Here is a 56846-nt window from a genome sequence, read left to right as displayed (position 1 = left end):
GCCGTGCGCGCCGTCGACGTGCTCGTCGTCGGCGGCGGGATCGTCGGCCTCGCGTGCGCGTGGGCGGCCGTGCGCGCCGGGGCGCGCGTCGCGGTGCTCGACCCCTCCCCCGGCGACGGCGCCACGCACGCCGCGGCGGGCATGCTCGCTCCCGTGGGCGAGGCCGAGCCCGACGACGACGCCGCCACCGCCCTGCACCTCGCCGGCGCCGCGCTGTGGCCGGGCTTCGCGGCGGACCTGCGCGCGGCGTCGGGCACGGACCCGGGCTTCGAGCCGGCCGGGACGCTCCTGCTGGCGTACGACGCCGGGGACGCCGCCGACCTGCGCCGGCGCCTCCACCAGCACGCGCGCGCCGGGCTGCGGTCGTCGCCGCTCACCGTCGCCGACGCGCGCCGCGACGAGCCCGCTCTCGGCTCGCTCGGAGGGGCGGCGCTCGCCCCCGACGACCACCGCGCCGACCCACGCGCCACCCACCAGGCGCTCGCGACGGCCCTCGACGCAGCGGGTGTGCGCCGCGTCCGGCGTGCGGCGGTCCGGCTCCTGCGCGAGCGGGGCGCCGTCGTGGGCGCGGTCGACGACGCCGGCCACCGCCACCGCGCGGGCCTCGTCGTGCTCGCGGCCGGCACCCCCTCGCGCGCCCTCGCCGCCGACGCGGGCGCGCCGCGGGTGCCCGTGCGCGACGTCGTCGGGCAGACGCTGCGCCTGGCCGCCGGGCCCGACCTGCCGCTCGGCCGGACGCTCCGGGGCCAGGTGCAGGGCCGGCCGGTGTACGTGGTGCCGCGGGCACCGGAGCCGGACGGCACGCGCGAGGTCGTCGTCGGGGCGACGTCCGAGGAGACCGGGGACGGGCGCCGTCCCCGCGCGGGCGGGACCTTCGCCCTCCTGCGCGACGCCCGCGCCCTCGTCCCGGGCCTCGACGAGACCGCGCTCGTCGACGTCACGCAGCGCGCGCGTCCGACGACGCCGGACGGGCGCCCGCTCGTCGGGCCGTCCGGCGTGCCGGGGCTGTGGCTCGCCACCGGGCACGGGCGAGGCGGCGTGCTGCTCGCGCCCCTCACCGGTGTCGCGCTCGCGCACGCGCTCGGCTCGACCGCGAACACGCCCGACCACGACCTCGGCCGCGCGCTCCGGGCCATGGACCCGGACCGCCTCGTCGCCACCGACCACCGGAGGACCGCATGACCGCCAGCCCCACGCTCGTCAACGGCGAGCCGTACGCGCTCGACGCCCCGTTGCCCGTCGCCGACCTCGTGGCCCGCCTCGTCCCCGCGTTCGCGGCCGAACGCACGGCCCGCGGGATCGCGGTCGCCGTCGACGACGCCGTCGTGCCGCGGAGCACCTGGGAGAGCACGACGGTCCGGCCCGGCGCGCGGGTCGAGATCGTCGGGGCGGTGCAGGGTGGCTGACGCGCTGACGATCGCCGGGACGCCGCTGCGGTCGCGGCTCGTCATGGGGACGGGCGGCGCGTCGAGCCTGCTCGCGCTCGAGGACGCGCTCGTCGCGTCGGGCACCGAGCTCACGACGGTCGCGCTGCGGCGGTTCGCGCCCCGGGCCACGGGCTCGCAGCGGGCCGGAGACCACGGCGTCTGGGCGCTCCTCGAGCGCCTCGGCATCCGCGCCCTGCCCAACACCGCCGGCTGCTTCACCGTGCGCGACGCCGTCCTGACCGCGCGGCTCGGGCGCGAGGCGTGCGGCACCGACTGGGTCAAGCTCGAGGTGATCGCCGACGACGTCACCCTCCTCCCCGACCCCCTCGGCCTGGTCGAGGCCGCGGAGACGCTCGTGCGCGAGGGGTTCGTGGTCCTGCCCTACACGAACGACGACCCGGTGCTCGCCCGGCGGCTCGAGGACGTGGGCTGCGCGGCGGTCATGCCCCTGGGCTCTCCCATCGGCTCCGGTCTCGGCGTCGCGAACCCGCGCAACATCGAGGCGATCGCCGCACGCGCCGGGGTGCCGGTGATCCTGGACGCGGGCGTCGGGACGGCGTCCGACGCGGCGCTCGCGATGGAGCTCGGGTGCGACGGCGTGCTGCTCGCGACCGCCGTCACCCGCGCCACCGACCCCGTCCGGATGGCCCGCGCCATGCGCCTCGCCGTCCAGGCCGGGCACGACGCCGCCCAGGCCGGCCGCGTCCCCCGCCGGGAGCAGGCGCTCGCGTCGTCTCCCGTGGACGGCGTCGTGCGCGCGGGCAACCTGGACCTCGCCCTCTGACCGCGAGGTAGACGGGCCGCCCGCCTACCTCGCGGGGACCGTGCGGGCGCGCCAGGCGAGCATGCCGCCGTCGACGACGCGTGCGTCGACGCCCGCGGCCCGGGCGACCTCGGCGACACGCTCGGCACGCGGCCCCGCCTTGCAGAGCACCGCGACGACACCGTCGCGGGGCAGGTCCGCGAGCGCCGCGTCGGCGTCGCCGGCGGAGACCCGGCCGAACGGGAGGTGCCGCACGTCCGCGCCCGGCCCCGGGTCGAACGGCTCCGCGACGAGCTCCCAGTCCTCGCGCACGTCGACCACGACGACGTCGCCGCGGCCGAGGCGGTCGGTGAGCTCGGCGACATCCATCCGGTCGCGGGGGACGGCGGACGCCGGGACGGCGCACGCGACGGGCTCGCGCTCGGCGAGCGAGGTGACCGGCGTGCGGGCGGGGTCGGCGCGGACGGTGAGGTAGCGCCACTCGCCGTCGAGCGCGTCGTAGACGGCGAGCCGGCCGAGCAGCGTCCGCCCGACGCCGGTCACGAGCTTGACCACCTCGGTCGCCATGGCGGTGCCGACGGTCCCGCAGACGACGCCGAACACCCCGGCGGTCGCGCAGTCGGGCACGGTGCCGGGCGGCGGGGGCTCGGGGAACACGTCGCGGTAGGTCACGCCCGGCGCGTCGCCGAGCCCGCGCGCGGCGAACACCGCGACCTGGCCGGAGTACTGGTGGATGGCGCCCCAGACGACGGGCACCCCAACGACCTCCGCGGCGTCGGAGACGAGGTAGCGGGCGTCGAACGAGTCGGTCCCGTCGACCACGACGTCGTACCGGGCGAGCAGGTCGACGGCGTTCGACGCGTCGAGGCGGACGCCGTGCTCCTCGACGCGCACGTGCGGGTTGACGCGCGCGACGGCGTCGCGGGCGGACCCGACCTTGGGCCTGCCCACCTGCGCGTCGCCGTGGATCACCTGGCGGTGGAGGTTGGAGGTGTCGACGACGTCGTCGTCGACGATCCCGAGCGTCCCGACGCCGGCGGCGGCGAGGTAGAGCAGGACGGGGCTGCCGAGCCCGCCGGCGCCGACGACGAGCACGCGGGCGTCGCGAAGCCGCTGCTGCCCTGCGAGACCCACCCCGGGCAGGGCGAGCTGACGGGCGTAGCGGGCTACCTCGTCCTGGCTCAGGTCGGTCTCGGGTGCCACCGCTCCCCCTCCGGGTCGGCCGTCAGACGCCGTACTGGTCCGCGAGCAGCTTCAGCTTGGCCTCGGCGTCGCGGTGCACGTTCTTCTCCACGATGAAGCTCATGACGGGGACCACGCCCGCGAGGACCTGGGCGACGAGCCGCCCGAACGTCCACCTCATCTTGGACCACAGGTCGACGACGGTCACCAGGTAGATCACGTAGATCCAGCCGTGCGCGAACGGGATCCACTTGATCGCGTCGATCCACGACACGTGGACGACGTACCGCAGGATCAGCTCCGCGCACAGCAGCAGCAGCATGACGCCGGTGACGATCGCCATCACGCGGTACCGCGCGAGCGCGCCGCGAGCCTTGCGGATCGCGGTGCGGGCTGCGTCGGCCGACGGGTCGGTGGCGTTCTTGCCGACGGGGGTCGCGGGGGTCGTCATGCGGTGCCTGCCTCGGGCTTCGCGTCACGCACGGGGTGCGCGGCTGAACGTGCGCTGTGGGAAAAACCATGGGCCTCGTGTGGGAGGACCGACCTAATGTTACGAGGTGCGAACCCTCCCTCTTCCTGACCCGGGCACACCCCCGCTCGGATCGCCTGCGCGCGCCCTGTGGTGGCAGGCGTGGCGGCAGCGCTGGATCCTGCTCGGATCTCTCGTCGCGGGCACCGCGACCATGGTGTCCCAGGCCCTGACGCCGCTCTTCCTCGGGCGTGCGATCGACGACGGCCTGACCCACGGGTTCGGCTCGGCCCTCCTGCGCTGGTGCGCGATCATGCTGGTCAACGGCGCCGTCATGGTGGTCGCGGGCGCGTTCAGCCACCGGTTCGACGTGCAGAACTGGCTGCGCGCCTCGTTCTCCTTCTCGCAGATGGTCGGGTACAAGGCGTCGCGGACGGGCCACCGCATCACCAAGAAGCTCCCGACGGGCGAGGTCGTCTCGGCGGTCGCGAACGACGCCCTGCGCATCGGCGACGTGTTCGCCATGACCGGGCGGTTCGTCGGCGGCGTGCTCGCCTACGTCACCGTCGCCGTCGTCATGTGCACCCAGTCGCTGAAGCTCGGGCTCATCGTCGTCGTGGGGCTGCCCGTGGTCGCCGGCATCATGGCGCTCCTCGTCAAGCCGCTGCAGTCGCGCCAGACGACGCAGCGCGAGGCCCAGGGACACCTCACCGCCCTCGGCGCCGACACCGTCTCCGGGCTGCGCATCCTGCGCGGCATCGGCGGCGAGGAGGTCTTCACCGGCCGGTACGCCGAGCAGTCGCAGAAGGTGCGCGTCGAGGGCGTGCGCGTCGCGACGGTGCAGTCCCTCTTCGACGGGCTCCAGGTCCTGCTCCCGGGCCTGCTCGTCGCGCTCGTGCTGTGGTTGGGCGCGCACGCCGCCGTGGCCGGGGACATCACGCCCGGCGAGCTCGTGACCTTCTACGCGTACGCCGCGTTCCTGTCGTGGCCGCTCCAGCTCGCCACCCAGATGCTCCAGATCACGACGCGCGGCCTCATCGCCGCGGGCAAGGTGCAGGCCGTGCTGAGCACGCGGTCCGCGACCGAGGCCGACGACGACGCGCCGCTCGCCGAGGCGCCCGCGCCGGGCGCCGAGCTCGTCGACGAGGCGACCGGGCTGCGGCTCGAGTCCGGCCGCGTCGTCGGGCTCGTGAGCGCCGACCCGGACGCGGCCGCGCGGGTCGCCACCCGGCTCGGCCGGTTCGACGACGAGGACGAGGCCGACACGCCCGTCACCCTCGGCGGCGTGCGGCTCGCCAACCTCGACAAGGACGCGCTGCGCCACCGGGTCGTCGTCTCCGAGGCGACCACGCACCTGTTCTCCGGCATCCTCGGCGAGGAGCTGGACGCCCGCGGCCGCGCCAACGAGGAGGACCTGCTCGCGGCGATGATGGTCGCCGACGCGCAGGACGTGCTCGACTCGGTGCCGGGCGGGCTGGCCGGCGAGCTGCCCGAGAAGGGGCGCTCGCTGTCCGGCGGCCAGCGGCAGCGCGTGGCGCTCGCACGCGCCCTGCTCACCGACCCCGAGGTCCTCGTCCTCGTCGAGCCGACCAGCGCTGTCGACGCGCACACCGAGGCCCGCATCGCCGAGCGCGTCGCCGAGGTCCGCCGCGGCCGCACCACGCTCGTCGTGACCGCGAGCCCGCTCGTGCTCGACCACGTCGACGAGGTCGCCCTCCTCGAGGACGGGCTCGTGACCACGCGCGGCACCCACGCCGAGCTCCTCGGCCGTCCCGACGCCGCCGCGGCCCGCTACCGCGCCGTCGTCGGACGCGGCATGGGCGACGACGACCCGCAGGACCCGGGCGAGCCCGCCCGGCTGCAGACCACCGGAGGAACCCGATGACCGCCACCGTCCTGCCCATCGCGGACGGCCCCGAGACCCGTCGCGCGACCGTGGCGCTGCTGCGCGCGCACGGGCGCGCGCTCACCCGCGTCGTCGTCCTGCACACGGTCGCGGCCGTCGCCGGGCTCGTCGGGCCGTGGCTGCTCGGCCGCATCGTGAACGACGTCACGGGCGGCACCACCGACGCCGCGGTCGACCGCATGGTCGCCGTGCTCCTCGGCGCCGTGCTGCTGCAGGCCGTCGTCATCCGGTTCGCCCAGCAGGCGTCCATGGTGCTCGGCGAGCAGGTCTTCGCGGAGCTGCGCGAGGACTTCATGACCACGGTCACGCGCCTGCCGCTGTCGACCGTCGAGCGCGCCGGCACGGGCGACCTCGTCGCGCGCACCACCAATGACGTGAACCGGCTGCAGCACGCCGTCCGGTTCGGCGTGCCGCGGATCATGGTGTGCGTCGTGACGATCGTGCTCACGCTCGTGGCGTCGTTCATCATCGCGCCGCTCGTGTCCGTGGCGCTGCTCGTGGGCGTGCCCGCGATCGTCGTGGCCACACGGTGGTACCTGAACCGCGCGACGCCGGGCTACCTGCGGGAGTCCGCGGCCTACGCGACGGTCAACGGCACCATCACGGAGGCCGTCGAGGGCGCCCGGACCACCGACGCGCTCCACCTCGGCGCGCGCATGCGCCGGCGCGTCGACCGGAACCTGCGCGAGGCGTTCGAGGCCGAGCGGTACACGCTGCGCCTGCGCACCGTGCTCATCCCGTCGGTCGACGCCGCGTTCGCGTTCGCGCCCGTCGCGGTCCTCGTGTGGGGCGGCTGGCTGCTCTCGCAGGGCCACACGTCCATCGGCGCGGTCACCAGCGTCATGGCGTTCGGCATGCAGCTCGGCGGCCCGGTGTTCGACCTGATCTTCTGGCTCGACGAGCTCCAGGTGGCCGGCGTGTCGCTCGCCCGCGTGATCGGCGTCCGCCTGGTCGACCAGGACCGTGAGGCCGGGACCGCCGTGCCGAGCGACGAGCACGTCGTCGGGAGCCAGGTCCGGTACGCGTACCGCGAGGGGCACGACGTCCTGCACGACGTCGACCTCGACCTGCGCGTGGGCGAGCGCCTCGCGATCGTCGGGCCGTCCGGCGCCGGCAAGTCGACGCTCGGGCGCATGCTCGCCGGCATCCACCCGCCCACCGGGGGCTCCGTCACGGTCGGCGGCGTGCCGCTCGTCGAGCTGCCGCTGGAGGACCTGCGCCGCCACGTCGCGCTCGTCACCCAGGAGCACCACGTGTTCGTCGGGACCGTCGCCGACAACCTGCGGCTCGCCGACACCTCCGCGACGGACGAGCAGCTGCTCGACGCGCTCGAGGCCGTCGACGCACGGTCCTGGGCCGAGGAGCTGCCCGAGGGGCTCGCGACCGAGGTCGGCTCGGGCGGGCACGCGCTCACCGCGGCGCAGGCCCAGCAGATCGCGCTCGCGCGGCTCGTCCTCCTCGACCCGCACACGCTCGTGCTCGACGAGGCCACGTCGCTGCTCGACCCCCGCGCCGCCCGCCACCTCGAGCGCTCCCTGAACGGCGTGCTCGAGGGGCGGACCGTCGTCGCCATCGCGCACCGGCTCCACACGGCGCACGACGCCGACCGCGTGGCCGTCGTCGACGGCGGCCGGATCACGGAGATCGGGCCGCACGACGAGCTCGTGGCCGCCGGCGGGGACTACGCGCGGCTGTGGCACTCGTGGCAGCACGAGTGACCGCCTGACCAAGGCCCTGCCGGGGTGGGTCCGGCTGCTGCGCCGCGGCGGCGCCGTCGGGATCGCGTGGCACGTCAGGGTCGCCCCGCGCGTCGAGCTGGTGTCCGCGCTCCGGGACGCGGGCCTCGAGGTGCTCGGCGTGGAACGCGCGGACGCGGTGCCCGACCCCTGGCTGGGTTCGAGCACCGCGTCTACCAGGCCATCCAGCGCGACCTCGTCGCGGCCCGCAAGCCCCGCTGAGGTCGCCCGGGGTCAGGCGGAGACCGTCGCGGGCTCGACCGTCTCCTCGTCGTCGGTGTGCTCCTCGGTCGAGCGCGAGCTGGTCAGGGTCGAGGCGCCGAACGCCGCGAGGATCCCGACCACCACGGCCAGCACGATGTACGTGACCCGCTCGCCGTGGAAGAACGAGGCGACCAGCTCGCTGCTCCAGGTGTCGGCGGGGAGCTGGCTCGCGACCAGGGTCGCGATGAGCGTCCCGACGACCGCGGTGCCGACGCTCGTCCCGACCTCCTGGGCGGTGTCGTTGAGAGCGGTGCCCATCGAGGTGCGGTTGGCGGGCATCTCGTCCACGAGGGCCACGGCGCACACGGTCATCACCGTGCGCAGGCCGACGGTCATGACGACCATCGCGAGGGCGATCGCGACGTAGCCGTGCTCGACGCCCCACGCGAGGCCACCGACGCCCGCGGCGAGGAAGCCGGACCCGACGAGGCAGGCGACCCGGTGCCCGAACCGCGTGACGAGCCACTCCGAGAAGGGCGTCGCGCCGAGCATCGTGATGATCATCGGGAGGTTCGCCAGGCCCGCCTTCACGGGGCTCCAGCCCCACGCGTACTGGAAGTGCAGGATCAGGCCGAACATGACGCCCGCCATCGCGACGGCGGTACCGATCTGCGCGATCGAGGCGCCGCGCACCGTGCCGTTCGAGAAGAGCTTGAGGTCGAGCATCGGTGCCGCGCTGCGGCGCTCGTGCCGGACGAACAGCACCGCGGCCAGCGCGGCGCCGACGATGCAGCCGAGCGTGATCACCGAGAGCCAGCCGTGCTGGACGCCGCTGGTGAGGGCGTAGCACGCGAGCCCGATGGTCGCGATGCTGAAGGCGGCGCCCGGGAGGTCGAGCTTGTCGTCGGTCAGGCCGTCCTTGGCGTCGGCTGCGACACCGAGCCGGACGCCGATCCACGCGATCAGAGCGATCGGGAAGTTGACGAGGAGCAGCCACTGCCACGAGACGTGCGCGAGCGCGGTGCCACCGAGCAGCGGGCCGAGGATGAACCCGGACATGCCGACGACCATCATCACGGTGATGGCCCGCATCCGGAGCGCCTTGTCGTCGAACAGACGGAACACCAGCGAGTTCGTCACGGGCGCCATCGCCGCGGCCGCCAGGCCGAGCAGGGCACGCAAGGTGATGAGCTCGCCGCTCGTCGAGACGAGGGCGGCGCCGAGGCTGATGATCCCGAACGCCGCCAGCCCGACGAGCAGCACGCGGCGCCGCCCGAACCGGTCGGCGATCGAGCCTGCGGTGAGGAGCAGCCCGCCGAACGTGAGCGAGTACGCGCCGCTGACCCACTGCAGCGCGGTGGTGCTGCTGCCGAGGTCGCGGCCGATCGTCGGGAGGGCGATCGACATGAGCGTGTTGTCGACCATCTCGACGAAGAAGGCCAGGCAGAGTGCCGCCATCGGGATCCAGGCGGCCCGGAGGGACGAGTAGGTGCGCGACGTGGCAGGTCGCGGCTGGAGTGCGGTCGTGGTCATGGAGACGATGTTCGTCGGCCGCGTTGACACCCCGCTGACACGGGGGTGCCGGCGCTGACATCTCGCTGACAGGGCCCGGACGAGCCGGGGACCGCGGGCGTCAGCGCTTGGCCGGGAGGCCGGCGATGCCGTCCTCGCCGCGCCGGACCCGCGGCTTGGACCGCCCGCGGCCGGGGCCGGCGTCGGGCCCGGCGTCCGCACCCGGTTTCTCGGACACCGCGGCCAGGGCGGCGTTCTCGTGGTCGCGCTGGTCCCGCACGATCCTCCACCACACGAACACCGCGAAGACGGCGAACAGCCACCACTGGAACGCGTACGACAGGCTCTGCAGGTTCACGTCGCCCGAGCCCTCGACCTTCGGCCGGGGCAGCACCGTCACCGCGGGGTCGGGCACCGGGTCGGAGTCCTTCAGCACGACGTACCCGCTGTATATCGGGCCGCCCCACCGGTTGGCGAGCTGCGCGGACGAGACGGAGTCGACCTGGCCGGCGGGAAGCGTGTGACCGTCCCCGGTCGTCGCCTCGGACGCCTGCAGGTACCCGTCCACCTTGACCGTGCCCGACGGCGCGGCCGGCGCCTCCTGCGGTGTCGCCACCCAGCCGCGCACCACGGGGACCACGGGCGCCCCGCCGGACAGGTGAGCCCACGACGCGCCGCTCGTGCCGTCGTCGGACACGCGCAACGGGGTGAGGACGAGGTAGCCCGTGCGGCCGTCCGACGCGCGGTCCGGGACGAGGACCTGGCCGTCGGGCTCGTACGTGCCCTCGACCCACACGAGGTCGCCGACGAGCTTCCCGGTGAACGTCGTCTGCGGGGCGAGGGCGTTCCCGAGGCCCTCGGGTCCGCGGGCCTCCTCGGCCGCGAGCCTCGCGTCGAGCTGCTTCTGCTGCGCGGCGTCGCCGCGCGCGTACGCGCGGTCGAGCTGCCAGGCGCCGAGGCTCCCGCAGAGCGCGGCGAAGGCGAGCAGGACGGCGAGGAGCCCGATCATGCGCGGCCGGCGGGCGACCTGGCCCCACGTCAGCGGGCCAGCCACGCGTGGAGGCCGCCCGGGTCGCCCGGGCCGGACGGGCGCAGGCCGGGGCGCGCCCGGACCGGGGGCGGCCGGCGTCGTCGGGGGTGCCGGGGAGACCACGGGTCAACGGTAGCCGGGGAGCCTGGGAGCCCCGACCTCGTGGGCCCCCACGACGGCCGCCGGAGCCGTCGGATTGGTCACGTCTCCCCGGCGCGCGAGGGGACGCGCCGTGCGATGGAATGAGGGCACCACCAGCACAGCCCCGAGGAGAGTGTGAGCGATGTCCCCCTGGACAGCCCTTCCGGACACCGGAGTGAGCGACGAGACGGTCGCCCGGATCGACAGGTGGTGGCGTGCTGCCAACTACATGTCGGTGGGTCAGATCTACCTGCTCGACAACCCGCTCCTGCGCCGGCCGCTCACGCGCGACGACGTGAAGCCCCGTCTGCTCGGCCACTGGGGGACGACGCCCGGCCTCAACTTCCTGTACGCGCACCTCAACCGGGCGATCGCGCAGCGCCAGCAGTCGACGATCTACGTGGCGGGCCCCGGGCACGGCGGCCCGGGTCTCGTGGCGAGCACCTACCTCGACGGCACGTACTCCGAGCTCTACTCGGACATCACCGAGGACGAGGAGGGACTGCGCAAGCTGTTCCGCCAGTTCTCGTTCCCCGGCGGTATCCCGTCGCACGTCGCGCCGGAGACGCCGGGGTCGATCCACGAGGGCGGCGAGCTGGGCTACGCGCTGTCGCACGCCTACGGTGCCGCGTTCGACAACCCCGACCTGCTGGTCGCCGCGGTGGTGGGCGACGGCGAGGCCGAGACCGGCCCGCTCGCGACCAGCTGGCACTCGAACAAGCTCCTCAACCCCGCCCACGACGGCGTCGTCCTGCCGATCCTGCACCTCAACGGGTACAAGATCGCGAACCCCACGATCCTCGACCGGATCGGGCAGGACGAGCTCACCTCGCTCCTCACCGGGTACGGGCACAAGGTCCACTGGTTCGAGGTGGCCGACGAGTCCGACGAGTCGCACCAGAGCATTCACCGGCGGTTCGCGACGACGCTCGATGCCGTGCTCGACGAGATCGCCGCGATCAAGGCGGAGGCGGCCGCGCAGGCCGAGGCCGGCGACGACGTCACGCGCCCCGCCTGGCCGATGATCGTCTTCCGGACCCCGAAGGGCTGGACCGGTCCCGAGACCATCGACGGCAAGAAGACCGTCGGCTCGTGGCGCGCGCACCAGGTGCCGCTCGCGAACGCCCGGGACACGCCCGAGCACCTCAAGGTCCTCGAGGACTGGCTGCGGTCCTACCAGGCGGACGAGCTGTTCGACGACGACGGCGCGGTCCTCGACGACATCCGCGAGCTCGCGCCCGCGGGCGACCTGCGGATGAGCGCGAACCCGCACGCGAACGGCGGGGTCCTGCTCCGCGACCTGCGGCTCCCGGACTTCCGCGACTACGCGGTCGACGTGCCGAGGCCGGGCTCGGGCGCGGTCGAGGCGCCGCGCGTCCTCGGCGACTTCCTGACCGAGGTGATCCGCCGCAACCCGGACAACTTCCGGATCTTCGGCCCGGACGAGACGGCGTCGAACCGCCTGCAGGCCGTGTACGAGGTGACCGGCAAGCAGTGGAACGCCGAGTACTTCTCCCCCGCGGTCGACGAGCACCTGGTGCGCGCCGGGCGCGTCATGGAGCAGCTCTCCGAGCACCAGTGCCAGGGCTGGCTCGAGGGCTACCTGCTCACCGGGCGGCACGGCCTGTTCACCAGCTACGAGGCGTTCATCCACATCGTCGACTCGATGTTCAACCAGCACGCCAAGTGGCTCAAGGTCACGAACCACATCCCGTGGCGGAGGCCGGTCGCGAGCCTCAACTACCTGCTGTCGAGCCACGTGTGGCGCCAGGACCACAACGGCTTCAGCCACCAGGACCCGGGCTTCATCGACCACGTGGTGAACAAGAAGGCCGAGGTCGTGCGGGTGTACCTGCCGCCGGACGCCAACACCCTCCTGTCGACGTACGACCACTGCCTGCGCAGCCGGCAGTACGTGAACGTCGTCGTCGCCGGCAAGCAGCCGGCGCCCCAGTTCCTGTCCATGGAGCAGGCCGTGGCGCACTGCACGCGCGGGCTCGGCATCTGGGACTGGGCGGGCAGCGAGACCGAGGGCCAGGAGCCGGACGTCGTCCTCGGCTGCGCGGGCGACGTCCCGACGCTCGAGGTGCTCGCCGCCGCCGACATCCTGCGCACGCGCGTCCCCGACCTGCGCGTGCGGGTGGTGAACGTCGTCGACCTCATGCGGCTGCAGGACGAGAAGGAGCACCCGCACGGCCTGTCGGACAAGGACTTCGACACGCTGTTCACGCGCGACAAGCCGGTCATCTTCGCGTACCACGGGTACCCGTGGCTCATCCACCGCCTCACGTACCGCCGCACCGGGCACGCCAACCTGCACGTGCGCGGGTACAAGGAGGAGGGCACGACCACGACGCCGTTCGACATGGTCATGCTCAACGACCTCGACCGGTTCCACCTGGTCATCGACGTGATCGACCGCGTCCCCGGGCTCGCGTCCCGGTACGCCGGGCTGCGCCAGGAGATGCAGGACAAGCGCCTCGAGGCCCGCCAGTACACCCGCGAGCACGGCGACGACCTGCCCGAGGTGCGGGACTGGGTGTGGCCCGACGCGCAGGACCTCGCCGACACCGGTCAGGTCGACGCGACCATCGGGACCGGCGGGGACAACGAGTAGCCCTACCTGGCCTGTCGAGGAGACGTCCCTCACGTCGGGGCCCGCGGCACTGCGCCGCGGGTCCCGATGCGATGGAATGATCCCGTGAGCGAGTCCACCCGCAGCGTGTACATCACCTCCCCCGAGGGGGAGACCGGCAAGTCGACCGTCGCGCTCGGGGTGCTGGAGCTGCTCCAGCGGCGGTTCCGGCGGGTGGGGGTGTTCCGGCCGGTCGCGCGCAGCGCCCAGGCGAACCCGGGGACCGGCCGCGACTACGTCCTCGAGCTGCTGCTCGCGCGGGACAGCGTCGGCCTCACCTACGAGCAGTGCGTCGGCGTGACGTACGACGACGTCCACGACGACCCTGAGGGCTCGCTCGCGCAGGTCGTGGCCCGGTTCCACGACGTGGCGGTCGCGTGCGACGCCGTCCTGGTGCTGGGCAGCGACTACACCGACGTGGCGGGCCCCACGGAGCTCGCGTTCAACGCGCGGGTCGCGGCGAACCTCGGGGCACCCGTCCTCCTCGTGCTCTCGGGCTTCGGCCGCACACCCGACGACGTCCGCCAGCTCGCCGAGGTGAGCCTCGCCGAGCTGCGGGCCCTCCACGCGCGGCCGTTCGGCGTCGTCGCGAACCGGTGCCGGCCCGAGGATCTCGAGGCGGTCGGGGTGGCGCTCGCCGGGCTCGCCGGGAGCGGCGGCGGGCCGGGGGCACCGTCGCCCCTGCCGGTGTGGACGATCCCGGAGGAGCCGTCGCTGTCCGCCCCGACCGTCGAGGGCCTGCGCGAGGCCGTCGACGGGACGGTCCTCCTCGGCGACCACGACCTGCTGGCGCGCGAGGTGACGGGCGTGCTCGTCGGGGCGATGACGCTCGAGCACCTGCTCGACCACCTCACCGACGGGGCCGTCGTCGTCACGGCGGGCGACCGCTCCGAGGTGCTGATCGGGCTCCTGGCGGCCCACTCGGCGCCGTCGTACCCGTCGCTCGCGGGGATGATCCTGACCGGCGGCCTCGAGCCGTCCGCGTCGATCGCCCGCCTGCTCGACGACCTCGCCCCGAGCCTCCCGATCCTGACCACGAACCTCGACACGATCGAGACGGCGAGCCGGGCGGAGCGCACGCGGGGGCGCGTCAGCCTCGAGGCCCCCGCGAAGGTCGACACGGCGCTCGCGCTGTTCGACCGGGCGACCGCGGGCGCCGCGCTCACGCGCGACGGGCGCGGCCTCGCGGCGGCCCTCGAGGTGCCGCCGTCGGACGTCGTGACCCCGCTCATGTTCGAGTACGAGCTCCTCGCCCGGGCCCGGGCGGACCGCAGGCACGTCGTCCTGCCCGAGGGCGACGACGACCGCGTGCTGCGCGCCGCGTCGACCCTGCTGCAGCGCGACGTCGCCGAGCTGACGATCCTCGGCGACGAGGCCGCGGTGCGGTCCCGCGCCGCCGAGCTCGGGCTGCGGCTCGACGGCGCCCAGGTGCTCTCGCCGCACGACCCGGCGCTCGTCGAGCGGTTCGCCGACGAGTACGCCAGCCTGCGCGCGCACAAGGGCATGACCGTGGACCGGGCCCGCGAGATCGTCACCGACGTGTCCTACTTCGGGACGATGATGGTCCACCTCGGGCTCGCGGACGGCATGGTGTCGGGCGCCGCGCACACCACGGCCCACACCATCAAGCCGTCGTTCGAGATCATCAAGACCGCGCCCGGCGTCTCGGTCGTGTCGTCCGTGTTCCTCATGTGCCTCGAGGACCGGGTGCTGGTCTACGGCGACTGCGCCGTCATCCCGGACCCCACGGCCACCGAGCTCGCCGACATCGCCATCTCCTCCGCCGCCACGGGCGCCCAGTTCGGCGTCCCGCCGCGGATCGCGATGCTGTCCTACTCGACGGGTGAGTCGGGCTTCGGCGCCGACGTCGAGAAGGTCCGGGACGCCACCGCGCTCGTCCGCGAGCGCCGCCCCGACCTGTCGGTCGCGGGCCCGATCCAGTACGACGCCGCCGTCGACGCGTCCGTCGCGGCGTCGAAGATGCCCGGGTCGGACGTCGCCGGGAAGGCGACGGTGTTCGTCTTCCCCGACCTCAACACCGGCAACAACACGTACAAGGCGGTCCAGCGGTCGGCCGGCGCGGTCGCGATCGGGCCGGTCCTCCAGGGGCTCGCCAAGCCCGTCAACGACCTGTCGCGCGGGGCGCTCGTCCACGACATCGTCAACACCGTCGCGATCACCGCGATCCAGGCGCAGGCCGGCCCGGCCGGCGACGCCGGCACAGCAGCCGCTGCCCGCGGCGAAGGAGAAGCATGAGCATCCTGCCCGAGTCCGAGCGTCCGAACCCGTACTCCGCGTACGGCGCGCACGGCTCCGTGCTGGTCCTGAACTCGGGCTCCAGCTCGCTCAAGTACCAGCTCGTCAACCCGGTGGGCGGCGAGGCGATCGCGTCGGGCGTCGTCGAGCGGATCGGCGAGTCGTCGAGCCCCGTCAAGCACAGCTACGGCGGCAACACGACCAGGCGCGAGGAGACGGTCGCCGACCACGGCGAGGCGCTCCGCCTCGCGCTCGGCCTGTTCGCCGAGCTCGGGCCCGACCTCGAGAGGGCGAGCGTGCACGCCGTCGGGCACCGCGTCGTCCACGGCGGCTCGGTCTTCTCCGCGCCGGTCCTCGTCGACGACGACGTCGTCCGGAAGATCCGCGACCTGTCCCCCCTCGCCCCGCTGCACAACCCGGCGAACGCGACCGGCATCGAGGTGGCACGCGAGCTCATGGGCGACGTGCCGCACGTCGCCGTGTTCGACACGGCCTTCTTCCAGGCCCTGCCCGAGCACGCCTACACGTACGCGCTGGACCGCGCCGTCGCCGAGGAGCACGGCGTGCGGCGGTACGGGTTCCACGGGACGAGCCACCAGTACGTCGTGGGCAAGGTCGCCCGCGTCCTCGGGCGCCGCGTGCAGGACCTCAACCAGATCGTCCTGCACCTGGGCAACGGCGCCTCCGCGTCGGCGGTGGCGGGCGGCGTCCCGGTCGAGACGTCGATGGGCCTCACGCCCCTCGAGGGCCTCGTCATGGGCACGCGCACGGGCGACATCGACCCCGCGGTCGTGTTCCACCTGTCCCGCAACGCGGGCATGAGCATCGACGAGATCGACGACCTGTTCAACAAGCGCTCGGGCGTCAAGGGCCTCGCCGGGGAGAACGACTTCCGCGAGGTCCGCAGACTCGCCGAGGGTGAGGACCCGGAGGCGGCGAAGGCCGCCCGCCTCGCGCTCGACGTCTACGAGCACCGCCTGCGCAAGTACATCGGCGCGTACCACGCGGTGCTCGGGCGGGTCGACGTGCTCGCGTTCACCGCGGGCGTCGGGGAGAACGACGCCGCCGTGCGCGCCGAGGTGCTCGACGGCCTCGAGCCGCTGGGGCTCTCCGTCGACCCCGACCGCAACGCCGGGCGCTCCGACGAGCCGCGGATCATCTCGCCGTCGTGGACCAGCACGCTCGTCATGGTCGTGCCGACGAACGAGGAGCTCGCGATCGCCCGCCAGTGCATCGAGGTCGTGGACGGCCTCCCCGCCTGACCGACCCGCGAGGTAGCGCGTCTCGCCGGAGGTAGCGCGGAGTCCGTGCTGTCTCGGGCGAAACGCGCTACCTCGGCTGGCCCAAGCCGCCCAGGTCAGGCGACGGCGTGCGGCGCGACCCTCCCGCGGCCCCAGCCCCACTCGACGAGCGCGACCCCGGACGCGTTGGAGTCGACGAGCGAGAGCCGGCCGTGCGTCGTCGTGAGCGTCTCCAGGCTGTAGGTGTCGCCCGTGCGCAGACCCGGCCAGTACACGGACCCTAGGTGCAGACGCCGGACCGTGTCGGTCGCGGCCTGCATGAACGCCACCGAGTTGTTCGTGTCGGCGTCGCTCGCGGTCGACGACGCCGCGTAGTCGATGCCGGTCGTCATCGGTGCGCCGAACTCGTCGAGCACCGTGCGGCCCGCACAGTCGCCGATGCGGGACTCCAGGTCGTCGACCCACTCGGCGTACGTGCGGGTGCCCCAGTAGCCGTAGTCGTGGAGCGCCAGGTACGTGCCGTCCAGGGCCGAGTCCGTGCACAGGTCGTTCACGTGGTCGCTGTACCCGATGCCGCTGACGAACACGCGGTCGCGGGGCACGGCGTCGAACCGGCCCAGCCACGAGGTCACGAGCGAGGTCCACTGTTCCTCGGTGTAGCCGTGCGGCTCGTTCATCGGCTCGAAGTAGACGTTGCTGCTCCTCGCATACGTCGAGGTGAGCGTCTTCCACATCGACCACCAGGCGGTGGCGTCGTCGACGATGCCGTCGTCCTCGGCCCCGGGACCCTCCCAGTAGCCGAGCACGACCTTGAAGCCGAGGTCTGTCGCGGCCTCGACGACCTGGCGGTAGTCGGCCCACCACCCGGAGGACTTCCCGACCGAGTACGGGTTGACGGGGAGACGCACGGTGTTCGCGCCCAGGTTCTTGCGGAAGCCGAGGAGGATCTCGTGCGCCTTGCGGTAGGTCGTCGACGGCGCGTCGGACGCCGACAGCCCCGACGGGACCACGGCGTCGTCGGCGAAGTTGTCGCGCGGGTCAGCCCAGTTGACGCCCCTGAACTGGGCCGGGTCGAGCGTGACGGTCTTCTTCCCCGAGCGCTTCGCAGCGCTGGTGGTCGCCTTCGTCGGGTCCGTCGTCGTGCTCGACGCGCGGCCGGCGGGCGTGGTGCCGGACGACGCATGGTCGGCGGCCGTGGCGGCGGGCGCGACGACGCCGACGACGAGAGCCGCGGTCGCGAGGACGACGGCGGCGCGGGCTCGGCCCGGTCTCCGGGGAACGGTGAGCAATCGCATGGAGCACTTCCCTCTTCTTTGAGCGGCACGCCCCGTCCGGGGCGCGGGCTGCGCAACCGCTCCATGTTTACGTCACCATCTTGCCGTCTGGCAAGCCGAACATCGGACGTTCGATCTGGGTCTCCCGCCTGACCGCCCCGCGAGGTAGCGCGTCTCGCTCGAGGTAGCGCGGAGTCCGTGCTGTCTCGGGCGAAAGGCGCTACCTCGCGAAAGCCGTCAGAGGGCCAGCGCGTCTGCGACGCCGGGGGCGAGCGCGGCGAGCGCGGCCGCCCGAGACGCAGGCGCGTCGTCGGCGGCGAGAGCGGCGCGGGCGACGGCGCGCGCCTGGTCGAGCGTGTGCGCCTTGACCGTGTAGCGCACGGCGGGGACGGCGACGGGCGCCATGGACAGGCTCGTGACCCCGAGGCCGGTGAGGACGACCGCCATGAGCGGGTCCGCCGCCGACTCCCCGCAGACCCCGACGTCCTTGCCGACGCGCTGCCCGGCGGCCGCGGTCGCGGCGACGAGGTCGAGGACGGCGGGCTGCCACAGGTCGATCAGGTCCGCGAGCTCGCCCCGGAGCCGGTCGGTGGCCATCGTGTACTGCGCGAGGTCGTTGGACCCGATGGACACGAAGTCGACCTCGCGGAGGATCGCGTCGGCGCGCAGCGCCGCGGCGGGGATCTCCACCATGACCCCGACCTTCGTGAGGCCCTGCGCCCGGGCGGAGGCGGCGAACTCCCGCGCCTCCCCCGGCGTCGCGATCATGGGCGCCATGACCCACGGCTCGAGCCCGGTCTCGCGGCGCGCGTCCCCGAGGGCCTCGAGCTGCGCGGTCACCACGTCGGGCACGGTCCGCACCAGGCGGTACCCCCGCACCCCGAGCGCGGGGTTCTCCTCGTCGGGCTGGGTCGCGAACTTCAGAGGCTTGTCGGCGCCGGCGTCGAGGGTGCGGATCACGACCTTGCGGTCCCCGAACGCGCGCAGGGCCCGGGCGTAGGTAGCGGCCTGCTCCTCGCGCGTGGGCGCGGTCTCGCGGTCGAGGAACAGCACCTCGGTGCGGAACAGCCCCGACCCCTCGACCGCCTGGGCGGCCGCGCGCTCGGCGTCCTCGGCGGTCCCGATGTTCGCGAGCAGGAGGACCCCGTGGCCGTCGGCGGTCGCGCCGGGGGCGTGGTCCTCGGCAAGCCTCGACGCCACCTCCGCGCGGCGCGCGAAGCCCTGCGCCACCTCGGGCGCCGGGCCGACCTCCACGGTCCCCGCGGCGGCGTCGACGGCGACGACCGTCCCGTCCGCGAGCGCCGTCGCGCCGCCCACGCGCACGACGCACGGGATGCCGAGCTGCCCGGCGATGATCGCGGTGTGCGAGGTCGGGCCGCCGAGCTCGGTGACGATCGCGAGCACGTGGCTCACGTCGAGCGTGGCCGTATCCGCGGGCGCGAGGTCCCGGCCGACGACGACGGACGGCCGGGCGAGCGCCGGCACGCCGGGTTCCGGGACGCCGAGGATCCGGGCGGCGACCCGGTCGCGCACGGACCTCAGGTCGGTGACGCGCTCGGCCAGGTACCCGCCGGCCTGCTCGAACATCGTCGCGAAGCCGCCCACGGACTCGTCCAGCGCCGCCACCGGCCCCGACCCGCTCGCGATCCTCTGCGCGGTCTGCTTGCGCAGGGCCTTGTCGTCGGCCATCTGCGCCGTCGCCCCCAGCACCTCGACGGCCGCACCGGTGGCCGCGTCCGCCTGCGCGCGCAGCCCGGCGGAGACGGCGTCGAACGCCGCCGTCACGCGCGCCTGGACCGCGTCGACCTGGTCGGGCGCCGTCCCCGGCTCCTCCGCCGGGACGACCGGCGCGGCCGCCACCTGCACGACCGGGCCGACCACCCCCGCCCTGCCGACCCCGACGCCGTGGAGGACGGTCGTCGAGCCGTCGTGGTCGGCGGCGCCGGCGCTGTGGGCGGCACTCTCAGGGACGCTGGTCACGTGCGACATGGTTCCTCGATCCTCGGCGACAGAGCAGTGCGACACGGTGGTCTAGACCAGATGCTAACCCGGGCGCCGACGCCGGGCGACACCCGACGACCCGCGCCCCGGGACGACGGCGGCTACGGCACCCGCACCGCGCGCATCGCCCGCAGCGCGCGCGTCATGAGCCCGGTCCACTGCTCCCCCGGACGCTCGTGCAGCGTGTCGAAGCTCAGCCCGCGGGCCACGCCGCGCTGGACGGCGACGGTCTGCACCTCCGTGACGGCCTCGATGCCCTCGCGGCCGTGCCGCCGCCCCTGGCCCGACGCCTTGAACCCGCCCGACGGCGCCGCGACCGAGCCCCACGCCGCCGCGTACCCGTCGTTGACGTTGACGGAGCCGGCCCGCACGCGCGCCGCGAGCCGGCGTCCACGGGCCGTGTCGGACGTCCAGATGCTCGCGTTGAGCCCGAACTCGGTGTCGTTCATCTGCGCGACCGCCTCGTCGTCCGACGCCACGCGGCGGACCGAGACCACCGGACCGAAGGTCTCCTCGCGCGCGCACGCGGCGTCGTCGGGCACGCCGTCCAGGACGGTCGGGGCGTAGAAGTAGGGGCCGAGGTCCGCCCGGTGCACGCCGCCCGCGAGGACCGTCGCGCCGCGCGCGATGGCGTCGTCGACGTGCGCGACGACCCGGTCCAGCTGCGCCTGCGAGGTGAGGGAGCCGACCTGGTGCCGGTAGTCGAGGCCCGGGCCCATCGTGAGGTCGCGCACGAGGGGCACGAACTCGTCGAGGAACTCGTCAGCGATGTCGTCGTGCAGGATCAGCCGCTCGATCGACATGCAGAGCTGGCCCGTGTTGGCGAAGCACGCCCGCACGACACCGCGCGCGGTCGACGCCACGTCGGCGTCCGCCGCGACGTACAGCGGGTTCTTGCCGCCGAGCTCGAGCGTCGCGCCGATGAGCCGCTCCCCCGCCTGCGCCGCGACGGTGCGCCCGACGGCCGTCGAGCCGGTGAACACGATGTGGTCGACGGACCCGGTCAGCGCGCGCCCGACCTCCGGCCCGCCGTACACGACCTGCAGGACCCCGGCCGGCAGGCCCGCGTCCTCGAGCGCCTCCGCGGCCCACAGCATCGTCAGCGGGGTCTGCAGGTCGGGCTTGACCACCGCGGCGTTCCCCGCGACGAGGGCGGGCAGCAGGTCCGAGAGCGTGAGCGTCAGCGGGTAGTTCCAGGGCGCGATCACGCCGACGACCCCGACCGGGTGCCTCAGCACCCGGGTGCTCGTGAGGCCGGGGATCATCCCGGGCACCCGGCGGGGGGCCAGGTACCGGTGGGCGCGCGCCCCGTAGTGGCGGGCGACCTGCGCGACGTCCATGACCTCGTCGAACGCGCTGGTGCGCGACTTGCCGTTCTCGAGCTGCAGGAGGTCGAGGACCTCGGACTGCCGGTCGAGGACGACGTCGTGCAGGCGCAGCAGGACCTGCTCGCGCTCGCGGACGGGGACCTGGGCCCAGGCGCGCTGCGCCTCCCGGGCCCGCGCGACGGCGCCCGCGACGTCCTGCTCCGACGAGAGCGGCACCGCGACCAGCGGCGCCCCCGTGAAGGGGGCGACGGTCCGGTGCTCGCCGGCGCCGCGCGAGCTCGCGAGACGGTCCAGGAGCGGCGCGACGACGTCGGGCTCGAGCGCGTACGTGGCGGTGGGGCTGTCAGGGTCGAGGAGGCCGTCGACGCTGACGCCGTCGGTGCTGTCTGCCATGGCCCCAGGCTACGCGTCCGGGCACCACCGGTCCTAGGTGTCGGCGACGCTCAGCCGACGTCCGGACCGCCCTGTGCGACGGGGAAGCGCCGGCCCAGGACGATGGTCTCCTGGTCGGTGTACCCGAGGGCCTGGTAGAAGCCGACGGCGTCCGCGTTGGTGCGACGGACCATGAGCTGCACCTTCGGCGCCCCCTGGGCGGCGAGCCACGCCTCGGCCGCGACGACCGTCTCGCGGCCGAACCCGCGCCCCTGCCAGGCCGGGTCGACCGCGACGTAGTACAGCCAGCCCCGGTGGCCGTCGTAGCCGACGACGGCGCCGCTCACGAGGATTCCCGCACCGGCCGCGCCCGCCGCACCATCCACGTGCCCCACGAGCACAGTCGAGGTGGGCGTCGAGCGCGCGTCGGCGATGTCGCGCTCGGGGTCGTTCCACGGCCGTGTGAGGCCGCAGGCGGTCCACAGGGCGACGAGCGGCGCGGCGTCGTCGTCGGTGGCCTCGACGACGCGCAGCGCGGGCGCGGGGAGCCGTAGGCCGACGCCGTCGCGCGTCCCGGACGGGCCCGAGCCCGCGGGGGTGGGGGTCACGTCGCCCTCCCCGGTCAGCGCGGCTGGTAGGGCGAGACGACGACCTCGACGCGCTGGAACTCCTTGAGGTCGGAGTAGCCGGTGGTCGCCATCGCGCGGCGCAGGGCGCCGACGAGGTTGAGCGTGCCGTCGGCCTGCCGGCCGGGGCCGAAGAGGATCTCCTCGAGCGTGCCCGCCGTTCCGACGCGCACCCGCTCGCCGCGGGGAAGCTGCGCGTGGTGCGCCTCGGACCCCCAGTGCCAGCCGGCGCCCGGCGCCTCCTCGGCCCGGGCGAGCGCCGCGCCGATCATCACGGCGTCCGCGCCGCACGCGACGGCCTTGACGAGGTCGCCCGAGCGCCCGACGCCGCCGTCGGCGATCACGTGCACGTACCGGCCGCCCGACTCGTCGAGGTAGTCCCGACGCGCGGCGGCCACGTCGGCGACGGCCGTCGCCATGGGTGCGTGGATGCCCAGCGAGACGCGCGTCGTGTGGGCGGCACCGCCGCCGAAGCCCACGAGGACGCCGGCCGCTCCGGTGCGCATGAGGTGCAGCGCCGCCGTGTACGTCGACGCGCCGCCGACGATCACCGGGACGTCGAGCTCGTAGATGAACCGCTTGAGGTTGAGGGGCTCCGCGTTCGACGAGACGTGCTCGGCGGAGACGGTGGTGCCGCGGATGACGAACAGGTCGACGCCCGCGTCGACGACGGTCTGCGAGAGCTCCTGCGTGCGCTGCGGGGAGAGCGCCCCGGCGACGGTGACGCCCGCGGCGCGGATCTCCTTGAGGCGCTGCGTCACGAGGTCCGGAAGGATCGGGGCAGCGTAGATCTCCTGCATGCGGCTCGTCGCCTGCTCGAGCGGGAGGGTCGCGATCTCCTCGAGGAGGGGGCGCGGGTCCTCGTAGCGCGTCCACAGTCCCTCGAGGTCGAGGACGCCGAGCCCGCCCGCCCGGCCGAGCGCGACCGCCGTCTCGGGGCTCATCACCGAGTCCATGGGGGCCGCGACGATCGGGAGGTCGAAGTGGTACGCGTCGATCTGCCAGCCGACCGAGACGTCCTCGGGGTCGCGCGTGCGCCGCGAGGGGACCACGGCGACGTCGTCGAAGGAGTAGGCACGGCGCCCGCGCTTGCCACGGCCGATCTCGATCTCGTTGCTCACCGGACCAGTCTAGGGGGACGTCCCCGCCCGGCCCCGGACGCCCCCCGACCCCGGCGCGGACCGCGGTCGTGTGGGCGACCGGTGCGACGCTGGCCGCATGAGCACGGACACGTGGACGACCTCGCCGCTCCTCGGGTTCGACACCGAGACGACCGGCGTCGATCCCCTCGGGGACCGGATCGTGTCCGCGGCGCTCGTGCACCGCACGCCGGGCGTCGAGACGACGGTGCGTACCTGGCTGGTCGACCCGGGCATCGAGATCCCCGACGGCGCGGCCGCGATCCACCGCATCTCGACCGAGCAGGCGCGCACCTACGGCAGCCCGCCGCGCGAGGCGCTGGAGGAGATCGCCGCCGTGCTGCACGAGGCCCTGGCCGAGGGTGTGCCGGTGGTCGCGTTCAACGCCGGCTTCGACCTGGTGCTGCTGGACGCCGAGCTCGAGCGCCACGGGCTCCGGACGCTGCCCCAGCGCCTCGGCCGGCCGGTCCCGGCGGTCGTCGACCCGCTCGTCCTGGACCGGGCCCTCGTCCCGCTGCGGCGCGGCGGGCGGACTCTCGGCGCGCTCTGCGCGGCCTACGGCGTCCTCGACCCGGACGGCCCGGAGGCGGCCGGGCTGCACGCGGCAGATGCCGACGTCGTCGCGACCCTCGACCTGCTCGCGGCCATGGTCGCCGCGTTCCCCCAGCTCGCAGCGATGAGCCTGGAGACGCTGCACGCCTACCAGGTCGACCAGCACCGCGCCTGGACCGCCGAGCTCGAGCGGTGGCGCGCCCGCGAGCAGGAGAGCAGGGCGACGCCACCACCGTCGGTGTGAGGCATCTCATCGATGACGTTCCTGCCGGAACCGCGCAGCGAGAACACCGTGCCCTCCAGCGCGTCGGGACGTCCAATATCTCATCCATGAGTTATCTTGGCGAGCATGACGACGACCACCGATCCCACGCCCGACACGACGTCGCCGGCCACGGGCAGCCTCCCGACCGTGGGCGAGCAGCTCGCCCACGTCGGCTCCCTCGTCCGGTCCGCGCGGCGCCACCGCGGCCTCACGCAGGCCCAGCTCGCCGACCGCCTCGGCACGAGCCAGAGCGCCGTGCACCGGATCGAGCAGGGCGCGCAGAACGTCAGCCTCGACATGCTCACGCGCATCGGCGCGGCCCTCGACTCGCCGATCGTGACCCTCGGGGCACCGCAGCACACCCACCTGCGCGTGACGGGCGGCCAACCGCTGTCCGGGCGGCTCGACGTCAACACGAGCAAGAACGGCGCGGTCGCGCTGCTGTGCGCGAGCCTGCTCAACCGCGGCACGACCCGGCTGCGGGGCGTCGCCCGGATCGTCGAGGTGGACCGGATCGTCGACGTGCTGCGCTCGATCGGCGTCCGGGCGACCTGGTCGGCCGACGGCCGCGACCTCGAGCTCGTGGCGCCGCGCGACCTCGACCTCGGCTCGATCGACGACGACGCCGCCCGCCGGACCCGCTCGATCATCATGTTCCTCGGCCCGCTGCTCGGCCGCGAGGACGCCTTCGAGCTCCCCTACGCCGGCGGCTGCGACCTCGGCACGCGGACGGTCGAGCCGCACATGATCGCGCTGCGCACCTTCGGGCTGTCCGTCACGGCGACGGGTGGTCGCTACCACGCCGTCGTCGACGGGCCCGGCAAGCGCGACCTCGCGGTCGTGCTGACCGAGCGCGGGGACACGGTCACCGAGAACGCGATCATGGCGGCCGCGCGGCACGACGGCGTCACGACGATCCGCAACGCCAGCCCCAACTACATGGTCCAGGACCTGTGCTTCTACCTCGAGCTGCTGGGCGTGCGCATCGAGGGCATCGGCACGACGACGCTGCGCGTGCACGGGCTGCCCGACATCGACGTGGACGTCGAGTACGCCGTCTCCGAGGACCCGGTCGAGGCGATGAGCCTGCTCACCGCGGGCATCGTCACCGGGTCCGAGATCACGGTCGGGCGCGTACCGATCGAGTTCATGGAGATCGAGCTCGCGACGCTCGCGGAGATGGGCCTGCGCTACGACGTCTCCGACGAGTACCCCGCGCGCAACGGCCGCACGCGCCTCGTCGACGTGACGGTCCACCCGGGCGACCTGCACGCCCCGCTGGACAAGATCCACCCGATGCCGTTCCCGGGTCTCAACATCGACAACCTGCCGTTCTTCGCCGTCATCGCCGCGTGCGCGACGGGCGAGACGCAGATCCACGACTGGGTCTACGAGGGCCGGGCCGTCCACCTCACGGACCTCACGCGCCTGGGGGCCGACGTCCGGCTCGCCGACGCGCACCGCCTCTTCGTCAGCGGCCCGACGCGCTGGTCGGGGGCGGAGGTCTCGTGCCCGCCGGCGCTGCGTCCCGCCGTCGTGATCCTCCTCGCGATGCTCGCGGCGAAGGGCACGTCGGTCCTCCGCAACGTCGACATCATCGCGCGCGGCTACGAGCAGCTGCAGGAGCGTCTGGTCGAGCTCGGCGCACAGATCGAGACGTTCCGCGACTGACGGCAGCGGCGGGCGGGGGCGCCCACGACGACGGGCGGCCGGTCACCCGTGCGGGTGACCGGCCGTCGCGCTGCTCCGCCCGGGGCGTCAGCCGTTCTGGTAGTTGGGCGCCTCGACGGTCATCTGGATGTCGTGCGGGTGCGACTCCTTGAGGCTCGCCTGCGTGATCCGGATGAACTGGCCGCGCTGCTGGAGCTCGGGGACGGTGCGTGCGCCGACGTAGAACATCGACTGGCGCAGCCCCCCGACGAGCTGGTGCGCCACCGCGGCCAGCGGCCCGCGGTACGCGACCCGGCCCTCGATGCCCTCGGGGACGAGCTTGTCGTCGCTCGTGACCTCGGCCTGGAAGTACCGGTCCTTGGAGTACGACTTCTTGCCGCGCGAGCTCATCGCCCCCAGCGAGCCCATGCCGCGGTAGGCCTTGAACTGCTTGCCGTTGACGAAGATGAGGTCGCCGGGCGCCTCGTCGCAGCCCGCCAGCAGCGAGCCGAGCATGACGGTCTCGGCGCCCGCGACGATCGCCTTGGCGATCTCGCCCGAGTACTGCAGGCCGCCGTCGGCGATCACCGGGATGCCGGCGGCGCGCGCGGCGAGCGACGCCTCCCACACGGCCGTGATCTGCGGCGCCCCCACACCCGTGACGATGCGCGTCGTGCAGATCGAGCCCGGGCCGACGCCGACCTTGATCGCGTCGGCTCCCGCGTCGATGAACGCCTGCGAGCCCTCGCGCGTGGCGACGTTGCCGCCGATCACCTGCACGTGGCGGGTCGCGGGGTCCGACTTGATCCGGCGCACCATGTCGAGCAGCAGGCGGACGTGGCCGTGCGCGGTGTCGGCGACGAGCACGTCGACGCCGGCCTCGACGAGCGTCGTCGCGCGCTCCCACGCGTCCCCGAAGTAGCCGATCGCGGCGGCGACCCGGAGGCGGCCCTCGTCGTCCTTCGTGGCGTTCGGGTACTGCTCCGTCTTGACGAAGTCCTTGACGGTGATCAGACCGCCGAGCCGGCCGTCGGCGTCGACGAGCGGCAGCTTCTCGATCTTGTGCTTCGCGAGGATCGCGGCCGCCTCGTCGCGCGAGATGCCGACGGGCGCCGTCACGAGCGGCATCGGGGTCATGACCTCGCGGACCCGGCGGGTCTCGTAGTCCGCGCTCGCGATGAAGCGCAGGTCGCGATTGGTGATGATCCCGAGGAGCACCCCACGCTCGTCGACGACGGGCAGGCCGGAGACGCGGTACTGGCCGCACAGCGCGTCGAGCTCGGCGAGGGTGACGTCCGGGCTGACGGTCACGGGATCGGTGACCATGCCCGACTCGGACCGCTTGACGACGTCGACCTGGTGGGCCTGGTCGGCGATCGACAGGTTGCGGTGCAGGACGCCGATGCCGCCCTGCCGGGCCATGGCGATGGCCATCCGCGACTCGGTCACGGTGTCCATAGCGGCGCTGACCAGCGGGATCGCGATCGAGATCTCCCGGGTCAGCCGCGAGGTCGTGTCGACCTCGCTGGGCACGACGTCGGTCTCCCCCGGCAGGAGGAGGACGTCGTCGTACGTCAGCCCGATGCGGGAGAACGGGTTCGGCGGGTCCGCCGGGGCAGGCTGGCCGGGCGTCGAGGCGTAGGGGGCAGGCACGTCCGTCATGTCACGAGTCTACGTTCCGCGGCGCCCCTTCCTCCCCGGCCGCCTCCGCCGGGCCTCAGCCCTCGGCGACGGCGAGGACCTCGTGGAGCAGCCCCGGGAAGCTCCGCGCGCGGTGCACCTGGTGCGCGAGGGGTACGGCGGTCTCGTCCTGGTCGCGCCCCAGCCCGACGAAGATCGGCAGCGCGGGGTGCGCCTCGTGGATCGCCTCGACGAGGTGCCACGGCGGCTGGGTCAGCCCGGAGACCGTGACGACCGCCACGGGCTGCACCATCGTGACGAGCTCGATCGACCGGTGGGCGCCGGCCGGGCCGGTGACGACGCGCGCCGTCACGCCGTGGGCGACGAGGGCTGCGGCGAGGGCGTGGGCGACCACGGGCACGGGCTCCCCGATCGCCGAGAAGACGAGGACGATGCGGCCGAGCCGCGACGGGTGGGACACCGGCGGCCCGGACCGCTCCGTCACCTCGTCGCCGTGCTCGGCCTGGAAGACGCGCAGCGCGTGCAGCGTGGCGTTGTTCAGCAGGACCTCGGGCGCCTCCCCGGGGCCCGCGAGCACGACCCGGGCGACGAGCCGCTGGCGCGCGGGCTCGACGACGTCGGCCCACCAGGCGGCGGGGTCGCCGTCCACGCCGATGCGGAGCAGCTCGTCGCAGCGCGACTCGTCGTAGGCGATGGCCGCGTCCACGATGTCGGCCACGAGCGCGTGCGGGTCGACGGGGAGGCCGGCTGTGTCCCGGCCCGCTCCCGCGTCGCGACCGCCCGCGATCGCGCGGAGCACCGGCCGGACCGCGGCGGGCGCGTGCCCCGAGGTCACGACGTCGGGGTCGTCGTGCAGGTCCTCCGCCGCGAGCGCCCGACGACGCAGCTCGTCCTGGCCCGCGGCCAGCGCGGTCCGCGCCGCCTCCGCCGGGGCGACGCCGTCGAGCGTCAGCTCGCGCATCAGCAGGAGGCGGTCGACGTCCTCGCCCGTGTAGCGACGGTGCGCGCCGGCGACGTGCGAGGAGGGCCCGAGCCCGTACCGGCGGTCCCAGGTCCGCAGCGTCGCGGCGGCCACGCCGAGCCGACGAGCGACGCTGGCCACCGTGTAGCCGGACGCCCGGGCACCGCCCGTCGTCGTGCCTTCGGTGTCGCCGTTGTCGTGTCCCTGGCCCGGGACGCTCGTGGGCCTGCTCGTGCTGCCGCCTGTCACCCCTTGATTGTGCTCAGGGTCGCCCCGCACCGCCACCGGCGAATCGCGTCAGGAGCGCGCCAGCACCGCGCCATTTCGCCCGTGACCAAGCGATTCAAGAACGTTGCGAAGAGGTCTTGAACAATCTGTGAAGCGATTGCTTGGTTGTGAACCACTGACCGAGGGAGCCGGGCCGACCACGAGGAGTCCGGGCTCACGACGTCAGCGAGCTACCGCTAGCAGCGTGGACCCCAGGGGGCCACGTCCGCATCGTTCGCCAGCGAAAGGACGACGTCATGACCGAGATCTCCCGCCTCCCCGGCCCTGTGATGGACCTGTGGGAATGGCAGTACCAGGGGGCCTGCCGCCAGACCGGTGACGAGGTGTTCTTCCACCCCGAGGGCGAACGGGGATCCAACAGGCGCAGGCGCGACGAGGCCGCGAAGGCCGTGTGCGCGAGCTGCCCGGTCATGGAGCTGTGCCGCGAGCACGCGCTGCGCGTCCGCGAGCCGTACGGGGTCTGGGGGGGCCTCACCGAGGACGAGCGCACGACCATCCTGTGCGAGCGCGACCGTCAGGCGCTCGGCCGCGCCGGCTGAGGCCGTCGGACCCGGCCGACAGGACCGTACGACGGCACGAGGCCCCGCACCCGGAAGGGTGCGGGGCCTCGTGCGTGGCCCGACGGCGCGGGCCGCGGCGTCGCCGGTGTCAGCTGACGACCACCGCGAGGACGTCGCGCGCGGAGAGCACGAGGTACTCCTCGCCCGCGTACTTCACCTCGGTGCCGCCGTACTTGCTGTACAGGACCTTGTCGCCGACGGCGACGTCGAGCGGGACACGGTTGCCGTTGTCGTCGATGCGACCCGGGCCCACCGCGAGGACCTCGCCCTCCTGGGGCTTCTCCTTCGCGGTGTCCGGGATGACCAGACCGGACGCCGTCGTGGTCTCGGCCTCGACGGCCTTCACGACGATCCGGTCCTCGAGCGGCTTGATGGGGACCGACACAGCGGGTCCTCCCTTTCGCTGAGCACTGCGGTTGACGATGGGTTCGTGCGCACGCCGGCCGTCGTCGCGGGTGCCGGCACAGCGGGAGCACACGGCCTCGGGCGGTCCCTCGCGGGCTGCCGTCGGCTCGGGTCCCAATCTAGGGGGGCGTTAGCACTCGGTCAAGGCGAGTGCCAACGCCAGGCTCTTAACTCCGCGCGTCGAGGGCCACGGCCGTCCACGCCACGAACGGCGAGGTCCCGGCCCGCACGAGGCCGCCGTAGCCGAGCCCGAAGCGCAGCTCGTCGCCGACCTCCACCGGGACGTCCCCGACGTCGAGCACGAGGTGGTCGCTGCTGGCGCCGAGCACCACGACGCCCGCCGGCGGCACCAGGCCCTCGGGTTCGACGTCCTGTCGGCCCACGGCCACCAGCGCCTGCCGGACCGTTCCGGTCCCGCGCCTCGCGGGTGCGTCCCCGTAGGCGGCCTGCCCGATCTCGCCCCACGGCTGGGCGGGCTTGGCCTGGACCTCGATGACCTCCGCGACGAGCGTGAACGCGTCGGTCCGCAGCCCCTCGATCGGGGCTCGTGTCAGCGGGTCGGTGCCGAGCAGGAGGGACTCTCCGAGCCGCAGCTCGTCGACGCGGCCCACGTCGTCGGTCCCGAGCGCCCACGCCAGGGAGGCCGAGTTCCCGCCCGAGACCACCTCGAGCCGACGGCCGCACGCCACCTCGACCTGTGCGGCGAGGTCCGACAGCTCGCGCATCGCGCGAGGTCCCGGGACCACCCCGCTCTGGCACGCGAGGTTGGTCCCGACCCCGGCGAGCCGCAGGCCCGCGTGACGACGCACCGACCGCGCCAGGTCGACGAGGTCGGCCGCGGGTACGCCCTCGCGCAGGTCGCCGAGCTCGACCATGAGGACGACGTCGTGCCGGGTGCCCTGGCGCGCGGCCGCCGCGGAGAGCGCGTCGAGCGTCCGGGCCTCGGTGACGAGGCTCGTCGTCGCGACCCGGACGGCGTCGTCCGCCTGGCTGACCATGGGCGACCGGATGAGGGTGCGCGGCACGTCCGCGGGGACGGCGGGGCCGGCGGCGCGCAGCCGGGCGAGGTTCTCGACCCGTGAGTCGCCGAGCCCGAGCGCGCCCCCGGCCAGCATCGCCGCGGCGAGGTCCGGCGCCCCGAGCGCGGCCTTCGTCACGCCCGTCACCCGGATCCCGCGCGGCGCGAGCCGGTCGACGAGGGTCCGGGTGTTGTGCGTGACGGCGAGCAGGTCGACCTCGAGGCGAGGCGCGCTCACCGCTCGCCCGGCGCGAGGGCCGCCGCAGCGGGCTCGCGCGCCGTCGACGCCGCCAGTCCCGGGAACGCCAGCAGCACCATGTCGACCAGGCGGTCGAGGGGCCGCGTCAACGGGTCGGTCACCGGCAGGCCGAGGTCGAGCTCGAGCGCATCGATCTCCTCGGAGACCTCCGCGTCGGTCATGTGCTCGTGGTTGAGCGTGACCCCGATGACGCGCGTGTCGGCGAACGCCTCGATGAGCGCGATCTCGCTCTGCACCGTCGGCATCGCCACCATGGGAAAGTCGCCCAGGAACTCGCGCCGGGGCGCGTGCTGGACGACGACGCCGGCGGGCCGGCTGCCGCGCAGGATGTGCGCCGACGTGAGGTAGGCCGGGTGGCTGAGCGCCCCCTGGCCCTCGACGACGATCACGTCGGGACGCTCGCCCTCGAACGCCGCGACGACTCGGTCCTCCACCTCGCCCGAGCAGAACTGCGGCACGAGCGCATCGAGCGCCACGCCGTACTTGCCACCCTGGATGAGGGTCGTCTGCCCGGTCCCGACGAGGACCGACCTGATCCCCCGCGCCACGAGCGCCTGGACCAGGAGCGTGGCTGTCGTGCGCTTCCCGATCGCTCCGTCGGTGCCGAGCACCGCGATCCGCGGGCACGTGACGTCGAAGACGCGACCCGAGAACAGGTGCAGGTCCTTGGTCTCCTTGGGGCGTCGGACGTCGGTGATCGTCACGTCCGCGAGCAGCGCCGCCGCGACGAACTCCGGGTCGTCCCCGAGGAACTCGTGCAGACCGTTGACGATGTGCATGCCGCGGGCGACGCCGTCGAGCAGCACGACGCGCTGGGCCGCGGACAGCAGCCCGTCGGCGGGCGCGACCCCGCAGATCAGATGGTCGGGCACGTACCCGGTGTGGGCGACCGCGTCGGCGAGGCTCGCGACGACGGGGATGCCGTTCGGCGTGCCGTCGAGGAACGCGCCGGCATCCACGCCGGCGTGCCCGCTGTCGATGACGGCGACGATCTCGTACTTCTCGGAGTGGCGGACGAGACCGTTGGCGGTCTTGCCGTCCTGCTCGCCGAACTGCCCCTCGCAGTAGACGACGGCGGACGTGGGCAGGGCAGGACGGGACGACAGGGGGGGCATAGCGCTCCTCGAGGAAAGGCTCAGAGGAGGCGGCAAGCACCAGGGGCGGGGCCGGAGCCCGACTGCCAGCGAGGGCTGCATTCGCTGAGTACCGGACGTGGCGCCGGCGCTGTGGACGGTAGCAGCGTTACCTGGGAGCGGTGGGCCCGGAACCAGCGCCCGCGGCGTCTGCGAGGATCGGCGGATGGACCTCGCGACCGTCGAACAGCTCACCAGCCCGGCCGGGCGCGCCCTCCTCCAGGCCCTCCCGCCGTACGACGAGTCGCGTGCGCTCGCCCTCTCCGCGACCCTGCGCGAGCAGGGTGTCGACCCGTCCCTCGCGGCCGCGGCGCTCACGCAGACGCGGCTGCGCGACAAGGCGCGCGGCAAGCTCGGCCCGTTCGCCGACGGCATGCTGTTCACGCCCGAGGGCCTCGAGCAGGCCACCCGGCTCGTCGTGGCCGCGCGCCACGCCCAGCGCTACCTCGTGGCGGGCGCCACGCGCGTCGCCGACCTCACGTGCGGGCTCGGCGCCGACGCGCTCGCGTTGGCCGGCGTGGGCCTGCGGGTGCTCGCGACCGACGTCGACCCCGCGACGGCGGCGCTCGCCGCGCACAACCTCCGCGCGTTCCCCGAGGCCGAGGTCCGCTGCGCCGACGGGCTCGCGCTCGACCTGCGCGCCGAGGACGTCGACGGCGTCTACGCCGACCCGATGCGCCGCACGCGCACCGGCACGCGCGTCCTCGACCCCGCCGCCTACGCTCCCCCGCTCGACGCCGTCTGGGCGCTGCGGGACGCCGTGCCCGCGCTCGGCATCAAGGTCGGCCCGGGGATCGCGCACGCCGGCCTTCCCGACGACGCGGAGACCCAGTGGGTGTCGGTCGACGGGGACGTCGTGGAGGCGGCCCTCTGGTTCGGCCCGCTCGCCCCCGGGGGCCCGGGGCGGACCGCGCTCGTGCTGCGGTCGGGCGCCGGGGGACGCGTCGCCGGCCGCGAGCTCCGCGGCCCCGCGCCGGGCGAGGACGGCGCCGCCCCGGACGTCGGGCCCGTCGGCGCCTACCTCTACGAGCCCGACGGCGCCGTCATCCGTGCGGGCCTCGTGGCGTCCGTCGCGGCCGAGCTGGGCGGACGCCTGCTCGACCCGACCATCGCGTACGTGACGACCGACGCCGGGCCCGCGGCGCCGTCGTCGGACGCGGGCGGCGCGCCCCGGGCGCAAGTACCGGTCGCGACCGCGTACCGGGTGCTCGACGTCATGCCGTTCGGGCTCAAGCGGCTCAAGGGCTACCTGCGCGAGCGGGGCGTCGGACGGGTCACGATCAAGAAGCGCGGCACCGCCGTGACCCCCGAGCAGCTGCGCCGCGACCTCGGCCTGCGCAACACCCCGGACAGCGCCGAGACGACGCTCGTGCTCACCCGGGTCGGCGGCCGGCAGAGCGTGCTCGTCGTGGAGCCGGAGCCGCACGCGTAGCGTCCCCCGCCGTGGAAGAGTGAGCGCATGCATCTGCCGTTCGCGCAGTCGGAGCGGTCCACGGTCGGCATCGAGTGGGAGCTCGCCCTCGTGGACAAGGACTCCGGAGACCTGCGCCAGGTCGCCCAGACGGTGCTCGACGCCGTCCGTCCCCCGGGGCGCGACGCCCACCCCCACATCGTGCAGGAGCTGCTGCTCAACACGGTCGAGGTCGTGTCCGGCGTCGGGCGCAACGTGCCCGACGCGGCGGGCGACCTCGAGCGGGCGGTCGAGGAGATCCGGGCCGTCACCGACCCGCTGCGGGTCGAGCTCATGTGCGCGGGGACCCACCCGTTCGCGCAGTGGTCGCACCAGAAGGTCACCGACAAGGCGCGCTACAACACGCTCATCGACCGGACCCAGTGGTGGGGCCGGCAGATGCTCATCTACGGCGTGCACGTGCACGTCGGCATCGAGGACCGCCGCAAGGTGCTGCCCATCCTCCGGGCCATGCTCACCTGCTTCGCGCACCTGCAGTCGCTGTCGGCGTCGTCGCCGTTCTGGGGCGGGCGCGACACCAACTACGCGTCCAACCGCGCCCTGATGTTCCAGCAGCTGCCGACCGCGGGCCTGCCGTTCCAGTTCGAGGAGTGGCACGAGCTCGAGCGCTACGCCTCCGACCTGCAGCACACGGGGGTCATCGACGGGTTCGACGAGGTCCGCTGGGACCTGCGGCCCTCGCCCCGCAACGGGACGCTCGAGTCCCGCGTCCTCGACGGCGTCACCAACATCAGCGAGCTCCGGGCGCTCGCCGCGCTCACGCACTGCCTGGTGGAGAAGTTCTCCCGCATGCTCGACGACGGCGCGGAGCTGCCCACGCTGCCGCCCTGGTTCGTCCAGGAGAACAAGTGGCGGTCGGCGCGCTACGGCATGGACGCCATCATCATCCTCGACTCGGCCGGGAACGAGGAGCTCGTCACCGACGCCGTCGCGCGGCTGCTCACCGAGCTCGAGCCCGTGGCCGAGGGCCTCGGGTGCGCCGCCGACCTCGACGGGGTGCGCACGATCCTCCGCAAGGGCGCGTCGTACCAGCGCCAGCGCGCCGTCGCCCGGCGCGCGGGCGGCGAGCTCGACGCCGTCGTCGCGTCGCTCGTCGCCGAGATGCGGGCGGGCCGCCCGCTCTGAGCCCTCTCGGCGTGGTGGCCCGCGCGCCGGGGCTCAGACGGTGATGGTCGTCAGCGGCATCGACGAGTCGACGCCGATGTCCAGGTTCGACGGCGCGACCCCGGCCGCGACGACGGCCGACCCGAGCGCCGCGATCATCGCGCCGTTGTCGGTGCAGTAGCGGATCGGCGGGATGCGGAGCGTGATGCCCTCGGCCGCGCAGCGCTCGGCTGCCATGTCGCGGAGCTGCGAGTTGGCCGAGAACCCGCCGCCGACGACGAGCGTGTCGACCCCGTGGCGGTGGCACGCGGCGATGGTCTTGGCCGTGAGCACGTCGGCGACGGCCGCGGCGAAGGAGGCCGCGACGTCGGGCAGGGGGAGCTCCTCCCCCGCGTCGCGCTTGGTCTCGACCCAGCGCGCGACCGCGGTCTTGAGGCCGGAGAACGAGAAGTCGTAGGCGTGCTTGTCCTGGTCCTTCGCGGCCGTGAGCCCGCGGGGGAACCTGATCGCGGCGGGGTTCCCCTCGCGCGCGAGCCGGTCGATGTGCGGGCCGCCTGGGTACGGCAGGCCGAGCAGCCGGCCGACCTTGTCGAAGGCCTCGCCCGCGGCGTCGTCGAGCGTCGAGCCGAGCTCGGTGACCTTCGTCGCGATGTCGTCGACGAGCAGCAGGGACGAGTGCCCGCCCGAGACGACGAGCGCCATGAAGCGCTCGGGGAACGGGCCGTCGACCAGCGCGTCCACAGCGGCGTGGCCGATCACGTGGTTGACGCCGTACAGCGGCTTGCCCAGGCCCAGCGCGAGGGCCTTCGCGGCGCTCGCGCCGATGGTCAGCGGCCCGACGAGCCCCGGGCCCGCGGTCACGGCGATCGCGTCGACCTCCGACACGTCCACGTCCGCGGTGCCGAGCGCGCGCTCGATCGTCGGGATCATGGCCTCGAGGTGGGCGCGGCTCGCAACCTCCGGGATGATCCCGCCGAACCGGGCGTGCTCGTCCATCGAGCTCGCGACGGCGTCGACCAGGAGCTCGTCGCCGCGGACGAGCGCGACGCCCGTCTCGTCGCAGGACGTCTCGATGCCGAGGACGAGGGGGGGTCCGGACTGGTCGGGCATGCCCCCAGGGTAGTGGCGTCGCGCCGGGCCGACGCGCGCGGGTGTGTCGGACGTCACGTCGGGTCCGGGATGATCGCTTGTCGTCGCAACTGTTGACGCGGTCATGAGCCTGGACACTACGACCGACGAGTTCGAGCGCGAGCTCGAAGCCCTCGAGACCGCCCTCGTGATCGACGACGCCACCGCGGACCTCCTGTTCCGCGAGGCCCACACGACCTACGGCTTCGCCGACGAGCCCGTCACGGACGAGCAGCTCCGCGCCGCCTGGGGGCTCGTGCGCTGGGCGCCGACCATGATGAACTCGCTGCCGATGCGCCTGCTCGTGGTGCGCTCGGACGAGGGCAAGCAGCGGCTCGCCGCCCACATGGCCGACGTCAACCGTGACGCCGTCCTGAACGCGCCCGTCACGATCGTGGCCGCAGCCGACCCGGCGTTCCACCGCCACTTCAAGACGCTCGCCCCCTTCCGCGAGGGCGCCGAGGAGCAGTTCGAGGCGATGGGCGACGCCCGCGAGGGCATGGCACGGACGTCGTCGCTCATCCAGATCGGCTACCTGATCGTCGGCCTGCGCGCCGCCGGCCTCGCCGTCGGCCCCAAGACCGGCTTCGACGCCGCGGGCGTGGACGCGGACCTCCTCGCCGACAACGGCTGGAAGTCGCTCGTCGTCATCACCGCGGGCGTCACCGCCCCCGAGGGCGCGCACAAGCCGCGCCAGGCGCGCCTCGACTTCGAGACCGTCGCCGAGGTCATCTGACCTTCCCCCGCATACGCACAGGGCGCCCGGACCACGGTCCGGGCGCCCTGCGTGTCTCCGGAGCCGGGCGCCTTTCGAGCCGGGTGCGTCCGGAGCGGCCCTCAGCCCGCGTCGGCCGCGCCGAGCTCGAGCCGCATCGTGTAGGCGTCGACGTCCTCGGGCTGGTAGTAGCGCTTGCGGATGCCGAGCTGCTCGAAGCCGTACTTGGCGTACAGCCGGAGCGCGGGCTCGTTGTCGACCCGCACCTCCAGCAGCACCGCCTCCGCACGCAGCTCGCGCGAGCGCGCGATGAGAGCCTCGAGGAGCTGCGACCCGATCCCGTGGTGCTGGTACGCCGGGTCGACGCCGATCGTCATGATCTGCGTGACGTCGCCGTCGAACCACAGCCCCGCGTAGCCGACCAGGGGTGCCGTCCCGGCGGCGTCGATCCGCAGGGGCTCCGCGGCGACGTACCAGCGGCCGAGCGCTCCGAGCTCCTGCGCGACCATCGCGTAGCTCCAGGCACCACGACCGAACAGCTCGACCTCGAGCTGGACGACGCGGCGCAGGTCGGCCGCGCGCAGCGGCCGGATCCGGCTCCCTACGACCCCGGCGTCCGTGCTCATCTCACGCCTCCCTCACCGGCCGCGCGGCGCTCAGGCGCTCGCGCGCTTCGGCGCGCCCGGGACCTGGGCGTCCGGCCGGCGCAGGTACAGCGGCGCGGTGGGCAGGTCCTCGCCGGCCGCGTGCCTGGCGAGCGCGAGCCGGGCGAGCACGACCGGGTCCGGCAGGTCCGGCGCGTCGCCCGAGGCCTCCGGGTCGGTCGCGGCAGACGCCGCCTCCCCCAGCTCGGGGTACAGCGCGGCGCCCCGCCCGACGACGACGGCGCCCTCCGCGTGCCCCGCGGCCACCACGTCCTCGGCCCGGGCGACGTCCGGTCCGGCGACGGTCTCGAGAACGGGGACGCCGTGCGGCCCCTCGTGCGCGACGACCCGGTAGCGCGCCCAGTACACCTCGCGGCGGCGGGCGTCCGCGGCGACGAGCACCTCGTCGTCGGGCCCGAGGCCGAGGTCGCCGACCGCCTCCGCGGCGAGCGCGTCGAGGCTGCACACGCCCCAGACCGGGATACCGAGCGCCAGCCCGAGCGTGCGCGCGGTGACGAGGCCGACGCGCAGCCCGGTGAAGGGCGCGGGCCCGGTGCCCGCGACGACGGCCGTCAGCTCCGAGCGGTGGACCTGCGCCTCGTGCAGAACCTCGGAGACCAGCGGGGAGAGAAGCTCGGCGTGCCGGCGCTGCTCGTCGGCGACGCGCGACGCGAGCCGCTCGCCGCCCTCCCCGACCAGGGCGACGGCGACGGCCGCGGACGTGTCGACTGCAAGAACTGCCACGGGACCAGCGTAAGAGGTCGCGCGACCTCTCGTGGTGCTGCGGTCAGGAGGCGGGGTCCGGCGGCTCGCCCGGGAGCGCGACGTCGTCCCACCGCTCCCCCACGGCCGTGACCGTCGCGTGCCGGACGCCGACCTCGGCGCCGGCCCCGTCCTCGGTGCCGGGCTCCTCGTCGTCCCCGAGGTCGCTCGTCGCCGTGAACCCGCCGTGCGGGCGCTCGAGCCGCACCTCGAGGCGGTCGTCGGCGAGCTGCTCGACGAGGCCCTCGCCCCACTCCACGACCGTGACGACATCCTCGAGGCTCGAGTCGAGGTCGAGCGCGTCGACCTCGTCGAGGGACCCGAGCCGATAGGCGTCCACGTGCACGAGCCCGGGCCCGGGGGTGAGCGGCGGGTGCTCCCGGGCGATGATGAACGTCGGCGACGCCACCTGGCCCCGTACGCCGAGTCCGGCGCCGATGCCCTGGGTGAGGGTCGTCTTGCCGGCGCCGAGGTCGCCCGTCAGGACGACGAGGTCGCCGGCGCGAAGGACCGCGGAGAGCGCCGTGCCGAACGCGCGGGTGGCGTCGGCGTCGGGCAGGTCGAGGGTGTAGCTGCGGCTCATGCGTGCTCCGTCGAGGGCGCGAGGCCCTCCGTGTCGATGTGGACGCGCGGGATGCGGGCGCCCAGGCGGGTGGTGATCTCGTAGCTGATGGTGCTGGCGGCGTCGGCCCAGTCCTGCGCCGTGGGCGCGGTGCCGCCCGCCGCGAGCGGCTCGTCGACGCCGAACAGACGCACGGTGTCGCCGGCCCGCTCCGTCGTGTCCGGGCCGAGGTCGAGCACGACCTGGTCCATGCAGACGCGGCCGGCGACCCGCACGACCCGGGCCGCGTCGTCGTGCCCGACGAGCACCGGACCCCCGGGACCTGCGGCTCCGCCCGACGCGTGCCGCGGGATGCCGTCGCCGTAGCCCAGGGGCACGACGCCGAGCACGGTGTCCTGCGTCGTCGTGTACAGGTGGGCGTACGACACGCCCTGCCCCGCCCGGACACGCTTGACGGTGGCGAGGCTCGCCTCGACCGTCATGGCGGGCACCAGGCCCAGCTCACGCGACGAGGCGAGCTGGGGCACCGGCGACATGCCGTACACCGCGAGCCCGGGTCGGACGAGGTCGTAGTGAAGCTCGGGAGCCGTCACGGTCGCCGCCGAGTTGGCCAGGTGCCGCACCTCGAGGCGCGCGCCCGCGTGCTCGGCCCGGTCCAGAACGTCCTCGAAGACGACGCGCTGGGCGCGCACGCTGGGGTGCCCCGGCTCGTCCGCGAGCGCCAGGTGCGACCACAGGCCGACGAGCCGGAGCACGCCCTCGGCCTCGGCCTCGAGGAGCGCGGGCAGGACGCTGTCGAGGTCGTCCGCCATCACGCCGTTGCGACCGAGCCCGGTGTCCACCTTGAGGTGCACCCGCGCCGTGCGGCCGGTGGACCGCGCCGCCGCGACGACGTCGTCCACGGCCCAGGACGCGGCGACCGAGACGTCGACGTCGGACTCGAGCAACGCGGCGAAGTCCACGCCCGGTGCGTGCAGCCAGGTGAGGAGGCGTGCGTCGTCCGGCCCGATGCCCCCGGCGCGGAGCGCGAGCGCCTCGGAGGCCTGCGCGACGCCCAGCCACGTCGCCCCGCCCTCGACCGCGGCGCGCGCCGACGGCACCAGGCCGTGCCCGTACGCGTCGGCCTTCACGACCGCGAGGACCTCGGCACCGGACGCGCGTTCGCGCAGCGTGCGCACGTTCCCGCGGATCGCGGCGAGGTCGACGACCGCCCGCGCGGGGAAGCCGGCGCCGTCGAGCGGGGGTGCGGCGGGCGGGTCGATGGGGAGGCTCACGGTGTCCCATCCTCGCACTCCGGGCCCACGGGCCAGGCAGCGCCGGACGAGGCGGCGCCGGACCAGGCGGCGAGGCGCCGCCTGGACTCGAACGTCCGCCGCTCGCCGGTGAACGGGTCGGTGAACGCGACCTGGCGCGCCAGGAGCTGGAGCGGGTCGGACCAGTCGTCCTCGTCGACGTCGTGGAGCACCGGGTAGAAGGGATCGCCGAGGATCGGGATGCCGAGGCGGGCGAGGTGGAGCCGGAGCTGGTGCGTACGGCCGGTGCGCGGCTCGAGGCGGTAGAGGCCGAGGTCGGGCGCCGCCTCCTCCGGCGCCCACGCGGGGCGCGCGACGGCGTCGGGCCAGGGCCGCGACGCGAGCAGCGAGACGCGGCTCTCCGCGTTGGGCTCCCCCGGCACCTCCGACGCCCGCAGCACGCCGCGCTCCTTGACGATGCGGCTCCGCACGACGACCGGGAGCTCGAGGCCGGGCCGCACCGGGGCGACGGCGAGGTACTCCTTGTCGAGGCCGCGCGTGTCGAGGAGCTGCTGGTAGGCGCCACGGACCTCGCGGCGGACCGTGAACACGACGACCCCCGCGGTGACGCGGTCGAGCCGGTGGATCGGCGACAGCTCCGGCAGGTCGAGCTCGCGCCGGAGCTGGACGAGGAGCGAGCGCGCGACGTACGCCCCCCGCGGGAGCGTGGCGACGAAGTGCGGCTTGTCGACGACGAGCAGGTTCTCGTCGCGGTGGAGCACCTCGGCGCGGAACGGGAGGTCCGGCTCCACCGGCGGGTCGCGGTACAGCCAGACCGTCTCGTGGGCGCGATAGGGCGTGCGCTCGTCGACGGGCGTGCCGTTCTCGAGCACGACCTCCCCGGCCGTGACCTTCTCGCGCAGGCGGGCGTCGTCGTCGGGGAACCGGCCGACGAGGTAGGCGAGGACGGTCGCAGGCTGGTCCTGGGACGCGGGGGCGGGCAGCCGCAGCCGGGTCGGGTTGAGCCCGGCGCGCACCGGGAGCGGCGGCGGGGTCCTGCGGCGGGGCACGCTCCACCGTAGCGCCCGGCGCGCACGGCCCGAGGCGCCCGTCGGCCACCCTCGACGACAGCCTTTCCCCACTATCTGACAGATGTCAGATATCATGGAGGCATGGACGCACGCACGAGCCGCACGCGAGCACGCCTGCACGACGCGGTCCTCGAGCTCGCGGCGAGGGAACCGATCGTCGACGTCACCGCGGCGGCTGTCTGCCGCACCGCCGACGTCACGCGCGACACGTTCTACCGCCACACGACCGACCCGGTGACCCTGCTCGGCGACGCCCTCGCCGTCGAGCTCGACGACGTCATCGGCGACGCCCCCGACGGCCCGATCGGAGTCGCGGAGCGCCGGCTGCTCCAGCACGTCGCGCACCGGGCCGACGTCTACCGCGGCGCCATGCGTCCCGTCCTCGCGGCCCCCGTGCGGAGCATCCTCGAGCAGCATCTGCGCGAGGGGCTCCACCGCTACGCGGTCGCGCACCCCGAGATCGTGCCGCCGGCGCTCGTCGGCGAGGACGACCTCCGCCTGGCCGCCGCGTACGCCGCGGGCGGCACCGTCGGCGCCGTCGAGGAGTGGCTGCGCACCGGGAGCACCGACGTCGAGCACGCCGCGCGCGCGGTGCTCGCGGCGTCGCCGTCGTGGTGGCTGCGGGCGGACGACCCCGACCCATCGAAGACAAGGAGCACCCCATGAGGGCAGCACAGTTTCACGGCACGGAAGACCTGCGCGTCGAGGAGGTGGCCGAGCCCGCTGCCGGCCCCGGCCAGGTCAAGCTCCGCAACGCGTTCGCGGGCATCTGCGGGTCCGACCTGCACGCCTACTACGCCCCCGAGGCAGCGGGCCTCGACCTCACGAGCCCGCACCCCGTCACGGGAGCCACGCTCCCGCAGATTCTCGGCCACGAGTTCTCGGGCACGGTCGTCGAGCTGGGTGACGGCGTGACGGGCGTCGAGGTCGGCGACCGCGTCGCCGTCTGGCCCGTGTACTACTGCGGGAAGTGCGCGGCGTGCCGCGAGGGCCGCTACAACGCGTGCCGCCTCATCGGCTTCCACGGGCTCACCTCGCACGGTGGTGGCATGGCCGAGTTCACCACCGTCGACGCGTCGATGGTGCACCGCCTTCCCGAGTCCGTCGATCTGCGCCTCGGCGCCCTCGTCGAGCCGATGGCCGTCGCGTGGCACGCCGTCGAGCGCAGCGGCGTGCAGGCCGGCCAGACCGCGCTCGTGGCCGGCGCGGGCCCCATCGGGATCGGCGTGTGGTTCGCGCTGCGCGCGCACGGCGTGACCGACGTGCTGGTCTCGGAGCCCAGCGCCCCCCGCCGTGCCACGATCGAAGCCCTCGGCGCCCGCACCGTCGACCCCGTGAACGAGGACCTCGCGGCAGCCGTCGCGGGACTCACCGGCGGCGACGGGGTGCACGCCGCGTTCGACGCCGCGGGCGCCGGCCCGGCGCTCACGTCCGCGATCCCCGCCCTGCGGCCCGGGGGCCGGCTCGTCGTCGTCGCGATCCACGAGCGTCCCACGGAGCTGTTCCCGACCGCGCTCGTGATGTCTGAGACCGAGATCGCCGGCGCGCTCGCGTACCTGCCCGAGGACTTCGACGCCGTGATCGCCGCGATGGCCGACGGCGCTTACGACACAACCGGCTGGGTCGACGAGATCGGCCTCGACGGCGTCGTCGACGCGATCGGGGCGCTCCGCGCCGGCAAGGGCGCGAAGTTCCTCGTCCGCAGCGACTCCTGACGGGCCGCTAGCCCTGGCGGAGGAGCTCCGCCACGACGCCGGGAAGCGCGTCCGCGACGGCGAGCGCGCTCACCGGGCCGCCGGGGTTCGCCGCGTGCGCCGCCAGCCCGTGCACGGACGCGGCCGCCGCGGCGAGGGTCGCCGCCAGCGTCGGGTCCCCCAGGACGTCGTCGGAACGGCCCGCGAGGAGGGTCCCGAGCAGGCCGGTGAGCACGTCCCCCGCGCCGGCGGTCGCGAGCCAGGCCGGTCCGTCGGCCTGCGCGTACTCGGCTCCCCCGGCCCCGACGACGACGGTCACCGCGCCCTTGAGCAGCACGGTCGCCCCCGTCAGCTCGTGCGCGAGGCGGGCGTGCTCGAGCGGCGCGGCCTCGACCGCCGCGCGGTCGACGTCCTGCCCGCGGGAACGCAGGAGGGTCGCGAGCTCGCCGGCGTGGGGCGTCAGGACGACCGTGGCGGGGACTCGCGCCGGCAACAGCGACAGCGCCCCCGCGTCGACGACGACGGGCACGCGCCCGTCCTGGGCGCCGGCGGCGGCGAGCGCCGACCGCGCCTCGTGGTGCTGGACCAGGACGTCGGGCTCGACGGGACCGTCGTCGCCGCGCGGGGCCGCGGCGGGGAGGCCGGGCCCGAGCGCCCACGCCTGCACCCGTCCGCGTGCGGGCACGACCTCGGGGCGCGCGCCCACGACGGCCCGCGCGACCGCGTCCGGCCCGACGTAGCGCACCATCCCCACCCCGGCGCGGACTGCGGCCGTCGCGGCCAGCACGGCCGCGCCGGGGAACTCCGACGTGCCGGCGACGATCCCCAGCACGCCGCGCGAGTACTTCTGGGACGTCGCGCCCGGCACGGGCCAGACGGCGGCCACGTCGTCGGGCTCGAGACGGCACAGCCGCCAGGCGGTCCCGGCGCGACGGCCCGCGCTGCCCAGGCCCAGACCGATGTCGACCACCTCGAGCCGGCCCGCGCGCTCCGCCGCCGGCGGCAGCAGCAGGCCCCGCTTGGCCACGCCGAACGTCACGGTGACGTCGGCGCGCAGCACGGTTCCCGGGACGGTCCCGTCGTCGACGCCGATACCGCTGGGGACGTCGACCGCGACGACGAGCGGCCGGTCGGCGCCGCCTGTCGTCGCAGCCGTCAGCCGCCCGACGACGTCCGCGCCCACGCCGCGCAGGGCGCCGCGCGCCCCCGTGCCGAGCACCGCGTCGACGACGACGTCGCTCCCCGCAGCGTGCGCCGCGACGCCCGCCGGTGTCGCCGGGAGGTCCGCGGACCGCCCGGCGGAAGCGACGTCGTCGGGCGCGAGCGTGTCGTGGACCACGACGAACCTGCCGCCCGCGCGGACCAGGGCGGCGAGGCCGCCCTCGTGGACGCGGGGACTCACCCCGTACGCGGTGACGTCGACGCCGCGGCCGCGCAGGTACGCGCCCGCGAACAGGGCGTCGCCGCCGTTGTTCCCCGCGCCGACGAGCAGGACCACCCGCGCCCCGGGCACGCGCCGCCGTCGGGCCGCGAGCTCCCGCAGCACGGCCCGGGACAGCGCGAACGCGGCGCGCTCCATCAGGGGCACGCCCGCGCTCAGGAGGGGCTCCTCGGCGGCGCGGACGGCTGCGGCGGTGCGGGCTTCGATCACCCGGCCATCATGCGACGACGCGCGCCCGCGCGCCGACCGGCGAGCCTCCCCGGCGGCACCTGCCCGGCAGGACACGAATCGATTCGAACGGGGTACGGTCGGTCCATGCGATTCGGACTCTTCATTCCCCAGGGCTGGCGGCTCGACCTCACGGGCATCGAGCCCGCGCAGCACTGGGAGACCATGCACTCCCTCGCCCGCCGCGCCGACACCGCGTTCGCCGGCGAGGGTCTCCCCGGCGCCCAGCACGCCTGGGAGTCCGTCTGGGTCTACGACCACTTCCACACCGTGCCCGAGCCGACCCAGGAGGCGACGCACGAGGCGTGGGCGCTCATGGCGGCGTTCGCTGCGTCGACCGAGCGGGTGCGCCTGGGCCAGATGTGCACCTGCATGTCGTACCGGAACCCCGCCTACCTGGCGAAGTTCGCGACGACGGTCGACCACGTGTCGGGCGGGCGGATCGAGATGGGCATCGGCGCGGGCTGGTACGAGCACGAGTGGCGGGCCTACGGGTACGGCTTCCCGCGCGCGGGGCTGCGCCTCGACGCGCTCGCCGAGGGCGTCGACATCATGGCGCAGCTGTGGCGCACGGGCGAGGCCACGCTCGACGGCTCGGTCTACCAGGTGTCGGGCGCGCGGAACTACCCCCAGCCCCTCCAGCACGCGGCGGGCGAGGCCGCCGGCCCGAGCATCCCGCTGTGGATCGCGGGCGGCGGCGAGAAGCGCACGCTGCGGATCGCGGCGCAGTACGCGCAGTACACCAACTTCGCGGGCGACCTCGAGACGTTCGAGCACAAGTCCGAGGTGCTGCGCGGGCACTGCACCGACCTCGGCCGGGACTTCGACGAGATCACCCGCTCGGGCAACTTCAACGTCGTCGTCGGCGCCACCGAGAAGGACGTCCAGGACCGCCTCGCCTGGATCGAGGCGCACCTGCGGGAGAGCGTCTCCGGCGAGGCCGTGGACCGCGAGATGGCCGGGCTGCGCGGCGGCCCGATGGTCGGGACGCCCGAGCAGGTCGTCGAGCGGCTCACGGAGTTCCGCGACCGGGGCCTCGAGTACACGATCGGCTACTTCCCCGGCATCGCGTACGACACGAGCGGCGTCGAGCTGTTCGAGCGCGAGGTCGTCCCGGCCCTCCAGGCCTGACCCTCCCCTCCTCGCCGAACACGGGCTCCGCGACCGTCCAGCTTCGCTGACGGTCGCGGAGCCCGTCGTCGTGGGGCGGGGATCCCGTGCTCGGCCACGCTGTTCCGGCCCGACGACGGCGTGCACAGGCTGCCCGGCGGCTCGCCTTGTCCACAGCGCGGGTACCGGCACCGGCGGCGGCGCTCGAAGGGCGCTGACATGGGTCCGTGCACCGACGGACCGAGGTACCCCGAACCCTCTTCGCGCTGGCCCAGTCCCAGGGCGGGCTGGCCTCGATCACCCAGTGCCGGGAGCACGGCCTGACCGACAAGGGCGTCCGCGGCCTCGTCGCGCGGCGCGCGTGGGCTCGCCCGACCTCCGGAGTGCTCGACCTGCGCACGCCACCCCCGCCGGAGACGTCGGTCCACGACCACGCCCGACGACGCACGGCATGGCTCGGGCTCCTCGCCTACGGCCCCGACGCGATCAGCGTCGGGGCCTGCGCGCTGGTCCTCCACGGCGTCGAGGGGACACCCGTCGGGCTCCGGGCCGAGGCGGCGCTGCCGAGAGCGAGCGATCGGATGTCGCGCGACGGCATCGCGCTCCGCCAGTTCGACGACGGTCTCGAGACGGTCGTCATCGCGGGGCGTCGCGTCGCGAGCGTCGCGTGGGCGCTGGCGCAGGCAGTTCCGGAGCTCCCCCGAGGCCAGGGGCTGGCCGTGCTCGACTCCGCGCTCTACCGCAAGAAGCTCGGCCCGGCGGGGCTCGAGCGAGCGCACGACCTCGCACGCGGCCGACGCGGGATCGCCACGCGGCACGACCTCTGGGAGCTCGCGGACGCGCGGGCCGAGTCGCCGTTCGAGTCGACCACGCGCCTCGAGTGCATCGAGGACGGGATCCCGCCGGACGTCCTCCAGCTGCCCCTCGTCGACGCGGACGGTCGCGAGCTCTCGCGCGCCGACGCGGGCTGGCGGAAGAGGGACGGCCGCTGGTTGGTCGCCGAGCTCGACGGGAGCGAGATCCACGACACGCCCGCCGCCGTCTTCAAGGACCGCACCCGGCAGAACCTCTGGGTGTCGACGGGCGTCGTGGACGTCCTGCGGTTCACGCCGCGCGACTCCGGCTCGATCGCGCCGGCGATCTGCCGGGCGCTCCGAGGATGAGGCGCGGAGACTCGAGCCGAACACGCGATCGCCACCCGTCGATCACGGGCTGGGCGCCCGTCCGTCCGCCAGGATGGGCGCGCAGCCCGTGGTCGGCGGGTGGCCGTCAGCCCTCAGCGACGACCATGGCCGACGCGATGCCGGCGTCGTGCGAGATCGACAGGTGGAACGTCGCGATGCCGAGCTCGTCCGCGCGCGCCTTGACGGTCCCGCGGATCTCGACGACCGGCGCGCCCCCCTCGACGCGGTGGACCGTCGCGTCGTGCCACCGCATCCCGCCGGGCGCGCCGAGCGCCTTGGCGATGGCCTCCTTGGCCGCGAACCGGGCCGCGATCGACGCGGGCGGCAGGTCGCGCTCGGCCTCCGTGAACAGGCGTTCCCGCAGCGCGGGGGTGCGTTCGAGCGTCGCCACGAACCGTGCGACGTCCACGACGTCGATCCCGACCCCGATGATCATCCTCGAAGCCTAGAGTGCTGCCTGTGACCGCGCCCCGAATGTCCGACGTCCTGGTCCCCGGCACCTACCCCGGCCGCGTCGTGGTCCTGGCGCGCACGCCGGTCGGCGAGCTCCTGGGCGGGGTGGCGCTGACGGGCCGGTCCGCGCGGTCACGCGCCCGCGTCCTCGTGCCCGACGACGGCGCTCTCGTCGTCGCGCCCTCGTCCCCCGGTTCGGGCTCGGGCCGCGCGTCCGCCGGCGCGCTCCCGGCCCACGACCCGCTGCGGCACTACACGGCCGCGGTGAGCGACGACGCGTGGACGGTGTTCGGGAACGGCGACCACGTCGAGACGGTCGCGAAGAGCCTGGCGACGGGCACAGATCCGCGCATCGCGCTGGACGGTCTCGCGTACGAGCCGGACCCGCCGATCTTCACGCCGCGCATCACGGCGGTCGTCGAGCGCGCCACCGGCCACGCGTGGCTCGGCGCCGCCCGCCACTCCGAGGGACTCCGCAACGGCTCGGACGTCACGGTGACGACGCTCGGCGACCTCGGCCCGGGTGAGGGCGTGGCGCTGACGACCTACGAGCCCGACCCGACGGGCACCGAGCCGTTCCCCGTGGCGTCGCGCCGCCACCGCGACGTCCTGACGCGCGCGGGAGGGGCCATCACGCTCCTCGACGAGCTGTGGTCGGCGCTCCGCGGCCCGTACCGCGTGGCGGCGTCGACGTTCGTCCCGCGCGACGGCGTCCTGGGTCCGGTCCGCCACGAGGACGGCGACTGACGCGCGCTCGAGCCGTCGCCGAGCACGGGACCCGCGCCCGGCGACCACGCGGCGACGGTCCGTCCGCCGGAGCAGACGGGCGCGGACCGCGTGTTCGGCGCCACGGGATCACGCCTCGAGACGGTCCTCGGGCTCGATCAGGTGCCGCCAACGGAACCACTTCCGCTCGATCTCGGCATCGAGGTCGACGTCGAACCGCCGAGCCACCAGGAGGAGCTGCGCCAGCACGTCGGCGAGCTCCGCGCGGAAGGCCGCGTCGACGTCGTCGGCCGAGCTGCCTCGGCTCCGTGACCGCCCGCCGCGCTCCAGGTAAGCCTGGGTGAGCTCGCCAACCTCCTCGTGCAGCTTGAGCACGAGCCAGTCGTCGGTCCGCTCGACGCCGTGCCGCCGCGCGTACACGCGCGAGATGACCTCGAGCTCCTCGCCCAGTTCCCCGAGTTCCATCCGTCGAGTATCGACGCCACCACCATCCGGGCGCACCCGAGGTGACGGTCGGCACGAGACTCGGACCCGACCGGGGCCGAGGCCCCTACTCGACGGTGACCGACTTGGCGAGGTTCCGCGGCTGGTCGACGTCCAGCCCGCGCGCGGTCGCCAGCTCGCAGGCGAAGATCTGCAGCGGCACGACGCTCAGCAGCGGGGACAGGAGCGTCGGCGCCTCGGGGACCCAGAACACCTCGTCGGCGTACGGCTTGACGGCGTCGTCGCCGTCCTCGGCGATGACGAGCGTCCGGGCGCCGCGGGCGCGGATCTCCTGGATGTTGGAGATGACCTTGGAGTGCAGCGAGTCGCGGCCGCGCGGGGACGGCACGATGACGAACACGGGCTGCCCGGGCTCGACGAGCGCGATCGGCCCGTGCTTGAGCTCGCCGGCGGCGAAGCCCTCGGCGTGGATGTAGGCGAGCTCCTTGAGCTTGAGCGCACCCTCGAGGGCGACCGGGAACCCGACGTGACGGCCGAGGAACAGCACCGAGTCGGAGTTCATCCAGCGGGCGATGACGCGGACGTGGTCGCCGCGGTCGAGGACGGTCTGGATCTTGTTGGGCATGGCGCGCAGGTCGGCGAGCACCTCGCCGATCTCGTCGGGGAACTTGTTGCCGCGGACCTGAGCCAGGTAGAGGCCGAGCAGGTAGGTGGCGGTGATCTGCGCGAGGAAGGCCTTGGTGGACGCGACGGCGATCTCGGGGCCGGCGTGCGTGTAGAGGACGGCGTCGGACTCGCGCGGGATGGTCGAGCCGTGCGTGTTCACGATCGACAGGACCTTCGCGCCCTGCTCCTGCGCGTGCCGCACGGCCATGAGGGTGTCCATGGTCTCGCCGGACTGCGTGATCGCGACGACGAGCGTCTTCTCGTTCACGACGGGGTCGCGGTAGCGGAACTCGTGCGCGAGCTCGACCTCGACGGGGATGCGGCACCAGTGCTCGATGGCGTACTTGGCGACGTGCCCGGCGTAGGCCGCGGTGCCGCAGGCGACGACGACGATCTTGTCGACGGCTCGGAGCACCGACTCGTCGATGCGGAGCTCGTCGAGCTGGAGGCGCCCGTTCACGTCGGTGCGCCCGAGGAGGGTCTCCGCGACGGCCTGGGGCTGGTCGTGGATCTCCTTGTCCATGTAGGTGCGGAAGCCGCCCTTCTCGGCGGACGACGCGTCCCAGTCGACGGTGTACCGCTTGGGCTCGACGACCCGGCCCGCGAAGTCGGTCACCACGACGCTGTCGGGCGTGATCGTGACGACCTCGTCCTGGCCGAGCTCGAGGGCCTCGCGCGTGTGGGAGACGAAGGCGGCGACGTCGGAGCCGAGGAAGTTCTCGCCGTCGCCGAGCCCGACGACGAGCGGCGAGTCGTGGCGCGCGCCGACGACCGTGGACGGCTCGTCGGCGTGGACGGCCAGGAGCGTGAAGGTGCCCTCGAGGCGCCGCGCGGTGTCGCGGATGGCGGCGGCGAGGTCGCGGGTCTCGCGGTACGCCTTGGCCAGGAGGTGGCCGGCGACCTCGGTGTCGGTCTCGGAGAGGAACTGGACTCCGTCGGCGAGGAGCTCGTCGCGCAGGGTCGCGAAGTTCTCGACGATGCCGTTGTGGATGACGGCGAGGCGGCCGCCGTCGGCGAGGTGGGGGTGGGCGTTGACGTCGGTCGGGCCGCCGTGGGTGGCCCACCGGGTGTGACCGATCGCCGCCGTCGCGTCGGGCAGCGGGTCGAACGCGATGGCCTCGACGAGGTTCGCGAGCTTGCCCGCCTTCTTCCTGCTCGTGACCCGTTCGACGCCGGGCGACACGAGCGCCACCCCCGCCGAGTCGTAGCCTCGGTACTCGAGCCGGCGCAGGCCCTCGAGGACGACCTCCAGGGGACGCTGCGACGGCGCGTCGGCAGCACCGACGTAGCCCACGATTCCGCACATGGGCCGAGCGTAACAAGGTCACGATTCGTTATCGGCCCTGCCGATCACGGTGGACGCAACCCCGGACCCACCGCCCCGCACTGGCAGAATCGTGCGCGTGACCGATCCCCTCGACGACACGCTGGACCCGCCCGGACTCCGCACCGCCTCGCCGGCCGACCCGCTGCGGAGCGCCTCGCCCTACGTCGACCTCGACCGCGCCGCCTGGGCCCGGCTGTCGGAGTCGACGCCGCTCCCGCTGACCGACGCCGACGTCGAGCGGCTGCGCGGGCTCGGCGACCCGATCGACCTGGCCGAGGTGGACGCCGTCTACCGGCCGCTCTCGCGGCTGCTCAACCTGCACATCGCGGCGACCGCGCAGCTTCACGAGGCGACGAGCACGTTCCTGCGCGAGGACTCGGGCGGGACGCCGTTCGTGATCGGCATCGCCGGCTCGGTGGCGGTCGGGAAGTCGACGACGGCGCGCGTCCTGCGCGAGATGCTCGCCCGCTGGCCCGAGACGCCGCACGTCGAGCTCGTCACGACCGACGGGTTCCTCTACCCGAACGCCGAGCTCCAGCGGCGCGGCCTGATGGAGCGCAAGGGCTTCCCCGAGTCGTACGACCGGCGCCGGCTGCTCCGCTTCCTGTCCCGGGTCAAGGCCGGCTGGGACGAGGTCACGGTGCCCGTCTACGACCACCTGACGTACGACATCGTGCGCGGGGAGGAGAAGGTCGTCCGCCGCCCCGACGTCCTGATCGTCGAGGGCCTCAACGTGCTGCAGCCGGCCCGCCCGATCCCGTCGGGCATGGCGGACGACTCCGCGACGGCCGTCAGCGACTTCTTCGACTTCACGATCTACGTCGACGCCCGCACCCGGAACATCCGCCAGTGGTACGTGGACCGGTTCCTCGCGCTGCGCCGGACGGCGTTCGCGAAGCCCGAGTCGTTCTTCCACCGCTACGCGTCGCTGACGGACGAGCAGGCCGTGGAGCGGGCCCGGCAGATCTGGGACTCGATCAACGCCCCGAACCTCGAGCAGAACATCCTGCCGACGCGGGGCCGCGCGACGCTCGTCCTGACCAAGGGGCAGGACCACGCCGTGCAGCGCGTCCGTCTGCGCAAGCTCTGACCGCGAGGACCCCTCCAGGAGGGATACCTCGCGAGGTAGGCCTCCGGGAGGGGTATCTCGCGGTCAGTCCGGGTCGGACGGGTCGAGCGGCTCGTGGTGGTCACGGTTCGTGACGCCGCGCTTCCAGTAGCCGTCGACCTTGACCCGCTCGGCGCCCAGGCCGAGCTCGTGCCGCAGGTACCGGCGCACCGCGATCAGGGTCGTGGCCTCCCCGGCCGCCCAGACGTACGTCGCCTCGCCGGACAGGTCGAGCGAGCGCACGGCCTCGTCGACCTGGCCCGGCCCGTCGGCGCGGTAGAGCCGCTCGACCGACGCCCGCGCGAAGGGGCTGGGGCCGCCGTCGGGCGCGGGCGCGTCGACGTACGCGTCGGCGTCGTCGTCGGCGAGGTCGAGGATCACGGTCAGCGCGACGTCGTCGGGCGCCTGCTCGATCCAGCGGGCCGCGGCCGGCATCGCCGTCTCGTCGGCGACGAGCACGAGCCGGTCGATCCCCGCCGGCACCCCGCGAGAACCGCGCGGACCGGCGACGACGAGCTCGTCCCCCTCGGCCGCCGACGCCGCCCACGACGACGCCGGGCCGGCGGGGGCGCCGTCGTGGGCGACGCCGTGCAGCACGAGCTCGAGGTCGAGCTCCGTGCCGTTCGCGGTCAGCCTCAGCGTACGGGGGGTGTAGTCGCGCGAGACGCTGACGCCCGACGTCGGCCGCTGGAGCGCGCCGTCGACCATGCGGGGTGCGTGCAGCTCGCCGGTGGCCGGGTCGGGGAAGAACACCTTGACGTGGTCCTCGGGACCGTGGGCGGGCAGGCCGGAGAGCTCGTCGCCAGTGAACGTCACACGGACGACGCTCGGTGCGAGTCGGACGGTGCGGGCCACGCGCGCTCGGCGGGCGGCCATGTCGTGGCGGGATCCGGTGCGTTCGAAGGTCACCGGACGAGTGTGCCACCGGACGCTGCGACGGCCTCGCGGGTGCCGGCCGTCGCCTCGGCCACGGCGTTGCGCGCGGCACGGCGCGCCCACACCGCGGTGACGACCCGGTCGATCCCCACCCCGACGACGAGCCCGACGGCGACGCCCACGGCCATCGCCAGCAGCGGCTGGTCTCCCAGCCACGCCGCGGACGCGAGCCCGACGAGCACCGAGCAGATCCCCCACAGCACCGCGGCGAGCGCCGAGACCGCCATGAAGCGTCGACGCGGGTAGCGTAGGGCGCCCGCGCTCATGTTCACGGCGACCCGGCCGACGGGCACGTACCGCGCCGCGAGGATGAAGGTGGCGCCGCGCCGTTCGAGCGCGTAGCGCGCCCATGCCACGGCGCGCCGGCCGCGCGGCCCGCGCAGCAGCCGGACGCGGTCCGTGCCGACCCACCTGCCGAGCTGGTAGGCGACCTGGTCGCCGCTCCACGCGCCGACGACCGCGGCGCCCAGGAGGAGCCAGAGGTTCGGGTCGTGACCGGTCGTCGCCGCGACCGCGAGCGCGATCACGACGGACTCCGAAGGGATCGGGGGGAAGAAGCCGTCGACCAGGCAGAACAGCACGACGGCCGGGTAGATCCACCACGCGCCGGACGCAGCCAGGACCGCGTCCTGCAGGTGCTGGAGCAGCTCGCCCATCGGGTTCCCCCCCTCGCCGTTTCCTCCGACGCGGCCGCGAGGCGCGGCCCGTCCCCTTCAGCGTAGGGATGCGGAGGGTGCCTCGGCATCGGGAAAGCCCCCGAATCACCCCCGGGGTGCACCCTGATCCGACCAGGGTCGCAGGAGTGGTGCCGGCGACGTCGCCCCGGGGGACTACTCGACGTGGAAGCCGAGCAGCTCGCCGACCTGCCCGGTCGGCACGCCGCCCCACAGGCGACCCGCGTTCTCGTTGGTCATGAGCGAGCGCGTCTCGACGCGGTCGACGTAGACGACGCCGTCGAGGTGGTCGGTCTCGTGCTGGACGATCCGGGCGGGCCAGCCGGTGAGCACCTCGTCGACCTCCGTCCCGTGCTCGTCCTGCGCCACGAGGCGGACCGAGCGGAACCGGGCGACGACGCCCTGATAGCCCTCGAACGACAGGCAGCCCTCGGCGAAGGACCGCCGCTCGACCCCCGCCCGGGCGCCGTCGTCGCGCACGGCACCCGGCGTGGGCACGCCCTCGTAGCGCGGGTTGACGATCGTCCGGTGGGGCAGCGCGACCCGCTCGCGCTCGGCGGCCGCGACCTCGTAACCCTCCGGGAAGCCCGGGTCGTGCACGACGGCGATCCGCAGCCCCAGCCCGATCTGCGGCGCGGCGAGACCCACCCCGGGCGCGGCGACCATGGTCGTGCGCATGACCTCCAGCAGCAGGGGCAACGCGTCGCCGAGCTGGCCCGTGTACGGCGTCGCGGGGCGGCGCAGCACGGGGTGGCCGAGCTGGACGATCGGGAGCACGCCGTCGGTCGCCGCGCCGAGCAGCCGCAGCACGTCCTCCCGCAGCCGGTCGTCGACGCCGCCCGTCCAGTCGCGGGTGCGGAGGTCAGGGTCTGCGGTGGCGGGGTCCGGAGAGGTCACCCGGTCAGCGTAGTCACGCCCCGGCACGCCGGTACCGAGCGCCCACGCGCTCAGAGCGCGAGGCGCTCCTTGACGGTCCCCGCGAGGAGCGCGGCGACGTCGTCGGCCTCGGTCTGCGTGGCCGCCTCGACCATGACCCGGACCAGCGGCTCGGTGCCCGACGGGCGCAGGAGCACCCGGCCCGTGGCGCCCAGCGCCGCCTCGGCGCGGGCGATCTCCGCGAGGAGCTCCTCGTCGTGGCCGGCGCGCGCCTTGTCGACGCCCGGCACGTTGACCAGGGCCTGCGGGAGCTTCTCGATCTCCCCCGCGAGGTCCGCGAGCCGCCGCCCGCTCCGCTTCACGTGCGCCGCGAGCTGGAACGCGGTGAGGATGCCGTCGCCCGTGGTCGCGAACTCCGAGACGATGATGTGCCCGGACTGCTCGCCGCCCAGCGAGAAGCCGCCCTCGCGCATGGCCTCGAGGACGTAGCGGTCCCCCACGCCCGTCTGCACCGTGCGGATGCCGGCGCGCTGCATCGCGAGGATGAGGCCGAGGTTGCTCATGACCGTGACGACGAGGGTGTCGCCTGCGAGCCGGCCCTCAGCCGCGAGCGCGAGCGCGAGGATGCCCATGATCTTGTCGCCGTCGACGAGCGCGCCCGTGTGGTCCACCGCGAGGCAGCGGTCCGCGTCGCCGTCGAACGCGACCCCGAAGTCTGCCTCGGACGCGACGGTCACGGCCTGGAGCTGCTCGGGGTGCGTCGAGCCGCACTTCTCGTTGATGTTGCGCCCGTCCGGGCTGGCGTTGATCACGACGACGTCGGCTCCGGCGGCGCGCAGCGCCTCGGGCCCGACCTCGCTCGCGGCGCCGTTGGCGCAGTCGACCGCGATCCGCAGCCCGTCGAGAGACCCCTCGATCGAGCGGGTGAGGTGCTCGACGTAGAGGCTGCCCGCCTGCCCGGTGTCGCGGTGGATCCGGCCCACGTCCGCGCCCGTCGGGCGGTCCCAGGGCTCCTCGAGCCGCTGCTCGATCGCGTCCTCGACGCCGTCGTCCAGCTTGAGGCCGCCGCGGGTGAAGAACTTGATGCCGTTGTCGGGCATGGGGTTGTGCGACGCCGAGAGCATGCACCCGAGGTCCGCGCCCAGCGCGTCCGTGAGGTGCGCGAGCGCGGGGGTGGTCAGGACTCCGACGTCGAGCACGTCGACGCCGGCGCTCGCCAGGCCTGCGGACACCGCGGCGGACAGGAACTCTCCCGACGCGCGGGGGTCGCGTCCGACGACGGCGCGCGGCCGGTGCCCCGCGAACTCCCCGGCGGTGCCGAGCACGTGCGCTGCCGCGACCCCGAGGTCGAGCGCGAGCTCCGCCGTGACGTCCTTGTTGGCGAGTCCTCGGACCCCGTCCGTGCCGAACAACCGACCCATGTGCTGACGCCTGCTTCCCTCGTTCTGACCGACGCCGCTCGACCGACGTCGTGGTGGCCGCGCCGACCTGCGCGCAGCGCTCCTGACAAACCCCCGTAGACACCGACGGCCCCGACGGAACGAGTCCGTCGAGGCCGTCGGGCCGGCGCTGGGATCAGCGCTTGGAGTACTGCGGGGCCTTGCGGGCCTTCTTGAGACCGGCCTTCTTGCGCTCCACGACGCGGGCGTCGCGGGTCAGGAACCCGGCCTTCTTGAGGGTGGCGCGGTTGCTGTCCTCGTCGATCGCGTTCAGAGCGCGCGCGATGCCGAGGCGCAGTGCGCCCGCCTGGCCGGAGATGCCGCCGCCGCTGATGCGGGCGACGACGTCGAAGCGGCCCTCGATGTCGAGGATCGTGAACGGCGAGCTCACGAGCTGCTGGTGCACCTTGTTCGGGAAGTAGTCCTCGATGGTGCGCCCGTTGATCTTCCACTGGCCGGAGCCGGGGACGAGGCGAACGCGGGCGATCGCCTCCTTGCGGCGACCCAGGGCCTGCCCGGGTGCCGTGAGGGACTGTCCGTGGCCCGTGGAGGCAGCGGCAGTCTCGGTGGTGTAAGTGCTGGGAGCGTTCTCGTCCAGCGTGTCGGTGTCGACGGTGGTCTCGGCCACTGGTGGTGTCCTCGCGTCCTTGTGCTTGTCTGTCAGCGAGCCGAGCTCACTGGGCGACCTGAGTGATCTCGAACGGCTTCGGCTGCTGGGCGGCGTGCGGGTGCTCGGCACCCGCGTAGACCTTCAGCTTGCCGAACTGCGCGCTGCCCAGGCTCGTCTTGGGCAGCATGCCCTTGACGGCCTTCTCGACGGCCCGCTCGGGGTGCTTCTCGAGCAGGTCCGCGTAGCGCGTTGCGCGGAGGCCGCCCGGGTAGCCGGAGTGGCGGTACGCCAGCTTCTGCTCGCGCTTGTTGCCGGTCAGGGCGACCTTCTCCGCGTTGATGACGATGACGAAGTCACCGCCGTCGACGTGGGGCGCGAAGGTGGCCTTGTGCTTGCCTCGCAGGAGGGTCGCCACGTGGCTGGCCAGACGGCCCAGGACGACGTCGGTCGCGTCGATGACGTACCAGTCGCGCTGGACGTCGCCGGGCTTCGGGGTGTACGTACGCACGGTCGTAGCCTTCGTTTCGGTTCGGTCTTCTTCGGCGCAGCGAACTGCGACCGACGAGTGTTCGTCTGAGCGCTCCAGAAGCCTGCCTCCGACCATGAGCCGGACGTGACGGGCCAGCGAGTGGGCGCACGGTATCCGTCAGCGGTTCGAACAGTGGGTCGGGCAAGGAAGCACAACGACTGTCAAGACTACCGTGGCGCGCGCAGCCGGGTCAAAGCGGCGGCCCGGAGGCGGGTGCGACCGGGCCGGAGGGCCGTCGTCCCGGCGCTGCGGGGCCGGGCGGACGGTGCCACGCTGGACGCATGAGCGAGAACTACCCCGACGGCCTGCCCGAGGGCATGGACGACCGCGACGACTGGTCCGAGAGCGAGACCGAGCAGCTCGACACGGGCGACACGCTGCTGGACCGCGGCGTCGAGGACCCGCTGGACGAGGGCTACGACCCGCCCGAGCGGCCGCGCAGCAACCACTTCGGCGAGACCGAGGAGGAGGAGCGGGAGGGCGAGAGCCTCGACCAGCGCCTCTCCGAGGAGGAGCCCGACGAGTGGGAGGAGGAGCCCGTCCGCGACGTGGGCCGCGCCGGACGGCTCGGCGAGGACGACGACGCGGCGGGCGGGCGCGACAACGACGTCTACGGCGTCGACGAGGGCATCTCGGGGGCGGGCGCGAGCGCCGAGGAGGCGGCGGTCCACTTCGTGCCGGACGACGACGAGGGCTGATCGGGTCGAGACCTCAGGAC

52 protein-coding genes (2 of these 52 cut by a window edge) are annotated in these 56846 nt (G+C 74.2%); 21 read left to right on the top strand and 31 right to left on the bottom strand.

The annotated features are described in order from the left end of the window. The 3 genes in view from thiO to ACLQ14_RS13255 are tightly spaced (each overlapping or abutting the next) and all read left to right on the top strand, a layout consistent with a single transcriptional unit that may run on beyond the window. On the top strand, positions 1-1182 hold the 3' portion of the coding sequence (gene thiO, locus ACLQ14_RS13265; RefSeq protein ID WP_425813715.1) for a glycine oxidase ThiO. Its footprint begins 171 nt before the window's first position; the window shows 1182 of its 1353 coding nt (coding positions 172-1353); the start codon falls outside the window, past its left edge; its stop codon occupies positions 1180-1182. Further along, positions 1179-1406 (top strand): sulfur carrier protein ThiS, encoded by a 228-nt coding sequence (gene thiS / locus ACLQ14_RS13260; RefSeq protein ID WP_425813713.1) that lies wholly within the window; start codon positions 1179-1181, stop codon positions 1404-1406. The genes thiO and thiS overlap by 4 nt, the downstream gene beginning before the upstream one ends. After that, entirely contained in the window at positions 1399-2211 is an 813-nt protein-coding gene (locus tag ACLQ14_RS13255) for a thiazole synthase (protein WP_425813711.1), read from the top strand. The genes thiS and ACLQ14_RS13255 overlap by 8 nt, the downstream gene beginning before the upstream one ends. Positions 2212-2235: 24 nt before the next feature. Here ACLQ14_RS13255 and ACLQ14_RS13250 read toward each other — a convergent pair whose 3' ends face one another. Together ACLQ14_RS13250 and ACLQ14_RS13245 are read right to left on the bottom strand one after the other, a co-directional pair. Next, positions 2236-3393 carry a ThiF family adenylyltransferase gene (locus ACLQ14_RS13250; protein ID WP_425813709.1) on the bottom strand — a complete coding sequence of 386 codons (1158 nt, stop codon included), beginning with the start codon at positions 3391-3393 and terminating at the stop codon, positions 2236-2238. A 22-nt stretch (positions 3394-3415) separates the two neighbouring features. Beyond that, positions 3416-3823, bottom strand: coding sequence for a DUF3817 domain-containing protein (locus ACLQ14_RS13245; protein ID WP_425813707.1), 408 nt, complete (start codon positions 3821-3823; stop codon positions 3416-3418). Positions 3824-3929: 106 nt separating this feature from the next. On the opposite strand from ACLQ14_RS13245, the gene ACLQ14_RS13240 reads away from it, so the two are divergent. Together ACLQ14_RS13240 and ACLQ14_RS13235 are read left to right on the top strand one after the other, a co-directional pair. Further along, entirely contained in the window at positions 3930-5726 is a 1797-nt protein-coding gene (locus ACLQ14_RS13240) for an ABC transporter ATP-binding protein (protein ID WP_425813705.1), read from the top strand. After that, entirely contained in the window at positions 5723-7465 is a 1743-nt protein-coding gene (locus ACLQ14_RS13235; RefSeq protein ID WP_425813703.1) for an ABC transporter ATP-binding protein, read from the top strand. The genes ACLQ14_RS13240 and ACLQ14_RS13235 overlap by 4 nt, the downstream gene beginning before the upstream one ends. A gap of 252 nt (positions 7466-7717) precedes the next feature. Here the strand turns inward: ACLQ14_RS13235 and ACLQ14_RS13230 are convergent, their stop codons facing one another. After that, positions 7718-9220, bottom strand: a complete 1503-nt coding sequence (locus ACLQ14_RS13230) for an MFS transporter (protein ID WP_425813701.1) — start codon at positions 9218-9220, stop codon at positions 7718-7720. A 100-nt stretch (positions 9221-9320) separates the two neighbouring features. Then, the gene (locus ACLQ14_RS13225; protein ID WP_425813699.1) at positions 9321-10253 is read right to left on the bottom strand and encodes an SURF1 family protein; all 933 of its coding nucleotides are present in this window, start codon (positions 10251-10253) and stop codon (positions 9321-9323) included. A 259-nt stretch (positions 10254-10512) separates the two neighbouring features. Here ACLQ14_RS13225 and ACLQ14_RS13220 point away from each other — a divergent pair, with 259 nt between their 5' ends. From ACLQ14_RS13220 to ACLQ14_RS13210, 3 genes are all read left to right on the top strand, one after another. Beyond that, entirely contained in the window at positions 10513-12987 is a 2475-nt protein-coding gene (locus ACLQ14_RS13220; protein WP_425813697.1) for a phosphoketolase family protein, read from the top strand. A gap of 66 nt (positions 12988-13053) precedes the next feature. After that, positions 13054-15261: a phosphate acetyltransferase gene (gene pta / locus ACLQ14_RS13215; protein WP_425813695.1), complete on the top strand. Its 2208-nt coding sequence runs from the start codon at positions 13054-13056 to the stop codon at positions 15259-15261. Then, positions 15258-16523 carry an acetate/propionate family kinase gene (locus tag ACLQ14_RS13210; RefSeq protein ID WP_425813693.1) on the top strand — a complete coding sequence of 422 codons (1266 nt, stop codon included), beginning with the start codon at positions 15258-15260 and terminating at the stop codon, positions 16521-16523. Before pta ends, ACLQ14_RS13210 begins: the two co-directional genes overlap by 4 nt. Positions 16524-16618: 95 nt before the next feature. Here ACLQ14_RS13210 and ACLQ14_RS13205 read toward each other — a convergent pair whose 3' ends face one another. From ACLQ14_RS13205 to ACLQ14_RS13185, 5 genes are all read right to left on the bottom strand, one after another. Next, on the bottom strand, positions 16619-17797 hold the full coding sequence (locus tag ACLQ14_RS13205) for a glycoside hydrolase family 5 protein (protein ID WP_425813691.1): 1179 nt from the start codon (positions 17795-17797) through the stop codon (positions 16619-16621). 216 nt (positions 17798-18013) lie between these two features. After that, positions 18014-19756: a phosphoenolpyruvate--protein phosphotransferase gene (gene ptsP / locus ACLQ14_RS13200; RefSeq protein ID WP_425813689.1), complete on the bottom strand. Its 1743-nt coding sequence runs from the start codon at positions 19754-19756 to the stop codon at positions 18014-18016. Between the two features lie 122 nt (positions 19757-19878). Beyond that, the gene (locus ACLQ14_RS13195; RefSeq protein WP_425813687.1) at positions 19879-21498 is read right to left on the bottom strand and encodes a succinic semialdehyde dehydrogenase; all 1620 of its coding nucleotides are present in this window, start codon (positions 21496-21498) and stop codon (positions 19879-19881) included. Positions 21499-21548: 50 nt separating this feature from the next. After that, entirely contained in the window at positions 21549-22085 is a 537-nt protein-coding gene (locus tag ACLQ14_RS13190; RefSeq protein ID WP_425813685.1) for a GNAT family acetyltransferase, read from the bottom strand. Between the two features lie 14 nt (positions 22086-22099). Continuing rightward, positions 22100-23224: a GuaB3 family IMP dehydrogenase-related protein gene (locus tag ACLQ14_RS13185; protein ID WP_425813683.1), complete on the bottom strand. Its 1125-nt coding sequence runs from the start codon at positions 23222-23224 to the stop codon at positions 22100-22102. 97 nt (positions 23225-23321) lie between these two features. Between ACLQ14_RS13185 and ACLQ14_RS13180 the strand changes: the two genes are divergently transcribed. After that, positions 23322-24038 carry an exonuclease domain-containing protein gene (locus ACLQ14_RS13180; protein ID WP_425813681.1) on the top strand — a complete coding sequence of 239 codons (717 nt, stop codon included), beginning with the start codon at positions 23322-23324 and terminating at the stop codon, positions 24036-24038. Between the two features lie 105 nt (positions 24039-24143). After that, on the top strand, positions 24144-25730 hold the full coding sequence (locus tag ACLQ14_RS13175) for a helix-turn-helix domain-containing protein (RefSeq protein ID WP_425813679.1): 1587 nt from the start codon (positions 24144-24146) through the stop codon (positions 25728-25730). 87 nt (positions 25731-25817) lie between these two features. Here ACLQ14_RS13175 and guaB read toward each other — a convergent pair whose 3' ends face one another. Together guaB and ACLQ14_RS13165 are read right to left on the bottom strand one after the other, a co-directional pair. After that, positions 25818-27371, bottom strand: coding sequence for an IMP dehydrogenase (guaB, locus tag ACLQ14_RS13170; protein WP_425813675.1), 1554 nt, complete (start codon positions 27369-27371; stop codon positions 25818-25820). A gap of 55 nt (positions 27372-27426) precedes the next feature. Beyond that, on the bottom strand, positions 27427-28560 hold the full coding sequence (locus tag ACLQ14_RS13165; RefSeq protein WP_425813673.1) for a MerR family transcriptional regulator: 1134 nt from the start codon (positions 28558-28560) through the stop codon (positions 27427-27429). Between the two features lie 275 nt (positions 28561-28835). On the opposite strand from ACLQ14_RS13165, the gene ACLQ14_RS13160 reads away from it, so the two are divergent. Beyond that, the gene (locus ACLQ14_RS13160) at positions 28836-29138 is read left to right on the top strand and encodes a WhiB family transcriptional regulator (protein WP_425813671.1); all 303 of its coding nucleotides are present in this window, start codon (positions 28836-28838) and stop codon (positions 29136-29138) included. Positions 29139-29247: 109 nt separating this feature from the next. Here the strand turns inward: ACLQ14_RS13160 and groES are convergent, their stop codons facing one another. The 3 genes from groES to ACLQ14_RS13145 form a co-directional block, all read right to left on the bottom strand. Further along, positions 29248-29544 carry a co-chaperone GroES gene (gene groES / locus ACLQ14_RS13155; RefSeq protein ID WP_425813669.1) on the bottom strand — a complete coding sequence of 99 codons (297 nt, stop codon included), beginning with the start codon at positions 29542-29544 and terminating at the stop codon, positions 29248-29250. A gap of 187 nt (positions 29545-29731) precedes the next feature. Then, positions 29732-30820, bottom strand: a complete 1089-nt coding sequence (locus ACLQ14_RS13150) for an alanine/ornithine racemase family PLP-dependent enzyme (protein WP_425813667.1) — start codon at positions 30818-30820, stop codon at positions 29732-29734. Next, entirely contained in the window at positions 30817-31956 is a 1140-nt protein-coding gene (locus ACLQ14_RS13145) for a DUF1611 domain-containing protein (protein ID WP_425813665.1), read from the bottom strand. The genes ACLQ14_RS13150 and ACLQ14_RS13145 overlap by 4 nt, the downstream gene beginning before the upstream one ends. Positions 31957-32140: 184 nt before the next feature. Between ACLQ14_RS13145 and ACLQ14_RS13140 the strand changes: the two genes are divergently transcribed. Both ACLQ14_RS13140 and ACLQ14_RS13135 read left to right on the top strand, forming a co-directional pair. Continuing rightward, entirely contained in the window at positions 32141-33406 is a 1266-nt protein-coding gene (locus tag ACLQ14_RS13140) for a class I SAM-dependent methyltransferase (RefSeq protein ID WP_425813663.1), read from the top strand. Between the two features lie 27 nt (positions 33407-33433). After that, on the top strand, positions 33434-34570 hold the full coding sequence (locus ACLQ14_RS13135) for a glutamate--cysteine ligase (RefSeq protein WP_425813661.1): 1137 nt from the start codon (positions 33434-33436) through the stop codon (positions 34568-34570). 33 nt (positions 34571-34603) lie between these two features. Here ACLQ14_RS13135 and tsaD read toward each other — a convergent pair whose 3' ends face one another. Continuing rightward, positions 34604-35659: a tRNA (adenosine(37)-N6)-threonylcarbamoyltransferase complex transferase subunit TsaD gene (tsaD, locus tag ACLQ14_RS13130; RefSeq protein ID WP_425813659.1), complete on the bottom strand. Its 1056-nt coding sequence runs from the start codon at positions 35657-35659 to the stop codon at positions 34604-34606. Positions 35660-35762: 103 nt separating this feature from the next. On the opposite strand from tsaD, the gene ACLQ14_RS13125 reads away from it, so the two are divergent. Further along, positions 35763-36413 (top strand): malonic semialdehyde reductase, encoded by a 651-nt coding sequence (locus tag ACLQ14_RS13125; RefSeq protein ID WP_425813657.1) that lies wholly within the window; start codon positions 35763-35765, stop codon positions 36411-36413. 101 nt (positions 36414-36514) lie between these two features. Here the strand turns inward: ACLQ14_RS13125 and rimI are convergent, their stop codons facing one another. From rimI to ACLQ14_RS13100, 5 genes are read right to left on the bottom strand one after another with little or no spacing between them, the layout of a single operon-like run. Next, the gene (gene rimI / locus ACLQ14_RS13120; protein WP_425813655.1) at positions 36515-37018 is read right to left on the bottom strand and encodes a ribosomal protein S18-alanine N-acetyltransferase; all 504 of its coding nucleotides are present in this window, start codon (positions 37016-37018) and stop codon (positions 36515-36517) included. A gap of 30 nt (positions 37019-37048) precedes the next feature. Further along, on the bottom strand, positions 37049-37780 hold the full coding sequence (tsaB, locus tag ACLQ14_RS13115) for a tRNA (adenosine(37)-N6)-threonylcarbamoyltransferase complex dimerization subunit type 1 TsaB (RefSeq protein WP_425813653.1): 732 nt from the start codon (positions 37778-37780) through the stop codon (positions 37049-37051). A gap of 43 nt (positions 37781-37823) precedes the next feature. Next, complete coding sequence (tsaE, locus tag ACLQ14_RS13110; protein WP_425813651.1) at positions 37824-38381, bottom strand: tRNA (adenosine(37)-N6)-threonylcarbamoyltransferase complex ATPase subunit type 1 TsaE; 558 nt, start codon at positions 38379-38381, stop codon at positions 37824-37826. Next, complete coding sequence (gene alr / locus ACLQ14_RS13105; protein WP_425813649.1) at positions 38378-39634, bottom strand: alanine racemase; 1257 nt, start codon at positions 39632-39634, stop codon at positions 38378-38380. Before alr ends, tsaE begins: the two co-directional genes overlap by 4 nt. After that, positions 39631-40662, bottom strand: a complete 1032-nt coding sequence (locus ACLQ14_RS13100) for a pseudouridine synthase (RefSeq protein ID WP_425813647.1) — start codon at positions 40660-40662, stop codon at positions 39631-39633. The genes alr and ACLQ14_RS13100 overlap by 4 nt, the downstream gene beginning before the upstream one ends. A gap of 102 nt (positions 40663-40764) precedes the next feature. On the opposite strand from ACLQ14_RS13100, the gene ACLQ14_RS13095 reads away from it, so the two are divergent. Both ACLQ14_RS13095 and ACLQ14_RS13090 read left to right on the top strand, forming a co-directional pair. Next, a complete protein-coding gene (locus tag ACLQ14_RS13095) occupies positions 40765-41349 on the top strand; it encodes a TetR/AcrR family transcriptional regulator (RefSeq protein WP_425813645.1) in 585 nt (194 codons plus the stop codon). Next, a complete protein-coding gene (locus ACLQ14_RS13090) occupies positions 41346-42398 on the top strand; it encodes a 2,3-butanediol dehydrogenase (RefSeq protein ID WP_425813643.1) in 1053 nt (350 codons plus the stop codon). The genes ACLQ14_RS13095 and ACLQ14_RS13090 overlap by 4 nt, the downstream gene beginning before the upstream one ends. 7 nt (positions 42399-42405) lie before the next feature. On the opposite strand, the gene ACLQ14_RS13085 is transcribed toward ACLQ14_RS13090, so the two are convergent. Beyond that, positions 42406-44028 carry an NAD(P)H-hydrate epimerase gene (locus tag ACLQ14_RS13085; protein ID WP_425813641.1) on the bottom strand — a complete coding sequence of 541 codons (1623 nt, stop codon included), beginning with the start codon at positions 44026-44028 and terminating at the stop codon, positions 42406-42408. 105 nt (positions 44029-44133) lie between these two features. Here ACLQ14_RS13085 and ACLQ14_RS13080 point away from each other — a divergent pair, with 105 nt between their 5' ends. Both ACLQ14_RS13080 and ACLQ14_RS13075 read left to right on the top strand, forming a co-directional pair. Continuing rightward, positions 44134-45177, top strand: coding sequence for a TIGR03560 family F420-dependent LLM class oxidoreductase (locus tag ACLQ14_RS13080; RefSeq protein ID WP_425813639.1), 1044 nt, complete (start codon positions 44134-44136; stop codon positions 45175-45177). A gap of 206 nt (positions 45178-45383) precedes the next feature. Next, a complete protein-coding gene (locus ACLQ14_RS13075) occupies positions 45384-46319 on the top strand; it encodes a type IV toxin-antitoxin system AbiEi family antitoxin domain-containing protein (protein WP_425813637.1) in 936 nt (311 codons plus the stop codon). 106 nt (positions 46320-46425) lie between these two features. Here the strand turns inward: ACLQ14_RS13075 and ACLQ14_RS13070 are convergent, their stop codons facing one another. After that, entirely contained in the window at positions 46426-46776 is a 351-nt protein-coding gene (locus ACLQ14_RS13070; RefSeq protein WP_425813635.1) for a holo-ACP synthase, read from the bottom strand. A 23-nt stretch (positions 46777-46799) separates the two neighbouring features. On the opposite strand from ACLQ14_RS13070, the gene ACLQ14_RS13065 reads away from it, so the two are divergent. Beyond that, positions 46800-47540, top strand: a complete 741-nt coding sequence (locus ACLQ14_RS13065) for an IMP cyclohydrolase (RefSeq protein ID WP_425813633.1) — start codon at positions 46800-46802, stop codon at positions 47538-47540. 108 nt (positions 47541-47648) lie between these two features. On the opposite strand, the gene ACLQ14_RS13060 is transcribed toward ACLQ14_RS13065, so the two are convergent. Then, a complete protein-coding gene (locus ACLQ14_RS13060; RefSeq protein ID WP_425813631.1) occupies positions 47649-47984 on the bottom strand; it encodes a pyrophosphatase in 336 nt (111 codons plus the stop codon). An 85-nt stretch (positions 47985-48069) separates the two neighbouring features. Then, a complete protein-coding gene (gene glmS / locus ACLQ14_RS13055; RefSeq protein ID WP_425813629.1) occupies positions 48070-49935 on the bottom strand; it encodes a glutamine--fructose-6-phosphate transaminase (isomerizing) in 1866 nt (621 codons plus the stop codon). Positions 49936-50056: 121 nt separating this feature from the next. Here glmS and coaA point away from each other — a divergent pair, with 121 nt between their 5' ends. Continuing rightward, positions 50057-51046 (top strand): type I pantothenate kinase, encoded by a 990-nt coding sequence (coaA, locus tag ACLQ14_RS13050; protein WP_425813977.1) that lies wholly within the window; start codon positions 50057-50059, stop codon positions 51044-51046. Between the two features lie 63 nt (positions 51047-51109). Here the strand turns inward: coaA and ACLQ14_RS13045 are convergent, their stop codons facing one another. From ACLQ14_RS13045 to rplM, 6 genes are all read right to left on the bottom strand, one after another. Further along, positions 51110-51973, bottom strand: a complete 864-nt coding sequence (locus ACLQ14_RS13045) for a siderophore-interacting protein (RefSeq protein WP_425813627.1) — start codon at positions 51971-51973, stop codon at positions 51110-51112. Further along, on the bottom strand, positions 51970-52656 hold the full coding sequence (locus ACLQ14_RS13040) for a DedA family protein (protein ID WP_425813625.1): 687 nt from the start codon (positions 52654-52656) through the stop codon (positions 51970-51972). Before ACLQ14_RS13040 ends, ACLQ14_RS13045 begins: the two co-directional genes overlap by 4 nt. 174 nt (positions 52657-52830) lie before the next feature. Next, on the bottom strand, positions 52831-53571 hold the full coding sequence (locus ACLQ14_RS13035) for a peptide deformylase (protein ID WP_425813623.1): 741 nt from the start codon (positions 53569-53571) through the stop codon (positions 52831-52833). A 50-nt stretch (positions 53572-53621) separates the two neighbouring features. Next, complete coding sequence (glmM, locus tag ACLQ14_RS13030; protein ID WP_425813621.1) at positions 53622-54971, bottom strand: phosphoglucosamine mutase; 1350 nt, start codon at positions 54969-54971, stop codon at positions 53622-53624. 154 nt (positions 54972-55125) lie between these two features. Next, positions 55126-55617 (bottom strand): 30S ribosomal protein S9, encoded by a 492-nt coding sequence (gene rpsI, locus ACLQ14_RS13025; protein ID WP_425813620.1) that lies wholly within the window; start codon positions 55615-55617, stop codon positions 55126-55128. A gap of 46 nt (positions 55618-55663) precedes the next feature. Next, positions 55664-56107 (bottom strand): 50S ribosomal protein L13, encoded by a 444-nt coding sequence (gene rplM, locus ACLQ14_RS13020; RefSeq protein WP_425813618.1) that lies wholly within the window; start codon positions 56105-56107, stop codon positions 55664-55666. 302 nt (positions 56108-56409) lie between these two features. On the opposite strand from rplM, the gene ACLQ14_RS13015 reads away from it, so the two are divergent. After that, positions 56410-56826 carry a DUF5709 domain-containing protein gene (locus ACLQ14_RS13015; protein ID WP_425813616.1) on the top strand — a complete coding sequence of 139 codons (417 nt, stop codon included), beginning with the start codon at positions 56410-56412 and terminating at the stop codon, positions 56824-56826. Positions 56827-56839: 13 nt separating this feature from the next. Here ACLQ14_RS13015 and truA read toward each other — a convergent pair whose 3' ends face one another. Then, positions 56840-56846: the 3' portion of a tRNA pseudouridine(38-40) synthase TruA gene (truA, locus tag ACLQ14_RS13010; RefSeq protein WP_425813975.1), read on the bottom strand. The gene runs 905 nt beyond the window's last position; the window shows 7 of its 912 coding nt (coding positions 906-912); its start codon lies beyond the right edge, outside the window; the stop codon is at positions 56840-56842.

Source organism: Luteimicrobium sp. DT211, from assembly GCF_049844995.1.
Lineage (GTDB): Bacteria > Actinomycetota > Actinomycetes > Actinomycetales > Cellulomonadaceae > Luteimicrobium.
This window is presented reverse-complemented; position numbering and strand designations above follow the sequence as displayed.

Coding starts and splice junctions, on each gene's coding strand:
- ACLQ14_RS13090 (WP_425813643.1), top strand. CDS start 41,346: ATGAGGGCAGCACAGTTTCACGGCACGGAAGACCTGCGCGTCGAGGAG.
- ACLQ14_RS13095 (WP_425813645.1), top strand. CDS start 40,765: ATGGACGCACGCACGAGCCGCACGCGAGCACGCCTGCACGACGCGGTC.
- glmM (WP_425813621.1), bottom strand. CDS start 54,971: ATGGGTCGGTTGTTCGGCACGGACGGGGTCCGAGGACTCGCCAACAAG.
- tsaE (WP_425813651.1), bottom strand. CDS start 38,381: ATGAGCCGCAGCTACACCCTCGACCTGCCCGACGCCGACGCCACCCGC.
- ACLQ14_RS13060 (WP_425813631.1), bottom strand. CDS start 47,984: ATGGAACTCGGGGAACTGGGCGAGGAGCTCGAGGTCATCTCGCGCGTG.
- glmS (WP_425813629.1), bottom strand. CDS start 49,935: ATGTGCGGAATCGTGGGCTACGTCGGTGCTGCCGACGCGCCGTCGCAG.
- ACLQ14_RS13140 (WP_425813663.1), top strand. CDS start 32,141: ATGGACCTCGCGACCGTCGAACAGCTCACCAGCCCGGCCGGGCGCGCC.
- ACLQ14_RS13235 (WP_425813703.1), top strand. CDS start 5,723: ATGACCGCCACCGTCCTGCCCATCGCGGACGGCCCCGAGACCCGTCGC.
- ACLQ14_RS13180 (WP_425813681.1), top strand. CDS start 23,322: ATGAGCACGGACACGTGGACGACCTCGCCGCTCCTCGGGTTCGACACC.
- ACLQ14_RS13015 (WP_425813616.1), top strand. CDS start 56,410: ATGAGCGAGAACTACCCCGACGGCCTGCCCGAGGGCATGGACGACCGC.
- ACLQ14_RS13210 (WP_425813693.1), top strand. CDS start 15,258: ATGAGCATCCTGCCCGAGTCCGAGCGTCCGAACCCGTACTCCGCGTAC.
- ACLQ14_RS13040 (WP_425813625.1), bottom strand. CDS start 52,656: ATGGGCGAGCTGCTCCAGCACCTGCAGGACGCGGTCCTGGCTGCGTCC.
- ACLQ14_RS13135 (WP_425813661.1), top strand. CDS start 33,434: ATGCATCTGCCGTTCGCGCAGTCGGAGCGGTCCACGGTCGGCATCGAG.
- tsaD (WP_425813659.1), bottom strand. CDS start 35,659: ATGCCCGACCAGTCCGGACCCCCCCTCGTCCTCGGCATCGAGACGTCC.
- ACLQ14_RS13160 (WP_425813671.1), top strand. CDS start 28,836: ATGACCGAGATCTCCCGCCTCCCCGGCCCTGTGATGGACCTGTGGGAA.
- ACLQ14_RS13220 (WP_425813697.1), top strand. CDS start 10,513: ATGTCCCCCTGGACAGCCCTTCCGGACACCGGAGTGAGCGACGAGACG.
- ACLQ14_RS13205 (WP_425813691.1), bottom strand. CDS start 17,797: ATGCGATTGCTCACCGTTCCCCGGAGACCGGGCCGAGCCCGCGCCGCC.
- ACLQ14_RS13145 (WP_425813665.1), bottom strand. CDS start 31,956: ATGCCCCCCCTGTCGTCCCGTCCTGCCCTGCCCACGTCCGCCGTCGTC.
- ACLQ14_RS13175 (WP_425813679.1), top strand. CDS start 24,144: ATGACGACGACCACCGATCCCACGCCCGACACGACGTCGCCGGCCACG.
- pta (WP_425813695.1), top strand. CDS start 13,054: ATGCGATGGAATGATCCCGTGAGCGAGTCCACCCGCAGCGTGTACATC.
- ACLQ14_RS13125 (WP_425813657.1), top strand. CDS start 35,763: ATGAGCCTGGACACTACGACCGACGAGTTCGAGCGCGAGCTCGAAGCC.
- guaB (WP_425813675.1), bottom strand. CDS start 27,371: ATGACGGACGTGCCTGCCCCCTACGCCTCGACGCCCGGCCAGCCTGCC.
- ACLQ14_RS13230 (WP_425813701.1), bottom strand. CDS start 9,220: ATGACCACGACCGCACTCCAGCCGCGACCTGCCACGTCGCGCACCTAC.
- ACLQ14_RS13070 (WP_425813635.1), bottom strand. CDS start 46,776: ATGATCATCGGGGTCGGGATCGACGTCGTGGACGTCGCACGGTTCGTG.
- thiS (WP_425813713.1), top strand. CDS start 1,179: ATGACCGCCAGCCCCACGCTCGTCAACGGCGAGCCGTACGCGCTCGAC.
- ACLQ14_RS13195 (WP_425813687.1), bottom strand. CDS start 21,498: ATGGCAGACAGCACCGACGGCGTCAGCGTCGACGGCCTCCTCGACCCT.
- rimI (WP_425813655.1), bottom strand. CDS start 37,018: ATGAGCACGGACGCCGGGGTCGTAGGGAGCCGGATCCGGCCGCTGCGC.
- ACLQ14_RS13245 (WP_425813707.1), bottom strand. CDS start 3,823: ATGACGACCCCCGCGACCCCCGTCGGCAAGAACGCCACCGACCCGTCG.
- ACLQ14_RS13080 (WP_425813639.1), top strand. CDS start 44,134: ATGCGATTCGGACTCTTCATTCCCCAGGGCTGGCGGCTCGACCTCACG.